42 protein-coding genes and 1 pseudogene are annotated in these 54,956 nt (G+C 64.7%); 28 read left to right on the top strand and 15 right to left on the bottom strand.

Annotated elements, in window-relative coordinates:
- Positions 1-145 precede the first annotated feature (145 nt).
- Complete coding sequence (locus CG51_RS14730) at positions 146-2,641, top strand: hypothetical protein (RefSeq protein WP_035746287.1); 2,496 nt, start codon at positions 146-148, stop codon at positions 2,639-2,641.
- 517 nt (positions 2,642-3,158) lie between these two features.
- Here CG51_RS14730 and CG51_RS14720 read toward each other — a convergent pair.
- On the bottom strand, positions 3,159-4,586 hold the full coding sequence (locus CG51_RS14720; protein ID WP_035746281.1) for a mannose-1-phosphate guanylyltransferase/mannose-6-phosphate isomerase: 1,428 nt from the start codon (positions 4,584-4,586) through the stop codon (positions 3,159-3,161).
- Between the two features lie 277 nt (positions 4,587-4,863).
- A complete protein-coding gene (locus CG51_RS14715) occupies positions 4,864-5,475 on the bottom strand; it encodes an acyltransferase (protein ID WP_035746308.1) in 612 nt (203 codons plus the stop codon).
- Positions 5,476-6,017: 542 nt separating this feature from the next.
- On the opposite strand from CG51_RS14715, the gene CG51_RS14710 reads away from it, so the two are divergent.
- Positions 6,018-6,245: a hypothetical protein gene (locus CG51_RS14710; protein ID WP_143412994.1), complete on the top strand. Its 228-nt coding sequence runs from the start codon at positions 6,018-6,020 to the stop codon at positions 6,243-6,245.
- 372 nt (positions 6,246-6,617) lie between these two features.
- Here CG51_RS14710 and CG51_RS14705 read toward each other — a convergent pair whose 3' ends face one another.
- Together CG51_RS14705 and CG51_RS14700 are read right to left on the bottom strand one after the other, a co-directional pair.
- A complete protein-coding gene (locus CG51_RS14705) occupies positions 6,618-8,831 on the bottom strand; it encodes a right-handed parallel beta-helix repeat-containing protein (RefSeq protein ID WP_035746277.1) in 2,214 nt (737 codons plus the stop codon).
- A gap of 603 nt (positions 8,832-9,434) precedes the next feature.
- Positions 9,435-11,927: a hypothetical protein gene (locus tag CG51_RS14700; RefSeq protein ID WP_035746275.1), complete on the bottom strand. Its 2,493-nt coding sequence runs from the start codon at positions 11,925-11,927 to the stop codon at positions 9,435-9,437.
- 588 nt (positions 11,928-12,515) lie between these two features.
- Between CG51_RS14700 and CG51_RS14695 the strand changes: the two genes are divergently transcribed.
- The 5 genes from CG51_RS14695 (at position 12,516) to CG51_RS14675 (ending at position 16,866) form a co-directional block, all read left to right on the top strand.
- On the top strand, positions 12,516-12,971 hold the full coding sequence (locus CG51_RS14695; RefSeq protein WP_051930678.1) for an acyltransferase: 456 nt from the start codon (positions 12,516-12,518) through the stop codon (positions 12,969-12,971).
- 41 nt (positions 12,972-13,012) lie between these two features.
- The gene (locus CG51_RS14690; protein ID WP_084695215.1) at positions 13,013-13,294 is read left to right on the top strand and encodes an acyl carrier protein; all 282 of its coding nucleotides are present in this window, start codon (positions 13,013-13,015) and stop codon (positions 13,292-13,294) included.
- Between the two features lie 32 nt (positions 13,295-13,326).
- Positions 13,327-15,198, top strand: coding sequence for an AMP-binding protein (locus CG51_RS19255; RefSeq protein ID WP_051930676.1), 1,872 nt, complete (start codon positions 13,327-13,329; stop codon positions 15,196-15,198).
- Positions 15,199-15,205: 7 nt separating this feature from the next.
- Entirely contained in the window at positions 15,206-15,943 is a 738-nt protein-coding gene (locus CG51_RS14680; RefSeq protein WP_035746272.1) for an SDR family NAD(P)-dependent oxidoreductase, read from the top strand.
- A 290-nt stretch (positions 15,944-16,233) separates the two neighbouring features.
- The gene (locus CG51_RS14675) at positions 16,234-16,866 is read left to right on the top strand and encodes a VanZ family protein (protein WP_035746261.1); all 633 of its coding nucleotides are present in this window, start codon (positions 16,234-16,236) and stop codon (positions 16,864-16,866) included.
- A 39-nt stretch (positions 16,867-16,905) separates the two neighbouring features.
- Here CG51_RS14675 and CG51_RS14670 read toward each other — a convergent pair whose 3' ends face one another.
- Complete coding sequence (locus tag CG51_RS14670; RefSeq protein WP_143412993.1) at positions 16,906-17,640, bottom strand: hypothetical protein; 735 nt, start codon at positions 17,638-17,640, stop codon at positions 16,906-16,908.
- Positions 17,641-17,715: 75 nt separating this feature from the next.
- Between CG51_RS14670 and CG51_RS14665 the strand changes: the two genes are divergently transcribed.
- Positions 17,716-18,462, top strand: a complete 747-nt coding sequence (locus CG51_RS14665) for a hypothetical protein (RefSeq protein WP_035746257.1) — start codon at positions 17,716-17,718, stop codon at positions 18,460-18,462.
- 59 nt (positions 18,463-18,521) lie between these two features.
- On the opposite strand, the gene CG51_RS14660 is transcribed toward CG51_RS14665, so the two are convergent.
- From CG51_RS14660 to CG51_RS14650, 3 genes are all read right to left on the bottom strand, one after another.
- Positions 18,522-20,399, bottom strand: a complete 1,878-nt coding sequence (locus CG51_RS14660) for a hypothetical protein (RefSeq protein ID WP_035746255.1) — start codon at positions 20,397-20,399, stop codon at positions 18,522-18,524.
- A 448-nt stretch (positions 20,400-20,847) separates the two neighbouring features.
- Positions 20,848-22,020 carry a ParB/RepB/Spo0J family partition protein gene (locus CG51_RS14655; protein ID WP_051930674.1) on the bottom strand — a complete coding sequence of 391 codons (1,173 nt, stop codon included), beginning with the start codon at positions 22,018-22,020 and terminating at the stop codon, positions 20,848-20,850.
- A 484-nt stretch (positions 22,021-22,504) separates the two neighbouring features.
- Positions 22,505-23,893, bottom strand: coding sequence for an AAA family ATPase (locus tag CG51_RS14650; RefSeq protein ID WP_035746251.1), 1,389 nt, complete (start codon positions 23,891-23,893; stop codon positions 22,505-22,507).
- Positions 23,894-24,451: 558 nt separating this feature from the next.
- Here CG51_RS14650 and CG51_RS14645 point away from each other — a divergent pair.
- Entirely contained in the window at positions 24,452-25,528 is a 1,077-nt protein-coding gene (locus CG51_RS14645) for a replication initiator protein A (protein WP_084695213.1), read from the top strand.
- Positions 25,529-25,605: 77 nt separating this feature from the next.
- On the opposite strand, the gene CG51_RS19250 is transcribed toward CG51_RS14645, so the two are convergent.
- A complete protein-coding gene (locus tag CG51_RS19250) occupies positions 25,606-26,121 on the bottom strand; it encodes a VPLPA-CTERM sorting domain-containing protein (protein WP_051930672.1) in 516 nt (171 codons plus the stop codon).
- Positions 26,122-27,027: 906 nt separating this feature from the next.
- Here CG51_RS19250 and CG51_RS14635 point away from each other — a divergent pair.
- The 6 genes from CG51_RS14635 (at position 27,028) to CG51_RS14610 (ending at position 33,102) form a co-directional block, all read left to right on the top strand.
- Positions 27,028-27,426, top strand: coding sequence for a glycosyltransferase family protein (locus CG51_RS14635; RefSeq protein WP_051930667.1), 399 nt, complete (start codon positions 27,028-27,030; stop codon positions 27,424-27,426).
- The gene (locus CG51_RS14630) at positions 27,423-27,893 is read left to right on the top strand and encodes a glycosyltransferase (protein WP_035746249.1); all 471 of its coding nucleotides are present in this window, start codon (positions 27,423-27,425) and stop codon (positions 27,891-27,893) included. The genes CG51_RS14635 and CG51_RS14630 overlap by 4 nt, the downstream gene beginning before the upstream one ends.
- 246 nt (positions 27,894-28,139) lie before the next feature.
- Positions 28,140-29,189, top strand: a complete 1,050-nt coding sequence (locus CG51_RS14625; protein WP_035746247.1) for a glycosyltransferase — start codon at positions 28,140-28,142, stop codon at positions 29,187-29,189.
- A 158-nt stretch (positions 29,190-29,347) separates the two neighbouring features.
- Positions 29,348-30,664 (top strand): lipopolysaccharide biosynthesis protein, encoded by a 1,317-nt coding sequence (locus CG51_RS14620; RefSeq protein WP_035746246.1) that lies wholly within the window; start codon positions 29,348-29,350, stop codon positions 30,662-30,664.
- A gap of 108 nt (positions 30,665-30,772) precedes the next feature.
- Entirely contained in the window at positions 30,773-32,077 is a 1,305-nt protein-coding gene (locus CG51_RS14615) for a UDP-glucose dehydrogenase family protein (protein ID WP_035746244.1), read from the top strand.
- Positions 32,074-33,102: an NAD-dependent epimerase/dehydratase family protein gene (locus tag CG51_RS14610; RefSeq protein WP_233141228.1), complete on the top strand. Its 1,029-nt coding sequence runs from the start codon at positions 32,074-32,076 to the stop codon at positions 33,100-33,102. The genes CG51_RS14615 and CG51_RS14610 overlap by 4 nt, the downstream gene beginning before the upstream one ends.
- 31 nt (positions 33,103-33,133) lie before the next feature.
- Here the strand turns inward: CG51_RS14610 and CG51_RS14605 are convergent, their stop codons facing one another.
- Positions 33,134-34,186, bottom strand: coding sequence for a glycosyltransferase family 2 protein (locus CG51_RS14605; RefSeq protein WP_035746243.1), 1,053 nt, complete (start codon positions 34,184-34,186; stop codon positions 33,134-33,136).
- A gap of 230 nt (positions 34,187-34,416) precedes the next feature.
- Between CG51_RS14605 and CG51_RS14600 the strand changes: the two genes are divergently transcribed.
- Genes CG51_RS14600 through CG51_RS14585 form a run of 4 tightly spaced genes read left to right on the top strand, consistent with a single transcriptional unit; the run spans position 34,417 to position 39,203 of the window.
- A complete protein-coding gene (locus CG51_RS14600) occupies positions 34,417-34,950 on the top strand; it encodes a serine O-acetyltransferase (protein ID WP_051930664.1) in 534 nt (177 codons plus the stop codon).
- A 1-nt stretch (position 34,951) separates the two neighbouring features.
- Complete coding sequence (locus CG51_RS14595) at positions 34,952-36,226, top strand: UDP-N-acetylglucosamine 1-carboxyvinyltransferase (protein ID WP_035746242.1); 1,275 nt, start codon at positions 34,952-34,954, stop codon at positions 36,224-36,226.
- A complete protein-coding gene (gene murB, locus CG51_RS14590; protein ID WP_198947662.1) occupies positions 36,210-37,283 on the top strand; it encodes a UDP-N-acetylmuramate dehydrogenase in 1,074 nt (357 codons plus the stop codon). Before CG51_RS14595 ends, murB begins: the two co-directional genes overlap by 17 nt.
- A gap of 36 nt (positions 37,284-37,319) precedes the next feature.
- Complete coding sequence (locus tag CG51_RS14585; protein WP_035746241.1) at positions 37,320-39,203, top strand: acyltransferase family protein; 1,884 nt, start codon at positions 37,320-37,322, stop codon at positions 39,201-39,203.
- A 15-nt stretch (positions 39,204-39,218) separates the two neighbouring features.
- Here the strand turns inward: CG51_RS14585 and CG51_RS14580 are convergent, their stop codons facing one another.
- The gene (locus CG51_RS14580) at positions 39,219-40,178 is read right to left on the bottom strand and encodes an alpha/beta hydrolase family protein (protein WP_051930662.1); all 960 of its coding nucleotides are present in this window, start codon (positions 40,176-40,178) and stop codon (positions 39,219-39,221) included.
- Positions 40,179-40,299: 121 nt separating this feature from the next.
- Positions 40,300-42,777 carry a hypothetical protein gene (locus CG51_RS14575; protein WP_035746240.1) on the bottom strand — a complete coding sequence of 826 codons (2,478 nt, stop codon included), beginning with the start codon at positions 42,775-42,777 and terminating at the stop codon, positions 40,300-40,302.
- A 1,074-nt stretch (positions 42,778-43,851) separates the two neighbouring features.
- On the opposite strand from CG51_RS14575, the gene pqqA reads away from it, so the two are divergent.
- From pqqA to CG51_RS21160, 7 genes and pseudogenes are all read left to right on the top strand, one after another.
- Positions 43,852-43,953, top strand: coding sequence for a pyrroloquinoline quinone precursor peptide PqqA (gene pqqA / locus CG51_RS14565; RefSeq protein WP_035746239.1), 102 nt, complete (start codon positions 43,852-43,854; stop codon positions 43,951-43,953).
- A gap of 11 nt (positions 43,954-43,964) precedes the next feature.
- Positions 43,965-44,849 (top strand): pyrroloquinoline quinone biosynthesis protein PqqB, encoded by an 885-nt coding sequence (pqqB, locus tag CG51_RS14560; RefSeq protein ID WP_035746238.1) that lies wholly within the window; start codon positions 43,965-43,967, stop codon positions 44,847-44,849.
- The gene (gene pqqC / locus CG51_RS14555; RefSeq protein WP_169742252.1) at positions 44,846-45,586 is read left to right on the top strand and encodes a pyrroloquinoline-quinone synthase PqqC; all 741 of its coding nucleotides are present in this window, start codon (positions 44,846-44,848) and stop codon (positions 45,584-45,586) included. The genes pqqB and pqqC overlap by 4 nt, the downstream gene beginning before the upstream one ends.
- On the top strand, positions 45,583-45,855 hold the full coding sequence (gene pqqD, locus CG51_RS14550; protein WP_035746237.1) for a pyrroloquinoline quinone biosynthesis peptide chaperone PqqD: 273 nt from the start codon (positions 45,583-45,585) through the stop codon (positions 45,853-45,855). Before pqqC ends, pqqD begins: the two co-directional genes overlap by 4 nt.
- Complete coding sequence (gene pqqE / locus CG51_RS14545; protein WP_035746236.1) at positions 45,852-46,937, top strand: pyrroloquinoline quinone biosynthesis protein PqqE; 1,086 nt, start codon at positions 45,852-45,854, stop codon at positions 46,935-46,937. Before pqqD ends, pqqE begins: the two co-directional genes overlap by 4 nt.
- Positions 46,938-47,646: 709 nt before the next feature.
- A complete protein-coding gene (locus tag CG51_RS21165) occupies positions 47,647-48,540 on the top strand; it encodes a CRISPR-associated endonuclease Cas3'' (RefSeq protein ID WP_088239014.1) in 894 nt (297 codons plus the stop codon).
- Positions 48,541-48,915: 375 nt separating this feature from the next.
- Positions 48,916-48,996, top strand: a pseudogene (locus tag CG51_RS21160) (hypothetical protein); the annotation flags it as partial.
- Positions 48,997-49,257: 261 nt separating this feature from the next.
- Here CG51_RS21160 and CG51_RS14530 read toward each other — a convergent pair.
- Positions 49,258-50,034: a DeoR/GlpR family DNA-binding transcription regulator gene (locus tag CG51_RS14530; RefSeq protein ID WP_035746231.1), complete on the bottom strand. Its 777-nt coding sequence runs from the start codon at positions 50,032-50,034 to the stop codon at positions 49,258-49,260.
- 449 nt (positions 50,035-50,483) lie between these two features.
- Here CG51_RS14530 and glpD point away from each other — a divergent pair, with 449 nt between their 5' ends.
- A complete protein-coding gene (glpD, locus tag CG51_RS14525) occupies positions 50,484-52,082 on the top strand; it encodes a glycerol-3-phosphate dehydrogenase (protein WP_035746229.1) in 1,599 nt (532 codons plus the stop codon).
- A 565-nt stretch (positions 52,083-52,647) separates the two neighbouring features.
- On the opposite strand, the gene CG51_RS14520 is transcribed toward glpD, so the two are convergent.
- Positions 52,648-53,532 carry a LysR family transcriptional regulator gene (locus tag CG51_RS14520; RefSeq protein WP_035746227.1) on the bottom strand — a complete coding sequence of 295 codons (885 nt, stop codon included), beginning with the start codon at positions 53,530-53,532 and terminating at the stop codon, positions 52,648-52,650.
- 91 nt (positions 53,533-53,623) lie between these two features.
- Between CG51_RS14520 and CG51_RS14515 the strand changes: the two genes are divergently transcribed.
- Positions 53,624-54,703 (top strand): MFS transporter, encoded by a 1,080-nt coding sequence (locus CG51_RS14515; RefSeq protein WP_051930656.1) that lies wholly within the window; start codon positions 53,624-53,626, stop codon positions 54,701-54,703.
- 20 nt (positions 54,704-54,723) lie between these two features.
- Here CG51_RS14515 and CG51_RS19635 read toward each other — a convergent pair.
- Positions 54,724-54,956: Tn3 family transposase (locus CG51_RS19635; protein ID WP_156961350.1), on the bottom strand; the 233-nt coding region annotated here is incomplete at its 5' end.

Below are 54,956 nucleotides of genomic sequence, written 5' to 3'. Positions count from 1 at the left end.
ACCGAACTCGCCGACATACTGGGCGCGGAGGCGCATCTGCTGCTCTGACATCGCACGTTTTCGCCATAGGCGAAACGCATGGCCTCATTCGCCTTGAAAGCGAGTGAGGCTACGTCATAAAGGCCGGGAAAGGAGCCTGTTTTCCATGACACCCTCCGCCTTCATGACACCTTCCGCCCTGCTGCACCGCTTCCGCCAGGGTCTTGCACCGCTCACGCTTCTCATGGGCCTTGCCGGAGCCTTGCCGGCTTCGATCTCTACCGCATCTCCCTATCCGCCGGTTCCTGCTGTCGATCCCGGTGCCGCCGGCGGATCGGTCCGCTTCCCGGAAGGAAACTGGACATCCGACCGTGCGGGGCGCGGCCTGCTGCTTCAGCCCGGTCAGGGCATTGCGCTTGCAGGATCGGGGCGTCCTCAGGCGATCTTCGCCCTTCTGCGCCTGCCGGTCGACAAGCGCGACGGGCGGTTGACGAAAGGGATCATGGGCCATGCCGGCAAGGGCGGGAACCGTTTCCGGCTGGGTCTGGGCAATCCCGGACATTTCGTCCCCGAACTCCGCGACCGTTTCACCGCCTATCAGATGGGTGGCCGGGGCAGCGCCGTGGAGGTGGCAAGCGCCCTCTGGGATGAGGATGCGGCCCTTGTCGTCTTCTGGCATGACGGGACAGGCACATGGCAGATCGACTGGTATTCCCCCCGGACCGGCGACCGGCATCCCGGGCCGCCCCTGACGGAAACCGGTGTCACGGACAGTGGGCAGATTGCCCCCTTCAACATCGGCGGCTGGGGCAGTCTCACCGCTTTCGGGGAGCCGGCCAACCCCGGGCGTGACCCTATGTGGGACGGGGAGATCGGCGCCGTCGGTATCGTCACGGGTCCGCTCCCTGCCCCGGAGGACTGGTCGCGGATCGCCCGCGGCGCGCCGTTCCGGGCAGTACTGCCCGCGGCAAACCTCACCTTCCTGCGGGAATTCGACGGGACACCCACCAGCCTATCCCCCGCTCCGGGAGAAGGCACGGCACCCACCACCAATGTGGAAACCGCCGCCGGCCCCGAAGGGCCAACTCCCGGCTCGACACTCCGCCGCCAGTCGGAGACGCAATACGTCACCCTTGAGCAGAAGTCGGCGGGCATGGTCTTTGGCCTGCACCGTGGAGAGCGCGCGCGAGAGGTGCCCTTCTCGGGCGAGGCGTCCGGCCCGGTGGAGCTTCGCGTCATCGAGGCCGCGACGGGAAAGGTGGTGCAGGACTGGACCCCGATGGAACCGCCGCAGGGCAACCTTTGGGCGGGCAGCCTGCCGCTTCCCGAAAGCGAAACCGGCTGGCTCTTTGCCGATGCGCGGCTGGTGGAAGCGCCCGATGTGATCGCCCATGCACGCAGCGAATTCGGCGTGGGCTACAAGTTCCTCGTCATGGGGCAGAGCCAGACTTCATATCCGCTCGACAATACGACCCGGCGGCTCAACCCCGATGCGCCCATGTCGGGCTCCGTGGCCCGGCTTCTTGCACTGGGATCGCGGGAGGAGCTGGGGGATGCGGCGCGCCGCCCTGTCATGGGCCGGATCGGGGCCGGGCCGCAGGCAGATGGCGACGGGGTCGTCGCCTTCCTGAACCAGTTCCGCCGCCTGAAGCCCGGTACCCCCTTCATGCTGATCGACGAGGCCGTGGGCGGCACCTCCATGGCGCGGCTGCTCGGGGGCGAAACCGCTCGGGCCGACCGGCAATGGGCCGACATCACCGACAAGCTGGACCTCTGGGGCCGGGATGTCACTGCGGTGCTGTGGAACTGGCTGATGAACGAGGGGGCGATGACCGGCAAGAATGTTGCCCCGCTCATGTCCGCCATGTTCCTGCCCGATCACGCCGGCGACATGGCGCATTCGCTGGCTCGGGAGCTGGAGCCGGGCTGGACGCTCGGCGTGTTGGCCAGCGACCGGGAAACCCGCGTCAACGGGCGGGAAGGGATGCGCGCGGCACGCGCGGCCTTTGCCCAGCAGCACGGCTTCACACTGGGGCCGGTTGTCTCCGACTACCGGATCGGCGACAGCGGCGGGGCGCATCCTCCGGCGCAGTTCGACAATCCCGAACAGGGCCGCTACGGCCCACCGGAGACATTCGACCACGGCAGTGCGCGCTTCATGCAGCGGCTGGCGGTGATGGCGCTCCAGACGATCGGCGAGATCCCGGATGCCGCCGTGCATCCCCATTACGCCAACGCCCGTCTCACTAAGGACCGCAGGCATATCCTCATCGACGTGGTGGCAGTGAACGGGGGCCGGATCTACAGCCCCGCGCCTACCGCACTCCGCTCGTGGTATGTGAAGGAGCCGGGGAAGGACGCGGCTTTCATTCCCACCGCCGCGCTGGGGGCGAGTGCGGAGCTGGACACCTCCGTCACCCCCCCGCAGGTCAGGATCACGCGCGCCACCGGGCTCTGGCCGGTCGGCACGCTCATCCGCCGCATGGACGACAGCGAGAAGCGGCCCGACAAGGACGGCGCGGCCGAAGATGCGATCCACGCGGGCGGCATCTATGAAAGCTGGTCACAGGACCCGTTCGGCTTCGGATTTCCCGTAGTCGGCATGAAGGACGGCAAGGGCCGCTGGCGCCCGCTGTTCGAGATGCGTCTCGCAGCCCCCTGACCGATCTGAGTCCCCGTAACCATCTAGGCTTCCGAACCATCTGGGCCCTGACAAAACCGGGCTCCTGACGAACCGAGCCGGATGTTCCGGCAGCGGGCAAAACACCTGGGGGCCGCCTGCTGGCCGCACGTCGAAGGAAAGACCATCGCGGCGCTGGACCACCTGTGTGACTCAGGCGGCCCGGATATTTGCCATTTCCTTGGCGCGCTGTAAGCGGGACAGATTTCCGGGCAAGGCATTTGCGCTGAAGATGATTGGCTGGTTCAAGGTTGTATGAGCCCACGGTCTGATGATGTCTCTGAGATGCCGAGAGCCGACGCCTTGCGCCGGCTCGTTTTGGATCTGTCGCAGCGGCTTGGCGTCCTCGAGGCGCAGGGGGCCGAATTGCGGAGCGAGCTCGATCCCCGCTTCTTCGCGCTGCGGGCGGAAATGGAGGCCGCCGCGTGCTCCGGCAGCCACCGGGCCCTTTGCCGATGCCCCACGACCTCAAGCCCTCCCCGGCCGCAGCTTGCCGGTTTCAGCCCTTGGCGCCCTGCCCGCGGGCATAGACATCGTCGTAGCGGATGATGTCGTCTTCGCCGAGATAGGAGCCGGTCTGCACCTCGATCAGCACCATCGGCACCTTGCCGGGGTTCTCCATCCGGTGCACGGCGCCGAGCGGAATGTAGACCGACTGGTTCTCCGTGATCAGCTTCACCTCGTTGTCCACCGTCACCCGCGCGGTGCCGGAGACGACGATCCAGTGTTCGGAGCGGTGGAAATGGCTCTGGAGCGAGAGCGCCGCGCCGGGATGGACCACGATGCGCTTCACCTGGAAGCGGTCGCCCAGCACCAGCGTCTCGAACCAGCCCCAGGGGCGGTGGTCGCGCGGGAAGCTCTCGGCCTGCTTGGCACCCTTCTTCTTCAGCGCGGCCACTGCCTGCTTGACCTCCTGCGCGCGGGAGCGGTCGGCGACCAGAACCGCATCCTGCATGGAGACGACGATCGTGTCCTTGAGCCCGATGCCCACCAGTTCTAGGCCCTGCGTCTCGGACCGCAGCAGCGTGTTCTCGCAGTCGATGGCAAGCGCGTCGCCCCCGAGAGCGACCCCCGCCGCGTCCGGCCCCATCTCGCGCCAGACCGCGTCCCAGCCACCCAGATCCGACCAGCCGGCCGCGAAGGGCACCACGGTCAGGTTCCGCGCCTTCTCCATCACCGCATAGTCGATGGAGATGTCGGGCGCATCGCCGAAATCCTCCGGCCCCAGCCGCAGGAAGGCGAGGTCGGTCTTCGCACCTTCAAGCGCCGCGCGCACCGGGCCGAGCACGGCGGGGGCATGGGCCTCGAAAGCCGCGATCAGCGTGGCGGGTGTGAACAGGAAGATGCCCGCGTTCCACAGGAAGTTGCCCGCGGCCAGCATCTCCTCCGCCCGCGTCCGGTCCGGCTTCTCGACAAAGCGGGAGAGTGCCACGGGCGCCTCGGCTGAACTTTCGGCCAGTTCGAGCCAGCCATAACCCGTCTCGGCATGGGTAGGCTGGATCCCGAAGGTGACGAGCTGCCCCGCCCGCGCCGGCTCCATCCCGCGGGCCACGGCGGCAGCAAAGGCCTTCGCATCCGGGATCACATGGTCCGAGGGCGCCACCAGCATCGGCTGATCCGGGTCGGTTCTGGCCAGCCAGAGCGCGGCGGCCAGAATGGCGGGGGCGGTGTTGCGCGCCGCCGGTTCGATCAGGATGGCGCGCGGCTTCACGCCGATCGCATCCATCTGCTCCGTGACGATGAAGCGGAAGTCGGATCCCGTGACCACCACGGGGGGCGTGAACGCCGTTCCCGAAAGACGCGCCACCGAAGCCTGAAAGAGCGATGTCTCCCCGATCAGGGGGGCGAACTGCTTGGGGAAGGATTTGCGCGACAAGGGCCACAGGCGCGTACCGGAACCACCACAGAGCAGGACGGGAGTGATCATGCAGAAAACCCTTGATCGGAATGAGGCCAGCCGGAAAGGCAAGAGGCAGGAGAACGGGCCAGGCCGGAATACAATTTGCAGGTCATTGCGTCTTTGCGGTCAGTATTGCGAAGGGCCGGTTTTGGGGTGAAGACCGCACAGTCATGCGGCAGCGCGACCGTAATGACAAGGCGGGGGAAATGCTCGCCGCGAACCCGTGATGCGGACCCCCGGAGTCATATTGACCTGAGCGCAGCACGCCCCGAGGCAGGCCGCGCCCGAGCGCGCCCCCTTTGGGTCACGCGGGGGGCCTGACGGCGGCAATCCGGCGCTGGCCCACCACCTTGGCCGGCGCGCCGACCGCAATGGCCCAGTCAGGAATTTCGCCGGTGACCACGGAACCTGCTCCCACCACCGCACCCTTGCCGATCCGGGCGCCCGGCAGGATGATCGCATAGGCACCGATCCAGGCATCGTCGCCTATGAAAATCTCCTTCTCGTCCATCGCGTTGGACCTTACGGGCTGGCCGTCGTTGAAACGGTAGTTCGCAGCCGTCAGCATCACCCGCGGGCCGAAAGTCACATCATCTCCGATAACCACGCGCCCCTTCTCCGACGGACCGGCCCAGAGAAAGGCGCCGGAGCCGAGATGCAGCACCCTACCGGCGGTGATGTTTTCGGGGTTCGCGATGGAGGCGTTCGGCGCGATCTCGGGACGCGGGCCGATCCGCCCGCGCAGGGTCCGCATGGGAGCGACATGGGTATAGTTGTAGTAATTGACTACCTTCAGCATATGTACCCAGGCGCGCGGATCGAAGGTGGTCAGGATGAGGCGCAGAAGGCGCTTCGGTTTCGAGGTGCGCTTCTTGTGAACACCCGGTGAAGAAGAGGAGCTGTTGTCTACAGGCACTGGGTCGGTTCCTTCATCCTGCCGGTCGGGATGTCCGGCCTTTTTCTGAATATCAGGCTGTCGCACAAGATCAATCACCACAACTACAGGTGGCGGCTGCAGGCTGTCCCGCCACCACCCGATGGGCAGATCACAGTCATGTCTGGCTGCGGCGTGGCTTCGGGCCGAACCTTTCCCGTCCTCTCGAATGGGTGCGCCATATCTGACCCGGATCACTCTCCGGCAGGCGAGATCAAGGTATTGCCCGCTGGCATGAAAGGCGCTCTCATGATAGACAGAAGGCGAACCTGCCACCGCCGCTCCAAAGCCGTACGCGATTTTTCAGGCCGGAATTGTAAGAACCGCAAGGATGACATGCAGGACGTGAAATTCAGCGGAAAGAGAGTGGTCCCCTCGCGGCGCGACAGAAGCGCCGGCTGGGGTCGGGTAAGCACGATGGAGTGTGCTGGGACGCATGCGGATATCGTCTCTCAACACTGCAGGGCACCGGTATTTCAGCAACCGGGGCACCGGGAAACTGCCTTTGCAAAGGTGATCGGAAAATGATGGCGGTCGTTTCACTGCTGGTTGCAGGCCTTGTAATTGCGTTCATCACCTTGCTCACCAAGTTTGAGCGGCAGGACAAGATTGCCACCATCTGCTTGCTCATCGCCTTCGTCATAGGGGGCATCATGATGGGCCCGGATGAGAGCGCTTATCGACCTGAGAATTCGGTCTGCGGACGGGGCTGTCCGCCTGAATTGCGGGGCAGGATACTGATCGATCTCTGAGACGTATCCGCTCCGATACCTGCAGCTCCGAGAACCGCCGGGATCTTTGAGACGGAAAACCCGCCCGGAAGACGGGAATATCTCACCGGCAATGTCTCACCGGCGAAAACGGCATTTCTTTCCGCGTATTCCCGTTGGAATACACATTAACAGGCTGCTGAAAAACGCTTTCTGGCATGTGTTGGAGTGGAAATCGTTCGCCATCTGACGAAATCCAGCCGGAAATCCATATATTTCCGGGCGTTTCCGGGCCGATCTTCCGATTTCCGGCGCATAGCGTGACACTTCAGGACTTTTTCAGCAGCCTGTTGAGTGACTTGCAGCTGGTTCCTGAATGAAGTCCCATGACACCAATGGTATCACGGGGCCGTTTCAGACGAGAAGCAGGGGATGGGCATCGATATAGGCAGCCAATTCCTGTGGCGTCATGCTTTCGTCCAGGATGAGAACCCCGTTGAGTGCACCGAAATATGCGCCGTGCATCGCAGATGTCGTCCCAGCCGCACTGTTGGAGTTGAGCGCTCCGAGAACGAGACTGTCGGAATTGTGGGTCCAGTCCATATTGGTCTCAACCTGGCCGAGATGAGTGTTGTTCACCCACACATCCGCTACACCATTTCCAAAGCTCGCCACGACGGAATAATCCTTGTAGCGCTCGACGCCTTCATAGCGGAGAGATTGCGTGCCGCTGTCATCCTCGAACTTGACGACGAGGCTGCCGTTGCTGATGGCGATGTGGAACCCGTCCCCCAGCCCCGCGGAATCCCGCGATAGGAGGCCCCTTCCACCATTCACCAGTTCGGGACGAAAGTTCAGCGCCACCGTTCCTTCCGTCGTGGCGAATTTGTCGTCGGCCTCGGTGACGATGGCGTTCTTCACCGTGTTTTTGAAATCGGTGATCCCGCCATGATAAAAGACCTTATGCGCCGTATCCTTGGAGGCCTCGACCGCCGCGAGATAGCTTTCCCGCGCATCGACATGTGCCGACAGCTGGCTGTAGGTCATTCCCTGATCGTAGATGCGCAGATCTCCGATGGTCCCCGAGAAGAACGATTTCAGCCCGTGCTTTGAAAGCCCCCCGTCAGCGCCTAGGATCAGATCGGAGCGGTTCTTGGCCCAGTCCATCCCAGTCTGCACCTGCCCGATGGCTTGCCCATCCAGCCAAGCCTCAGCCTTGCCGTCGTCGAAGGACGTGACGAGGTTATAGTTCGTTTTCGCGGCAATTCCGTCATGAACGATGGTCTTGACGCCACTGTCATCCTCAAAGCGGAGAGTGAGCGTCCCGTTGTCCACTGTGGCTGCGAAGCCATTGTCGAGACCGACGGAATCCTTGGACAGGATGGTGCGCGGGCCAGAGGCGGCGTTGGCCGAAAAGGTCAGCGAAACCGTCGCCTCATCGAGGTTGAGCGTGTCGCTCTCAGCGAAACGGAACCAGGATTTGCTGTGCCCCTTGAAGCTGAAGTCATCCGTTTCCTCCATCACCAGACGGGTCACGCCGAAGTCGTTGTGTTCGCCCGCCAGCAGCTCCTTCAGCCTTTCCTGAGCGCCGTAGCCGCTGCCGAAATCAATGGCCGATCCGGCGACAGGCAGGAAGCTCTTCCAGCCGATATACTGCGGGCTCTGGAAGATGTCGGTCTGATCGCCCGTGGCATTGGACCACTTGCCAGTGCCGAAATAGTAGTTGTTCCAGGCCGTTGTCCCATGTCCCTCATCCCCGATGGCGCGGGAGACGTTGCCGGTAACGCTGATACCTTCGTTGTTCCAACCGGCAAGACGGATATTGGCGCCGTTGCTCCACTGCGTGGCGATCAAGGAATTGTCGCGAATGACAAAGTTCCCGTCCGCCCCGTTGACGTAGATCGTGTTGATATGCTGCGTCCAGATCAGGTTCTGCTCGATCAGGATATCCTTGAACCCCGAAGCCCCCATCGGGCCGTTCATGAAGATGCCCTGAGGTGTCACCGATCCTGTGGAGAGATCGTCGTGCAGGATATTGCCGCGGATCGTGATGTCATGCGGCGTGGCCCCATTCAGGCCAAACATCTGGATGAGATCGGGATGGGTCGGTGCACGGGCGACAGTATCGGAGATAAGGTTGTTCTCGACCACAACGTCATGACTGTTTCCGACGATTCGAACCAGGTCCTCGGTCACGTCATGTATATAGTTGCCCCGGACAGACACGTCGGATGCAGCCTGCAGGATAAGGCCGAAGTTCCCTCCACCAAGCGTATTGCCGGAAATGTCGGCGCCCTGCGTATCGCGAACGGTCAGGGTGGTGATGTTGGAATTCTTTACCGCCACATTGCTGGAATTATACCAGATCTGGAGCGAGTTGGAGACATCGAGGCCATCGAAAGCCAGATTGCTGGCCCCGCGCACATCCATCTTGGAGAAGGTCGCTTTTCCCGGATTGAGCGCCGCGATCGTTACGGTGCTGTCATAATCCAGAAGCTGCCCTTTCAAACCTTTGGAAAGGTAGAGATATCCATAATCTCCATCCGCCAGAAGGATCGTATCCCCGCCCTTCACGACGCGGAGAGCCGAAAGCAAATCATCAACCGAATCTACAAGTTTGATCGCCATATCGTCTCCGCCTGCTCCCGAAGATCTACCTAGAGTTGAACATACTCATGGTGAACAACTTACGGTTTTATTTCCACAACAAAAATAATAGCCGAGACATATTCCGCAATGCAGAATGGCTCATCTGCAGAAGATCTGGCAATATTTCGCGAAACGGTCATCTCGTGAGCGTTTTCTCGCGCATTGCTTTCAGCATGGGGAACTGTTCCTTATCGGGTTGCACACTGCCCAAGCGTGGAGCTGCAATCTTTTTCCACCTCTGCCCAATACAGGCGAGGGGACCATTTGTGCGAGAGAAGACTATAATGGTTTTCCGTCTCATGAAGGCAGGCGGAAGAAAGATCACCACATTCGGCTACGCCCTCGGCCAAGGCGCCCGGCGAGCCAGTCCCCGGCTGTGACAGGGACGGGCGGGCGGAAGACCACCCGCCGCAAAGAGGCGCCATGACCGGAAGTGGCAGCAAAGCGCTGACTGAACGGTCAACCTCCCTCTCCACCGGTTCTCTCCGCGTCACGGGCGAAAAATCGCTCAGCCCCAGGAAACCGTTTCTTTCTGCATGCGCATCAGAATTGGGTCGGAAATGGTCCGGTTATTGTCTCACTTTAGGCAACAATAAGTTCAAACAGATTGCGCCAGAGACCGTTCTCATCCCGCATTCCCACCACGGGGAAGCCGAACCCCAGCGGGTCCTGTGCCCAGTCCTCATAGATGCCGCCCGAATGGATCGCATCTTCGGCCGTCCCGTCGTTGTCGGCCCGCTTCTCACCATCGTCCATGCGTTGAACGATAACGCCCGGCCCCCAGCTCCCGGAGGCGCGGGTGATCTCCACCTGCGGCGGGCTGACAGAGGTGTTGAGCACGGCCTGGGCGCCTTTCTCCACCGTACTGACAAAGGAAGGGTCGCTTTCCTCCTTCACATACCATGATCTGAGCGCAGCGGGCGCGGGGCTGTAGATCCGGCCTCCGTTCACTGCCATCACGTCGATGAGGATCTTCCGCCGATCGGCGCTGAACCGGGGATTGGCGTAGTAGGGATGCACGGTCACATCCGAAAGCGCGCCGACCGTCTGGAGCGCCATCACCCCCATGCGCTGCATGAAGCGGGGGATGCCGTGATCGAAGGTTTCCGGCGGCGTGTAACCCAGAATGCCAGGATTGGTGAACTGCTTGCCCGGATGGGGGCCACCCGCATTCTCGATCCGGTAATCGGAAACGACCGGCCCCAGGGTAAAACCGTTGCCATGGGCAAAGGCGGTTCGCGCGGCGCGCATGCCCTCGCGCCCGGTGATCCGGCTTTCCCGGTCGCCGCCCAGCACGCCGAGCGTCCAGCCCGGCTCCAGATCCCGCGCCAGCGAATGCGCCATGTCACCTGTGTGATCAGGCAGGAACATGGCCGACATGAGGGGCACGACATTGCTGCCGTTCATCGCGCCTTCGTTCATCAGCCAGTTCCACAGCACCGCCGTCACATCCGGGCCCCAGAGGTCCAGCTTGTCGGTGATGTCGGCCCATTGCCGATCGGTGGCCGTATCGACCTCTCCCGCCAGAAGCGCGCGCATGGAGGTGCCGGAGACCGCCTCGTTGAGGATCATGACAGGGGTCTTCGGCTTCATCCGGCGGAACTGGTTCAGGAAGGTCACGAAACCATCGCTCGGCGCGAATCCCACTCCCGTGCCGATCCGCCCCATCACCGGACGCCGCGCCTCCGCGCCAAGGATACGCCGCAGGCCGAGGTTGACCAGCGTCGCGACAGAGCCGCTCATCGCCGTGCCCGGTTCCAGCGCGAGCCGCGTCGTCATGTTCACCATGGGCATCGCCGTCTGGCTTTGTCCCATGATCATGAACTTGTAGCCCACGCCGAATTCGCTGCGCGCATGGGCGATCACATCGGGGGCCCCCACCAGCCGCGCATCGGCGAAAAGCCAGCCGTTCGCGCTTTCCGGCAGCGATACCCGTCCGCTCCAGACCCCGTTTTCCGGAGCGGGCATCTGGACCCAGTCGCGGACGATCCTGCCGGTCTCTGCCTCGAATACGCGGATTTCCACCGGCCCGGAGGCGCGCCCAGAAAAGGGCACGGATGCCTTGGTCTCTCCCGGTTTCAGTCCGAAGACCATACCCGCCGACCTCTGGTCTAAGGTCACGAAGCGCGTGGCCGACTGCGGGCGGAGCGTCGATCCGGGAAGGAGCATCGTTCCTCCGGCAGAGGGGGAGGCATCGGCGACGGGCACCGCTGGCCGCGTCCTGTCTGCCGTGGCCCAGGCAGGGGCGGCAAGGCTGGCCGCCGTGCCGTCAAGCTCCCGTATCCAGCGGACGGCCGGGACCGGCAGCACGTCCTGCGGGCGGGCGCCACGGGCCAGTTCGGCCCATTCCGCCGGGGCGACCGTGCCGTTCAGATAGCCGACGAGCGCAATCTCCCCGTCCCACAACTCCTCGACCAGCGGGTTCGTATCGGTGGCGAAGGCGGTCATGGTCTGCGCGCCCCCGATGGTAAAGCCCGACAGGGCTGCACCGGAGGGGTTCACCCCGGTGAGGCTGGAGACATCCCCCGCATGGCGCGTGCCATCGATGAGCGAATACCAGTCCACCCCCCACCGGTCCGTCCCGTCATGCCAGAAGACGACCAGTGCGGCATCCTCCGTCCAGGGGGCACTGCGCAGGTTCACGCTCGCCCCGCCCGCGCCGTACTGATAGCCCTGAAAGCGGTTACGGGAGGTGGAAGTGGAATTGTTCGGATTGCCGTAGGCAAGCCGAATGCGGTTTCCGCCGCTGCCCTCGCGCCCCAGGATCGCCTTTGTATAAGGCCCGTCCCGCTTGTCCCTCGGCAGGCGCACCATGGCGAAGAGCGCAGAGGGTGTGCCGGAGCCGGGAAAGACCTCGCTCCAGCCCTGATGGAGCAGGCCCTTCCATCCGGTCAGACCCGCCCGCCCGGTGTGCACGTTCCAGTTGCCTTCGGGGAATTTCAGCGAGCCCGCCCCCGCCGCCAGAGAAACAGGCGGCACGTCCGGATAGAATTCTGGCACTACGGGAGGGGTGATGCTTCTGCCGCCGCGCCCGGTGCTGATCAGACGGGTGAGAGAGGTTCCGATATGGATCATGCCGCTCCGAGCCTCCCCGCCCTGTGCCACGAGGTAGTTCCCGCCGGATATCCACCTGCCGGGGCGATCCCCAGCCGGGGGGCGATTCGCTTCCACTGCCGTCCCATTTCAATCTCCTGCCCAGATACGGACCCCGGAAACCCGGGATCCGGTGCAATGAACGGGCAAGCTACCTCTTCCGGATAAGCAGAACGTTGGCGGGGCGTACGCTCCCCCTCCCCGTTGCCGCAACGGCCACCGCCTCGCTCAAATCGGCTCCGCAGGTCAGGAGAGGCAACACGACAGACAGGGTGGCCCTCCCCTCACCCCGCCCCGGAAAGCCTGTTAATGCTGCATTGCAGCAACAGAATCGGCGACCGGAAGGCGGGGCGGGAAGTTGCCCTCGGAGGACTGCCCGAGGGGAACCGCGGCAGGCCGTTCAGCACGGAATGCAACCGGAAGGGTACCATGTGAGACCATTTCCCGGGCATCCGGCCTGCTGGAAACGGCTCGTTGCCGCCTATGCAACGCCCTCAGGCGGAGAGGTCCCTTGTATACTTTGATAAGTTTCGGCACACTCAAGTCATTGTTTTTTGAGAGTGCCGCCCAGTGTCAGGTTTCAGTCAAATCAGAACCCGCCTCTTTAAGATCCTCGTCAAGATCACCGAATTCAAATACCGTCACCTCTATGGCATGGATCTGGGAGAGCATGTCCGCATCTCGCGTGGCGCGCGGCTGGACCGGACCAACCCGAAGGGTGTGCATATCGGCGATTACACCGCGATTACCGGCGGTGCAGCAATTCTGACCCACGACTTCGTCACCCGAACGTGGAAGGACACTTATGTGGGCAGGAATTGCTTTCTGGGCTTCAATGCTATCATTCTTGCCGGAGTGAAGGTGGGGGATGGCTGCATCATCTCTCCCAACACAGTGGTTGTCCGCGACGTTCCGCCGAACAGCGTCGTAATGGGCAATCCGGGCAAGGTCGTGGAACAGAACATCGTCACTAGCAAATGGGGCATCCGTCTCGACAAGGGCAACGACAGCCCCGTCGCCCACTGATCAAACGGCCGGACCTCCCCCGGCCTTGCAAGGAGAACAACATGAACGCCATCGTGGACAAGGATGCCGACCTGAACGCCGCCATCCGTAAAGTCTTCAACGACGTCTGGGACGTGGAAGTGCCGGGCCAGCCCGCGCCGGAGCTGGCCGAGGACACCGTCCTGCTGGAAAGCGGCCTGGACAGCCTCGGCTTCGCCATCTTCGTCTCCACCCTGGAGGAGGAGCTGGGCTACGACCCGTTCACCATCGCGGAGGATGCCTATTACCCCCGCACCTTCGGGGAATTCGTGGCCTTCTACGACAAGTACCGCCCCGCCGTCTGAGCGGGAGGGCAGGCTGGAGAATTGCCGTCTGCATGATTTCTGAACGGTTTGCCGGTGCAATGATGGCCACACTCAGGGAAATGCTGGCGGCACGTCCGGGAACGGATGTGCTGATCCGGGAAGGCGCGCGCGATGTCACCGTCGCCGAAGCGCTGGCGGAGGGGCCGAAAGGGCTTCCGCCCTCAGCGCGCGTGCTGCTCTCCATTCACGACACCGGGGCGCTGGCGCGCACGCTCGTCGCGCTCGACGGGGGGGTGGAGGCGCTGCTGCTCACCTCCTACAGTTTCTCGCCCGAGGTGGTCGCGGCGCTGGCGGAGGTGGCGGGGATCACCCATATCGTCACCGACCGGGAGGAGCTTCTGGCAGTCAGCCCTGCTTCCGCCGCAGCGGATGACTCTGTAGCTGTATCGGACGCCCCCGCAGCGGATGCCACATCGGGCCTCGCAACGGGTGCCGCCGCCGGATCAAATACTGCATCAAATACCGGACCAAACATCGGGCCGATCCCCGGGGCGCCCACAGCGCAGGCCGCCGGACCGACCCCTGGGCAGGCGTCCGAGCCGGCGCAGGGCAGCGGGACGACCGCCGGAGCGGCGGCTCCAGTGTCTGGCCCGGCATCCGGCCCAGTGTCTGGACCAGCGTCCGGGGCTGAAGCAGCCGCCGCGCCCGCAGCAAATGCTGCGGTAAAGGGGACAAACACGGTGGCGACTGCGGCGGCTCTTCCCCCGCAATCAGCGCACCTACAGTCTGCCGCCCCGCAGTCTGGCCCTCAGCAGTCTGGCTCCCAACAGTCTGGGCACCCACAATCCGCACGACAGCCCGCACCGGGTTCCGGTCTGAGCAAAACTCCCCTCCCCATCCTCACGCCGGAGGCGGCGCGTGGTCCGGCGGGGGATGCCCCGCCCGTCGCCACCCTCTGGCTCATGACAACCTCGGGCACGACCGGCGTGCCGAAGATCGTCACCCACAGCGTGGCCTCGCTGACCCGTTCCGTTCGGGGAACGCGGCCGGAGGCGTTGCCGGTCTGGGGGCTGCTCTACGACATGACCCGCTTTGCCGGGATGCAGGTCGGCCTGCAGGCGATGACCGGCCATGGCACGCTGGCCGCGATCGACCGCGACGCCGCCCTTGGCGCGCAGGTGGCAGAGATGGCGGCGGCGGGTGTCACCCACCTTTCCGCGACGCCGACGCTCTGGCGGCGGCTCCTCATGGCGCCGGGGGCGGAGGAACTGCCCCTCCGCCAGATCACGTTGGGCGGCGAGATCGCCGAACAGACGGTGCTGGACGCGATCCGCGCACGTTTTCCCCGGGCCCGCGTCACGCATATCTATGCCTCGACCGAGATCGGCGTGGGCTTTGCCGTGAACGACGGGCGGGCGGGCTTCCCCGAAAGCTATCTCTCCGCCGAGGCTCCCGCCGGCCTTGCCATGCGGGTGGAGGAGGGGATGCTCTGGCTTCGCCCGCCGGAGGCGCACCGGACCCGCTATCTGGGGGACAACCAGCTCGACATCGATGCGGAGGGCTATGTCCGCTCCGGCGACCGGGTGGAGATCCGGCCCGATGCGGAGGGCGCGCGGGTGCATTTCCTCGGGCGTGACAGCGGCGTGGTGAATGTCGGCGGCGTGAAGGTCTATCCCGAACGGGTGGAGGCGGTGCTGACCGCCGATCCGCGGGTGAGCCTTGCCCAGGTCGCGGCGAAATCCAGCCCGATCACCGGCAACCTGCTCGTCGCCACCATCGTCCCCGCCGATCCCGCCGCCGACCGTGCGGCGCTGAAGCGGGAGCTGCTGGCCCATGCACAGGCCCATCTCGAACGTGAGGCCGTGCCCGCCATGTGGCGCTTCGTCGATCATCTGGAGACGAATGCCGCCGGCAAGATCGTCCGTTCCCAAGTAAAGGCCTGATCCACTCATGACGACCCCCCTGAAGACTGTCATCGTCACCGGCGTCTCGCAAGGTCTGGGCCTTGCCATCGCCCGCCGGGTGGCGGCGGATCCGTCCTACCGGCTCGTCGGCCTGTCGCGGAAACTGACCCCGGCCTATGAAGCGCTGATCACCGAATACGGCGGGGACAAGGTGGAATTCCATCCGTTCGACGTGAGCAAGCTGGACGCGATCCCCCCCTTCATCCGGGAGACGGTGGACCGGCACGGGCCGATCTGGGGCATGGTCAACAATGCCGGCATCGGCATGGACGGGGTGCTCGCCACCCAGCACCTGACCGACATCCAGTACATGATGGACGTGAACCTCACCTCCGCCATCGTCTTCGCGAAATACGCCTCCCGCTCCATGCTCTCGGCGCGGGCGGGGCGGATCGTGTCGATCTCCTCCATCATCGCCTCCACCGGGTTCAACGGGCTGGCCGCCTATGCGGCGACCAAGGCGGGGCTGGAAGGGTTCACGCGTTCGCTCTCGCGCGAACTCGGCAAGCGGGGGATCACGGTGAACTGCGTGGCGCCGGGATACATGGTGACGGAGATGAGCCTCGGCATTCCGTCCGACAAGATGGACTCGATCAAGCGCCGCGCGCCCCTCGGCCTGCCCGACCCGGACGATGCGGCGGGCGCGGTGATGTATCTGCTCGGCCCCGATGGCGGCAAGGTCTCCGGCAGCGTCGTCACGGTGGACGGCGGCTCCACGGCCTGAGGTTTCGCGCGCGAAACAGGGCGGGGTTCCTCAAGTCCGGGCACGGCGGCCAGTCGCGCCGGGACTATCCCGGCCAGCGAAACCATCCCTCGCCCCGCCATCGCAAGTCCCCCAAGCACCACCTTCGGGTAGCGCCCCGGATGAGCGCGGCAACGCAGCCGTGATCCGCCGTGACCGAACGCAGTGACCGTCCCCCCTGACGGCGGCTGCCTGTGGCGATATGCTGATCATCGCGCCTGCCTCCCCCGCGCAAAAGGGCCATGCGCCCCAGACAGACGGAAAGCCAAACCATGACCTCCCTCCAGATCGCGGCCTATCTGGCAATGGCCCTTGTCTATGCGACCCTGATCACCGGATGCGTGGCTCTGGTGCTGCGGCTTGCGGGGCGACGGATCGGCAGGGGTGGGCTGCTTTTGCTGCTGTCGACGCTGTTCATGGTCACCCTCGCCCTCTATCCCTTTCCCGATCGGGCGACATTCATTTGTGTGCCGGGCGCGGTGCATACCCAGCTTCAGCCGTTTCACTTCCTGCCCTCCTTCAACCGGCTGATCAGAACAGGCGCGCCGTTCTCTGCGTGGGTGACCAATCTCACCGTGGCCTCCACGATCATGAATTATCTGGTCTGCATGGTGATTGGCCTCGCCCTCGCGCAGGTGACGGGGCGGTGGCTGCTGGCGGCGATCTTTGCCGCCACGCTTACGTTGGGGATCGAACTCACCCAGATCACCGGCAACTGGGGCATCTACCCCTGCCCCTACCGGCTGTTCGACGTGGACGACCTGATCATGAACTTCGCGGGGGTGATGACGGGGTTCGCACTGTGGCGCGGATGGAGGGCCGTCAGGGAAACCCGCGGGCAACGGGCAGGCGGGCTGGGGCAGGCGCCACGTCGTAACCCTGATCCCCGAGATCGACCGTCCTGAGCACCGTGACCCTGTCCGGGTGACGCGCCTCAATCGCGGTCAGCGCCCGTACGGACAAGGTCGCCAGATCGAAATCGTCCCGATGCGTGCCGATGACCCGGCTTCCCCCAGAAGGCCGAGCCGTACGAGCCAGTTGCGCGCCTCTTCGCCCAGCAGGGCAGGATCGGCGATCCGGGGATCCTCGCGGAACTGGACCGTCACCAGCGACCGGCCCGCCATGACCCCGGGCACGGCAAAGCCCGTGACATTCCGGGCGCGCTTTACCACCCCATGGCCGATCACCTCCACATAGCCCGCGAAATCGGGCGGCGGCCCTTCCAGATGCAGGACGGCGCTGAAGGTGCGGACGCGCAGGCAATCCTGCCGGAGCGGATCCACCCCCGCGATCGGCGCATGGGCGCGCGCGAGGACATGAGGAGCCGCCGGGCCCGGACCGGGGCCCCGCGCAGTTTCGGCCAGCACGTCCTCCGGGCCGATCCGAAGCCGTTCGATCCGGCAGCCCTGCAGAACCCTTGCCCCCGCCGCGTCCAGCCGCCCCAGCGCCGCCGCCATGATCGCCCCGTATCCCGGGCGGGGATAGAGGATCGGCAGGCCGAGATGGCGTAGCGACAGCCCGACATTGGCAAGCGAATGGCGCGTCTTCTCCGGCTCTCCCCGGAGCGCGGATTGATGGCCTGCCGGCAGACCGGCGTGCCGGGGCTGGCTTTGGCGCGACAGTAGGGGCCGAGGCTTTCCTCTAGGCTCAGGAGCTATTGATTTCGGGGTGTTGCCCATTCCCTGTCGGGCACATGGGAAGACTTCTTCCGCCGGAAGATTCTGGACCTGCTGTGGATATGCGGACTGTGGACGGTGATCTACACCCTGGTTCAGGGCCGCCCGCCAAGTTATATCCTGACCTCCTGGTACAGGCCGGAGATCCACCTCTGGTTCATCTGGGGGCTGATCATCTACCGGCTGCTCTCCTATCTGTTGCGCAGGCATAAGACGCTGGCCCTTGCGCTGTCTCTGGCCCTTTCGCTGCTTGCGTACCACGATCTGCCGCAGGATTTCTGGGTCAGCCTTTCCACCCACCAGCGCAGCGTTGTCAAATACGGGACATTCTTCTTCTTCGCGGTCTGGTATGGTCGGCAGATGGTCTCCGCGCTGTACCGCTGGCCGTGGATCGCTCTGACCGCCGCGCTGATGGTCGCTTTGCTCGCCTCCCGGTTGGACCTCGTCTTCCTTCTATCCTTGTCGGGCGTGGCGCTGATCCTTTCGGCATCGATCCTGATTTCCAAACATCTTGCCGTCGTGCAGAACGCTTTCACTTTCGTCGGGAGCCGGTCGCTTGAGATCTTCGTGCTGCATTTCGCGATGGTGGGCCCGCTGCTGAAGATGGCGAAGGGCTATTCCTACAGTTCCATATGGGCGGTACCGGCGGTGACGCTCGCCTGTGTCGCTCTGGCCATCGCGCTGCGGCAGATCACGGATCGCTTTGCCCCCTGGCTGTTCCGCGCGCCAAAGGGCCTGATGGAGCACTTGGGAGCACGGATCGGGGCCTTGGGGAACCGAAGCCAACCCGATGTCACCCCGGATGGCGAGGGACGCTTGCGCTGACCGGCCTTGCCGGGCAATCGGCCCTCAGGCCATCACGACCCCGCCACGAAGATGGCCCCTCACTCTGCCGAAGCGGGGATCTGCGGAATTCGGGCCAGTTCCGCCCAATGCTTGCGCCACAGGCGCAGTCCCCATGTGTCGCGCGGGTTGTTGTGCCCTGTCACCTCATCCTCAGAGATATGCGGATAGGGCCATTGCGCAGAGGGGTAATTGCCGAACTCACGCCCCACGGGCGGAACGGTGCGGCGGGCATATTCCACAAGGCTCGCCTTCCAGGACGGCTGGACGATTCCCAGTGCCTGCGCCGCCATCACGAATTCCAGCCCTGTCGCGATCACCCGGTAATCCGCAAATGGCGAGGGATTGTCCGCCTGGCGCGCGCTGCGCGTATCTGTGCCCCAGCGGATCGCCCAGTTCGGATCACCGGGTTTCAGCGTCCCGTCCTCCGACATGAAGACCCGATCACCGGGACGGAAGGGGTTGCCTCCCATGAGGGTCAGGGTGATATCGCCCCTCACGTTGCCCCCGCGAGGCTGGGAGATCCGGGCGCTTTTCGCGCCGTCGACGGATTTCAGCAGCAGGCCTGCCAGCCCCCCCTTGCTCATGTTGCTGTTCGGCCGTTCCGTCTCGCTGTTGGAAATGGTGACTTTCGGCCCCGCCACGCTGACAACAGTGCGAATGTGAGTAATCAATGGCAGATCCAGGCTTTCATGCGGGGTGCGGTACCGTGCGAGGCTTTCCGCCGTCTCCACATAATACTGGCCGAGGATGTTGCCTCCTGCGGGAGAGCTTTCCCCCCGGTCCCCGATGATGAACCCCGAGAGATCCGCCCCTGCCCAATGCTGCTCGAGATAGACCATGGGGAACATGAAGGACCACAACCCGCCATTCGGGCCGAGATCGATGCCGCGGACCTGAATTCCCCATGAAATCACCGCGTGCACGGCACGCCGGACCTGCTCGGGAGAGCCGGCGTCGGTCCACAGGAGGGGCAGGATCCCTGCCTGCATCGCCGCCACCTCCCGCCCGTAATTGCTGTCCTCCACCCCCGTGCCATAGGGCATGTATTCCCGGAAACCGCCCTGCTCCGCCCCGTTTCCCGGAATGGTGTTCGTGCCGAGCGATGCCTGAAACTTCTCCGCCCGCGCTAGATAGGCATCGAGATCGCGTGGCGGCCGGGTGCCGGCTGCGGAATGGCGCGGAAGCGTGCGCAGGATGCGATCCACGTCCACCCGCTCCAGAACGATGGGCCCCACCTCCGCCCGGTTCACGGGGGGTGCGAAGTCGTTGGCGCCGGGCAGGGTATCGGCGATCATCAGGCTGAAGTATTCATCCACCAGCGACGTGCCGGACGCCCCGGCGCGCCGGATATGAGACCGGGCCGCAACCAGTATATCCCCCCGCCGCATCTCGAGCGGGAAATGCGCCACCGCATCGGGCTGATGCATGGCGTTGACACGGCTGTCCTGGGACTTGGCCCGCTGATCGTATCCGCGGCGGTCGGGTCCGGGATTGAGCGTGGCACCATGGATCGTCCGCCCGTAGGCATCGGTCGTCGTCGCAGGGGTGCGCGAGACAACACGCACGACCCCCCCCGCAGGCGGCACGATGACGGCCTGACGCTGCGGGTCGGAAGTATAGCCGATCCGCGATCCTTCTGGCATCAGGCCGGATATCTGCACCGTTCCGTCGGATGAGCTGACAGTAAAGGTTTCCATCGCCACCGGCGTCGCGACCTGCCCCGAAGGTGGGGAGGCTGCTGCGGGGCGCATCGCCACCGGCAGCGCGGCCAGAAAGGTGACGAGCAGCGCGACCAGCAAGGCTGCGGGAGGCAGGCGGACATGGCCCGCGCCCCCTCTTTCCGTCGGAAGGTGATGCCCCGCCCCGGTAAGGCCGTCGATTGCCCTCCGGCGACGGAGGAAGGGGGAAAGGATCATGGCGTCAGCGTCCGCATCTGGCGGCCCGGCAGGGAGCGGCAGGCCCGTCCGTCTCAGACTGACGCCTTGGAAAGGCAATGCAAATCACTTTCCCGTCCCGCGGTCACTCTAAAATTGGCAGGCAAAACCGCTCTCTTGCAGCACCATGTTGCCTTCGGACGACCCCAGGAGAGTGGCATAAGCAGGTGATCGCGAGACCATCCCCCTGAGAACCATCCTCCTGTGCTCTCCCGCGCCGCTGGATCCGGCTCCCATCGTGCAGGAGCCTCTCCTTAATCCGGAAATGTTTCGCGCGCGAAACATGAATCTTCTGAATTTCGTTTGTGAAACGATTAGCCTCAGCGTTTCGCGCGCGAAACGGCAACTGTATTTACCTGCCGCGCCGAGGCGGCTCTGCTCGTTTCGAGGTTTGTGATGGTGAGCAGCCTGCGGACGATAAGCACAGTTGCTAGCCCTCCGTGCGCAGCCATTCCACGAGCCGTGCTCGGAGCGCGGGAGTCACTGACGAGCCGGTGAGGACGATGCGCCCTGTGCTGCCCGTCATGGCAAGGCCGGGCAGGATCTCCTGTGCGGCGGCCTTCTGGCGGGGAGCGGGTTGCGATCCTTCTGCCCATCGGGCGAGAGTGTTCAGCTCCATGGCCGGATCTGCATTCTCCCCTCTGGCCAGAAGACGGGCCAGGGCGACCCCCGCCTCCTGGTCCTCCGCCAGCCGTTGCGCCAGTTGCAGCCCCAGCCGCTCGCCGATCGCGGCCGGGAAGCGGAGGCTACCGTCCAGCGCATCGTAGAGGCTGAGGAAGGAGCCGATCTTCGACCGCTTGGCCCGGCTCGCCGTGGCGTAAAGGGTGCGGAGCGCCTCTCCCCGGTCAGCGAAGGCGCCCGCCTCCACCGCCTTGGCGGCGATGCGGGCACGCTCATAATAGCTCAGGCCCGCGCGGATCTCGTTCTCCTCCACCATGGCGACATAGGCGGCGCCGGAGCTTTCGGGTGTCCGCAGCAGGGCCAGCACGGTCGCGAACCGCGCCTCCCCCGTCTCCGCATGGAGCCGCCGGAGCGCGGAGAGCCGTCGCCAGCCGGAGATCAGGCCGTAGCGGCGGGCGGTCTCGCCCTCTCCTGTCCCCCTGCCCCGGCCGGCGGTATCCGCCGCGCTCTGGCTGTGATCCTGGGCCCGATCTCGGCCCTGCTGACCTCGGCGCCCCTCCTGATCCGGGCCAAGGTCGATCACCTCCACCGGGGCGCGCTGACCATGGGCGCGCAAGCTTTCCACCAGCGCGTCGAATTCCTCGCCGTCGAAGCTCACCCGGTCGCGCACCAGATGGCCGGTGTCGATGGCGTCAAGCGGCAGCACCTCCACCATCCGACCCGCGGCGCGGGCCTCAGCCACTTCCCCTGCCAGCGCCTCCAGCGCCGCGGTGGCCGCCGTCTCCGCCGCGATGCGGGAGATCGGCGGCGGGCGCGGCGCGGGTGCGGCGGGGGAGGGAGGGGGTGTCACGGAGGAGACGGCGCGGGAAGCCGGACCGAAGGGCATGGCCTTCGTCTCCAGCGGGGCCTCTGGCAGGCCCTCTGGCAGATCGGCCGGATCAGGCTCGGCGGCGAAGGGCAGGGTGAGGCGCTTGCGGGCCATGAGAGTCCTCCGGGTCAGGAATGTTTCGCGCGCGAAACATCAGGAATTGGGTGGCCGTCAGGGCAGGCAGGCCAAGGGGAAAAATCAAACCGAGCAGGCCAACTGGCAGGGCGGTAAGAGCCATCCGCCGACGTCATGGGCCGGGCGCTGGAATGCGCACCATGGAGCGGCGAGAGGGCGTGAAGCCGCGCAAAGCGATACGAGCCACCTTGTCCCCCCATGCCCCTGCCGCGTGACGAGGATTCGCCCCCTGCACAGCCGACTGCACGTTCCAACCGCCCCCGGAGCGCCCGCAGATCATATCTTCCGGAGGCCTCTCTGGCCCCGGCGGATTCTGCCGGCAACGGGGTCTGCCCCAACCATTCGTCGCCACATCCGGCAGCAAGCGGTCTGTGGGCCGGATGTGAGTTGACCATGCGGATCGCGCCGCCTGCGCCGGCCCGCGAAAACTCCGAACGGCCAAAAATGTTTCGCGCGCGAAACATCACTCCGCCGCCTCCCGAGACGCCAGCTCATCCCGCCGCCAGCAACCCAGTAGCAGCTTCTTGAACACCGCATAGGTGGCGTCGAAGGTTTCCCGCCCGCGGATGTAGGTGTCGCGGTTGAAATCGCGGTAATCGGCCTCGTAGATGCCGGCGACCTGCTCCCCCGCCTGGCCGATCAGCGCGGTGAACCCCTGGCGCGAGGGGGAGAGCGTGCGGCCCAGATAGGCCTGCATCAGCCCCGCCAGTTCCGCTTGCTGCGCCCCATCGTAGCGGGTGACCAGCGCGCGCACCGCATCCCATTCGAAGCTGAGCTCCGGGCGGCCAAGCGCCCGGGCGGCCACGTTCTCCCCCTCCTCGATGGAGGCGAAGGTGGAATGCAGCATGTCGAAGAACCGCCCCGTAGAGTCGAATTCCAGGAACGACGCGCCCATCGGGACGAGCAGGATGTCCGCCGCCGACAGCCCGTTGATCGTCAGGTAGCCGAGCGCGGGGGGCGTATCGAGAAAGACGAGATCGTATTTCTCCAGCACCCCGTCTTCGGCGAGGCTCTCGGAGAGCGCGTCCCAGAGCTTCCAGCCGCGTGCGGCCATGCGCCAGACGGGGATCTGGAACTCCGCCCAGTAGAGGTTCAGCTGCGCACCGATCAGGTCGATGTTCGGCCAGTGGGTCGGGCGCACCAGATCGGCGGCGGTGATCTTCAGCGCCTCGTTCAGTGTGTCGTCGATCGGGATCGGCGCCTCCCCGCGGTCGATCCGTCCGGCGTTGGAGACGCGCAGGTGGCGGGCGTAATGGCGGGCGAGCAGCGGAAAGACCGTGCCCCATTCATCCGCTACCTGCCCGCCGAAGATCGAGGTCATGGAGCCCTGGCTGTCCAGATCCACCACCAGCACCCGGTAGCCGTCCAGCGCCGCGGACATGGCCAGATGCGCGGCGGTGGAGGTCTTGCCGACCCCGCCCTTGAAGTTGGCCACCGCGACGATCTTTGCAGGTTGCCCCTTGGGCCGGTAGGGCAGGTATTCCTTGGCGCGGGAGCCTTCGGCGGCGAAATGGGCGCGGAGCCTGAGCACCTCGTCCAGCGTGAACCACTTGGCCCCGCCCTCCGTCTCCGAGGCGCCCTGCGGCAGGTCGGGGTTCTGGCGCAGCACCCGGCGGAAATGCTGGGGCGCCACCGGGATCAGGTATCTCGTGATCTCCCAGGTGGAGAAGAGCCGGAGCCGTTTCTGCCCCTGCGCGTCGAGACCCCGGCCCACCAGATCCTCCCGCCCGCGGGCACAGGCGGAGGCGATCTCGGCAAAGCCGCGGCTGGTCACCGGCGCGCCCAGTTCCGCCAGCGCCGCATCGGGCGAGATGTTGAAATAGGGAGGATCGGCCTCCGGTCCTGTGCTCATCTGCGCCCCTCCGGGCGGGCCTGTCGGCTGCCCTTGTCGCGGTGATTATCCACCAATGTACCGCTTTTTTAAAGACATACCACAAAACGCGGCACATGAAACATAAAAGCGAACACCGCTGGATTTTTCTCAGTAAATAAAGGGATTTTTCAGCCTGTCCCCGCGTGATTTTCCGGGCATTTGTGGCGAGCTTGTCACGGCTGAAGCACGAGGCCGGGTTAAGTATGGAGTTATTTCATAGTTACGCGATCATGCGCCTTTCACAAAGCCCTGAATTCATGGGGTAAGCGGCGGGTTGCCGGAAGCGAAGTGAATCCGAAACCCCGTTTCTCCGACTCGGAAACCACGCTGATGCGATTCCGATCCCACGGTTGGCAGGGGGCATGATCTGCACCCGGTTCTCCCGGGGCGCTGGACGGAAGGAGGCGCGCTTTCTATGGTGTCATTGAAACCACGAAACGAGTCACCCCGTCAGAGGGGACCGGAGAGGGTCGGGCAGATGCGGAAGACAGGCGCGGCACAGGCCGCGGAGCCGGGCGGCAGCCGGGTTGGGAGAAGATGACGACCGCCGTTCCCCGCCGCCGCAGATCCCCCAAGGCGGATGCGCTGCCTGTGTCAGGCAATGCGGGTGCTGCTGGTCTTCCGGCCGAACTGCCGGGGGGCGGCTTCTTCGTGGCCGATATCTTCGACGCCCTGCCCAAGGACGATCTGGGGAGCATGGAGCATCCGATGTTCTCGCTCTCCACCCGGCCCGATCTGCGCATCCTCGCCTATGCCCATAACGGGGTGGAGATCACGGTGACCCCCTCGGTCCGCGGTCTCGCCACGATCCACGACAAGGACATCCTGATCTTCTGCGTGAGCCAGCTCATGGCGGCGATCAACGCGGGACGTCCGGTGTCGCGGAACCTCCGGCTCAAGGCGGCGGACCTGATGGCGGCCACGGGGCGGGAGGCGTCGGGCGACGGCTACCAGCGGCTCCGCGAGGCCTTCGAGCGGCTGGCGGGCACCCGTATCACCACCAACATCGTCACCGGCGACACGGAGACAACCACCGGCTTCGGCATGATCGAGGCCTGGCAGATCGTGCGGCATACCAGGGGCGGGCGGATGATCTCCGTCTCGGTCACGCTGTCGGACTGGCTCTACCGGGCGGTGCTGTCGAAATCCGTGTTGACGCTGTCGCGGGACTACTTCCGGCTCAGGAAGCCGCTGGAGCGGCGGGTCTATGAACTGGCGCGCAAGCATTGCGGACGCCAGCCGGAATGGCGGGTGTCGATAGAGGTGCTGCACAAGAAATCCGGCTCCGCCTCCCCCCGCCGGGTGTTTCGCAAGATGATCCGCGACATGATTGCCGCCGATACCCTGCCCGATTACACGCTGGCGGAGGAGACGGGCGACGTTCTCCGCGTCACGCCCCGCGAGGTGGTGGAGCGGGCCCGCACACCGCTCGGCGCACCGCAACTCACGCCTGAGACGATCGATGAGGCGCGGGCACTGGCTCCCGGCTGGGATATCTACGCGTTGGAGGCGGACTGGCGGCGCTACTGGGCGGCAACGGGGCGGCCGCGGCTGGCCTCAGCCCGGAAGGCGTTTCTGGGCTATGTCCGGGCACGGGCGACGGAGAAGGGCTGAGCCGGTGTTTCGCGCGCGAAACATCAAAAAGGAAAGACCGCCCGAAGGCGGCCTTTCCCGGCAAGGATCTTTCGGTATCAGACGGCTTTGGCGTCCGACCGGCGGGAGCGGGTGACAACCCCCGCTGCACCAAGGCCAGCCAGCAGCAGAAGACCGGCTGCCGGAAGCGGCACCGGGGCCGGGATGTCCGCCGCCGCGCTCATCACTGTGAGCGTCACGCCAACCGGATTCGTTACGCCATCGAAGAAGCTGATGTAGAAGTCTTCCGACGTGGTGAAGCTGGGCAATGTCCCGCCGGCGCTCGCAAGCTGCTTGCGCGAGAGGCTCGCGAAGGTGCCAAAGGTGCTCCAAGTATAGCGTTCGCCGCCGTTGATGGAGAAGGTCACGTCGAGCAGGTCGGTGAAATCGCCCGACCCGGCAACGCTGAAATCGAAGGTGAGCGGGCTGTCCACCACGACATTGAAGACCACCGTGCCGCCCGGATTGAGCACGTCGGTGGCCGAAACCAGCTGACCTGCAACCGGGGTTATGGTGACCGCCGGAGCCGCGACGGGGATTGCCGCAAGAAACGCAGACGCGAGAAGATGTTTCATGACGATCCTTATTGTTTGTGGATGCCAGGCCGCTTGGGGGAGCGGCAGAGCGTTAATTCAACTTTTAGTAGCAATGGGAGGTTACCAAATCGAAAGAATTACAACAATAGGGTTAATTAGACTCATAAAATACTATCATTACGTGTGTTTTGTCAACAAATCATCAACCATGAGATGATATAGTATAAGGAATACAACCTGTTAGTTTCTCACGATAGGTCGATCCCCTGGAGGGACCTCGGACTGTTTTCCAATCCACCAAAAACCTGCCCCAGAACTTCGCTGATTGTTTACGGCTGGCCGGCTCCTTCCCTCTCGTGGACTGCTCGTGGTGAACCTCTCCGATTCGTCTCAGGAGGATGTTTCGCGCGCGAAACATCGGGAGATCAGGTGTCGCGCACATGAAGCCCGGATTGAACGGGAGGGTCCGAAATTGTCGACAGCGCTGCCGTTAAAGGCGGCAGGCCCGTTGTCCGAACCGCCACAGCGGTATCAGGCAGGTAAGGGAGATCCTTATTTCCGTCTTTGACCCGACAAGAGGAGCGCAGCCGACAGGAACTCAATGGGCAGGCTTGCCGAAGAACACTCTGTCAACCGGCATCAGGTCACTCCTGAGGGATGGGTCCGGCAATCGCGCCCGCCGCTGGAACGCGATGACCGGCCTTTTGATCTTCTAGGACAATTTCAGCCTCACCATCCGGCTCGCAACAGGGTTAGGCCTTCTTCTGTCCTCCTCGAAGATCGCGCCGATGGAGGACCCGCAACCGCTTGCACGTGGAACGAACTTCCGGTTTCATGCGCGTGACCCTGTCAGCTGAGAACTCCCCCATGATGAAGAAGAGTGGCTCATCCCATAGCCCCAAAATTCTGGCCGTGGCGTCAACGGGAGGGCACTGGGAGCAGCTCATGCAGATCGCTCCCGCCTTTGAAGGTGGGAGCGTCACATTCGCCTGCACCGATGCCCGCCAGGCGGATCATTACGATTTGCCCGCCTTTCTATCGCTCCGAGATTACAACCAGAACGAGCCGTTGAAGATGCTGCGCGGGCTGGGAGAGACCTTTGTTCTGGTCAACCGCCTGAGACCGGATGTGATCCTGTCCACCGGTGCCGCTCCGGGGCTTCTGTGCTTGCTCTGGGGGCGGGTCTTCGGGGCAAAGACCATCTGGATCGACAGTATCGCCAATTCCGAGAAGCTGTCGTTGAGCGGCAAGCTGGCCCGGAAATTCTGTCACGTCACCCTGACACAGTGGGAGCATCTGGCGCAGAAGGAGAGCCGGCCAGCCTATTGGGGAAGCGTCATATGATCTTTCTGACCCTTGGCACCCAGTTGCCGTTCGATCGTCTGGTGAAGGCGATGGACGAGGTCGCGCCCGGTCTGCAGGAAGCCATCTTTGGACAGATCGGCAATGCACGGGTAAAGCCCGCCAACTTTGAAAGTGTCGATTTTCTGGCCCCGCGCGAGTTCAAGCAGCATTTCGACGCGGCGCGCGTCATCGTGGGCCATGCCGGGATCGGCACGATCCTGTCGGGGCTGAAGGCGGAAAAACCCCTGGTCCTGATGGCGCGGCGCGTGGCTTTCGGCGAGCATCGGAACGATCACCAGCTCGCGACGGTCTCCCAGATGAAGCGCATCCCCGGCATCCACATCGCCGAGACGCGCGATGATCTGCAAGCCCTGCTGTCGGAGCCGGACCTCCTGCCCATGAAGGCGGAGGATTCTCTGTCCCGTCAGAATCTGCTCACCCGTCTCCACGCGGAAATCTTTTCCTGATCGCTCCGCTTCGCCGTCTCATTGCCCCGCCGTCCCGCCCCCGTGCGGGGCAATGAGGGAAAAGCCACGCCAGGAGGGGGCCGGCAATATGGTGATCCCGGAGCGGAGTCCTGCCTCTGGGCGGGCCTGGCGATCCGATGCTGCAATGCAGAACCCACTTTGTGTTTTCCGAACTTCCGTTTATATTGAAGAATGTATCGGGGCCTTCCGACGCGGGGGCAAACTAACGTAAGGGCTGCCAGATTTATGGATTTCGACGTTGTCGTGGCCACCCGAAACCGCCCGGATGCGCTTGAACTCTGTCTTCCCCTGCTGATCGGACAGTCCCGCCAGCCCTCCCGGATCATCGTGGTGGACAGTTCGGACGATGCGGCCCCTGTTGCCGATCTGGTCGAACGGCTGCGCCCGCTGTCCGATGTGCCGCTGCGCCTCCTGCGGTCGGCCAAGGGGCTGACGCGGCAGCGCAATCTCGGCCTGACGGAAGTGACGGCTCCGGTCGTGTTCTTCCCCGACGACGATTCCCTCTGCCATCCGGGAACGACCGAAGCGCTCCTGCAGGTCTATGAGCGGGACGGGGAGGGGATGATTGCCGGGGTGCGCTGCGTGGATGCGCCCGAGCCGCCGCCGGGCACCGATCTGGGGGGCAGCTACCAGATCAGCGATGCCCATCGAAGCGAGGCGCGGATGAAGCGGCTCAGGCATCGGCTCGAACGGGGCATCGCCGACCGCAATCCCTTCCCGGCGATGGGCAATGCGCTTGCCGATCTCGTGCCCGCTCCCGACTGGCTGGAGGAGGAGGATGCGGTGAAGGTCGGGTGGATGACCGGCTATCTGATGTCCTTTCGCACCGCTGCGATCAGGCCCTCCGGGTTCGAGGAGGCTTTCGCGGGCTACGGGCTGTTCGAAGATATCGACGCGAGCTTTCAGGCCATGCGGTTCGGCGCGCTCGTGGCGGCAAGACGGGCGCGAGTTTACCACCATCGCGCGCCCGCCGGACGGCCGGACCCGTATCACCATGCCGCAATGAGCATCCTGAACCGTGGTCTGATCTTCGCCAAGCAGTTCGGCGCGGGCAGGCTGGCTCCGGCGCAGGTCGCGGATATCCGTGCGCGCACCTATTCCTATGCCCGCCTGCGGATGATGGGGCTTCTGCCGCGGATCCGTTCGGCAGAGGCGCGGGCGGAGATCAAGGGAACGCGCGACGCACTCCGCGCGCTCGACCAACTGTTGAAACTGCCCCCCGATCGACTGGGGGAGGGATACCTGCGTCTGGCGCGGGATCTCGGTATTGGATAACGGGGTTGACGGCGGAGGCGATGACGGCTGGCGGTGGGGGTGAGTGAAAGATGACAGATCTTCAATCCGACCTCTCCGATCCCGCCGCAGGGCGGCAGCCCGTCCAGAGTGGACCGCCCGTTGGCATGCAATCCCCCCTTCCTTCCCGCGGAGCACGTATGCGGCAGAAACTGAAATCGGCCCTGTTCGGCGGGCCCGCGGGCGCCGTGTTCCGGGGCATGAGCATTTTGGCGATTGGCGGGATGGTGGCCCGGGTCATCGGCTTTGCCAGCTATCCCATCGTGACCCGGCTCTACAGCTCCCATGATTTCGGCATTGCATCCCTTATGCTCGCCCTGACCGGGATGATCGCACCGCTGCTGACGCTGCGCTATGCCACGCCGATCGCCCAGCAGCGCAGCGACGGCGCGGCGCTGAACCTTTTCGCGCTTTCAGTGACCTGCGCACTGACGATAATCGCGGTCGTGACGCTTGCGCTGCTCTTTGGGGGGGAGCGCCTTTTCCTTCTTATGTCCATGGAAGATCTGGCGCCCTGGTGGTGGCTGGTGCCCGTGGGTCTGATCGCCTCGGTCACATATGAAATGCTGCTGTCATGGGGGGTCAGGCGGCGGAACTACCGTGTGATCTCGCAATCCCAGATCAGCCAATCCCTCACCAGCAGCCTCGCCAAGGTCGGGTTCGGCCTTGCCGCTGTCGGACCGATCGGTCTGCTGCTCGGTGGGGTTCTGGCGAGCGGGGGAGGATCGGGGCGGATGCTGCGCGCCTTCCTGCCGGACTTCCGCAAGGGCTTTCGCCTGGTTTCCTGGCGGCGCATGCGCTACTTCGCCTGGCGCTTCCGCAGCTTTCCGATCTACCGGCTGCCCTCGCATTTCCTTCTGGCCTTCGCCATGCAGGCGCCCCTCATATTCTCCGCCGCGCTCTATGACCCGGCGACGACCGGGCAGTTCGGCCTTGCCATGCAGGTGATGGCGCTACCCATCGTGATCATCTCCCAGACCCTCGGCAATGCCTATTACGGCGAGATCGCCAAACTCGGCCGACGGCAGGCGGGCCGCATCTTCGATCTGAGCAAGATCATCCAGAAGCGGCTGTTTCTGGTGGGTATCCTGCCCACGCTCGTCGTGATCTTCTGGGGGCCGTCGCTCTTCTCTCTGGTCTTCGGGGCGAACTGGGCGCAGGCGGGATATTTCGCCTCATGGCTCGCGCTTTATCTGCTGTTCCAGGTCACTTCGACGCCGCTCATGCAGGTGTTCAACATCATGGGCAATATGGCGGCCTATCTGATCATCAATGGATTGCGTGTGGCCCTGGTGCTGGGTCTCTACTGGGCCTGCCGTCACACGGGGGCCGGGGCAGAGGTCTATGTGGCCGCCTACAGCATGATCATGGTCTTTTTCTATCTGCTCTCAAGCGGATATATCTTTTTCGAGCTCGCTCGTGCTGCCCGTCGACAGCGTGAGGTGAATTCAAAATGAGGCAGGACGTTTCGCAGTTGTGCGGTCGGTCGATTGCCGCTTTAACCTTCCCGGACACCCCTCCTTCCCCGGACACCCCTTGAACAAGCATCAAAAGGCAACCTCCCCATGAAGATAGCGATGATTGGCACGGGCTATGTCGGCCTCGTTTCCGGCGTGTGTTTTTCCGACTTCGGCCATGACGTGGTCTGTGTGGACAAAGACCCCCGCAAGATCGAGATGCTGAAGCGCGGTGAGGTGCCGATCTACGAGCCGGGCCTCGATCAGCTCATGGCCAAGAACGTGCAGGCCGGGCGGCTTTCCTTCACCGGCGATCTGACCGAAGCGGTGGATGGCGCGGATGCCGTCTTCATCGCGGTCGGCACGCCGACGCGGCGGGGGGATGGGCATGCAGACCTCACCTACGTCTTTGCCGCCGCGCGGGAGGTGGCGCAGGCGCTGAAGGGCTATGCTGTGATCGTGACGAAATCCACCGTGCCCGTCGGCACCAATGCCAAGGTGGCGGCGGAGATCCGGGACGCCAATCCGGCCGCAGAATTCGACGTGGCCTCCAACCCCGAATTCCTGCGCGAAGGCGCGGCGATCGACGATTTCATGCGCCCCGACCGCGTGGTGGTGGGCGTCACGTCGGAGCGCGCGCGCGAGGTGATGGGCGCGATCTACCGGCCGCTGTTCCTGCGCGACTTCCCGATCCTCTACACGGATCTGGAGACGGCGGAGATGATCAAATACGCGGCCAACGCCTTTCTGGCGACCAAGATCACCTTCATCAACGAGATCGCCCGGCTCTGCGAAAAGGTCGGTGCCGACGTGAAGCAGGTTTCCAAGGGCATCGGGCTGGACGGCCGGATCGGCAACAAGTTCCTGCATGCCGGCCCCGGCTACGGCGGGTCGTGCTTCCCGAAGGACACCTCGGCGCTCGCCCGCATCGGGCAGGACCATGCCGTGCCCATGCAGATCGTGGAGACGGTCATCGCCGTGAACGACGCGATCAAGCGGCGCATGGTCGACAAGATCGTCGACCTCTGCGACGGATCGGTCAACGGCAAGAAGGTCGCCGTCCTCGGCGTGACCTTCAAGCCCAACACCGACGACATGCGCGACGCGCCCTCGCTCACCATCGTGCCAGCGCTGGTGGGGGCGGGGGCGCAGGTCGCCGTCGTCGATCCGCAGGGGAAACGGGAGGGGGAGAAGCTGCTGCCCGGCGTCACCTGGGAGGAAGACCCTTATGCGGCCGCGCAGGGTGCCGATTGCGTCGTCGTGCTGACCGAATGGAACGAGTTCCGCGCCCTCGACCTGCCCCGGCTGGCCGGGACCATGGCGGTGGCGCGCATGGCGGACCTGCGCAACGTCTATGACGATGCTGTCGTGCGCGAGGCCGGTTTCACCGCCTATGAAGGCGTGGGCCGGTGAATGAGGCGGTGAAGGGGAGGGCGCGCCGCGCCCTCGTCACCGGATCGGCGGGGTTCATCGGCTATCACCTGTCCGAACGGCTTCTTGCCGAGGGCTGGGAGGTGCTCGGCCTCGACGCGATGACCGATTACTACGATGTCTCGCTGAAGGAGAAGCGCCACGCCATGCTGGCCGCGCGCCCGGGGTTCCGGGCGGTGATCGGCCGGGTGGAGGAGCCGGGGCTGGTCCGCGGCCTGCTGGAGGAGTTCCGCCCCGATGCGGTGATCCACCTCGCGGCCCAGGCGGGCGTGCGCTACTCCATCGACGCGCCGCGTTCCTACGTGGAGGCGAACCTGGTGGGCACCTTCGAGGTGCTGGAGGCCGCGCGCGCCGTGCCACCCGCGCATCTGCTGCTCGCCTCCACCTCCTCGGCCTATGGCGCCAACACGAAGATGCCCTATGCGGAGACGGACAAGGCCGACCACCAGATGTCCTTCTACGCGGCGACGAAAAAGGCCACGGAATCGATGGCGCATTCCTATGCCCATCTCTATGGCCTGCCGACCACCATGTTCCGTTTCTTCACCGTCTATGGCCCCTGGGGGCGGCCGGACATGGCGCTGTTCAAGTTCACCAGGGCCGTGCTGGAAGGCAAACCGATCGACATCTACAACCACGGCGACATGAAGCGCGACTTCACCTATGTCACCGATCTGGTGGAGGGGATCGCCGGGTTGATCGGCGTGGTGCCGGGGCAGGAGCCGGTGGGGGCGTTCGACAGCCTCTCGCCCGTTGCGCCGTTCCGCGTGGTCAACATCGGCAACGGCTCCCCGGTGCCGCTGATGGATTTCGTCTCTGCCATCGAGGCCGCCACGGGGCGCGAGGCGGCGAAGAACTTCCTGCCCATGCAGCCCGGCGACGTGCCCGCCACCTGGGCGGATGCGACGCTTCTCACCCGGCTTCTGGGCCAGCCCCTGCCGAAAACCGACATCCGTGATGGCGTGGCCCGCTTCGTGGAGTGGTATCGGGATTACTACGGAGTGTAAGGCCCGCCGCCTCCCGGACCCCTTTCGTGGATCATGAGGACCGGCGAAGGGCCGGAATGGGACGGATCTCCCGCGGATCCCGGATCTTGCCTATCCTGAAGGCAGTCTTGACAAGGTGCCGGGAATAGCGCCCCTCCTGCATCCCGATCATGCTGCGGGCCAGAAGTCCCATGCGCGTACGCTGTTCCCGCAGCGAAACTTCAGCGAAGAGCCGCGCTTCCTCCACCAGCCCCGCCTTCAGATACTTGATGGCGATCTTTGCCAGATAAGTGGCCAGATGGGCACTGTGGTCACGGAACAACCCTGCCTGCATGCCAAAGATGTCGATGACATCGTATCCCTGCCGATCCCATTCGCGCGCGCATTGCAACGCCATGAAGGCCAGGGTGATCTGGGTGACATGTTTCTGCATGTCGGTGGCGATGCCGTCGGCGGCGAAAAGGCGGCGTTCGTAAAGCACATCCGGGATCACGGCATATTTGCCGCCATAGCGCGACATCCTGCACCACAGGTCCAGATCCTGGGTGAGGCGGAAGAACGGCCGGTATCCCCCCACCGCTTCATAGGCGGAGCGCCGGTACATCACTTCGCCATGGGTGAAGGGGGAATGGATGCGGCCCAGAACCTGCTCATGCGTGATTTCCGGGCGGGCCTTGAGCCTGAGATCGCGGACCCTGACGATCTTCCAGTCGCGATCAACCTCCGCTTCCCGCAACCCGCAGCCGAGACCGATGTGCTCCGGATGGGTGTCCAGGAATGCCGCCTGTACCCGCAGCCGCGAGGGCAGGGATGCATCCCCCGCACCCATCACGGCGATATATTCCCCGGTCGAATTTCCTATGGCCTTGCGGATCGCGCCGACGAAGCCGGTGTTCTCCTGATGGATGACCCGCAGGCGGGGGGTATCATAGCTGTCCAGAATCTCGCGCACGCGGGGATCGGGACTACCATCGTTGACAAGGACGATCTCGTAATCGTCGAAATCCTGATTCAGCAGGCTGTCCACGGTGTCGCGAATATAGTCAGGCCGATTGTACCAGGCGCAGACGACGGAGACCTTGGGGGTGGATGGGGGGAGGGGCATTTTCACTTCCGACAGGATGAGCTTTCAGCCCGACATCGGAGAAGGTATCAGTTCGCCCGTCAGGTTCCAAGCGTTCGGCACCCCGGATATCCTCCGGGAGGCAAGATTTTGCCGCAATGCAGAAAGTCGGTCTTTTCGCCCGACCCGCCTTGTGCCATCCTAGGAAAGGCCACAGAAGGCATCAGGATGCCGGACCATTAGCCGGCACATCACAAGGATAGCTTTGTTCCATGGCTAGGCTTGGCCAGCTGTTTTTTGCGGAAGCCAACCGCCGCATCGTGCGGGATATCGCTCGCATGCAATCCCTGCAGCAGCGAGGGCATGGACGGGTTGCACTTCTCTTCTCCCGCTTGATCCAGCGCCGCTATGGGGTCTTCACATCTCCGCTGGCCCGCTTTGGAAAGGGTGTGCACTTCCCCCATCCCACCGGGATCGTCATTGGCGAAGGTGTCGTCATAGGGGACAAGGTGACGATCTACCAGAACGTGACGCTGGGCGGTGCGCGGCTCGGCGACTGGCAAAAGAACAATTACCCGGAGATCGGCTCGAACACGGTGATCTTCGCAGGTGCGGTGATCGTCGGGCGGGTCAAGATCGGCGCGGGCTGCACAATCGGGGCAAATTCCGTCGTCCTCACGGATGTTCCCGACGGTGCCACGGCTGTCGGTGCCCCAGCGCGTATCCTGTATCCAAAGAACCCGGATCCCCTGACGGCGTCGGGCTCTCTCATGGCTGCGCCTGCGGCCCTCTCCACCGGAGATTGACATGAACCAGATGATAGCCCCCACGATTTCCCGTCTGAAAATTACCCCGGCCCGGCTGGAAGGCGAGGTATTTCTGAGTGGTGCCAAGAACTCCGCCCTGCGATTGCTGGCGGCAAGCCTGCTCACCTCCGAGGAAGTGGTCCTCACCAACTATCCCTCGCAGCTTCTGGATGCCCAGATCCATGTCGAGATGCTGGAGATGCTGGGCAAGAAGGCGGTGCTCGTCTCTCCCGATGAAATTCGCATCACCGAGGTGGCGCCCCCGGACAGCCGGCTGAACTGGGGAGGGCGGTCGATCCGCAACACCCTGCTCATCCTCGGCGCGTTGACGGCGCGGACGGGCGCGGGCGCGGTGCCGGTGCCGGGGGGATGCCAGCTTGGCGACCGCAAATACGACATCCACATCATGCTGCTGGAGCGGCTGGGCGCGAAGGTTTGGGGCGAGGGAGAATATCTTTGCGCCGAGGCGCCGAACGGCCTCGTTGGCACCGACATCCACCTGCCCTTGCGCTCCACCGGGGCCACGGAAAACGCGATCATCGCGGGCACGCTGGCCAAGGGTGTGACCCGCGTCTGGAACCCGCATATCCGGCCCGAGATCCTCGACCTCATCGCCATGCTGCGCAGCATGGGGGCGCAGATCCGCGTCTTCGGACAGGAGCATATCGAGATCACCGGATCCGAGGGGCTTTCGGGAACCCAGCACCGGGTCATCGCCGACAACATGGAGGCGATCACCTGGCTCGCCGGGGCGGTGATCACCGGTGGGGACGTGGAAATCCACGGCTTCCCCTATGAGGATCTGGAGGTGGTTCTGGCCCATCTGAAGGCGGCGGGCGCGCAACTCTACCGGGGGGACAGGTCGCTGATCGTGCGGGGCGGCGCCTGCTATCCGGTCGAGATTTCCACCGGCCCGCATCCGGGCATCAATTCCGACGTGCAGCCGATCCTTGCCGCCTGGGCGGTGAAGGCGCGGGGGGAATCCCGCATCGTCGATCTGCGCTTTCCCGGCCGCTACGGCTATGCGGAGGAAATGGCCCGGATGGGGGGTGAATTCTCCGTCGTAGGCGATGCGCTGCGGATCCATGGCAATGGCGGCAAGCTGCACGGGGCCGAGGTCCGGGCGCTCGATCTCAGGGCGGGAGCGGCGCTCACGCTCTGCGGCCTGATCGCGGAAGGAGAGACGGTGATCACCGATGCCTGGCAGATCTTCCGCGGCTATGTGAACTTTGCCGACAAGCTGAAAAGCCTTGGCGCCGATGCGCGGGTTTCCTGAGGGCCAAAACGGACGGCTGCCGCCTCCCGGCACGGCGGAGGCACTGAGCCGCCTGATGCCGGGTGCGGTGGAGGAGCGGGTGGACCTTGCACGCCATTCGCATTGGCGGATCGGCGGAACGGCCGATATCGTCGTGCGGCCGCGGTCGGTGGATGAACTCTCCCGGCTCTACGGCTGGCTGGCGGCGCAAGACCTTGCCCATGTCGTGATCGGGGGGAGCACGAACCTGCTTTTCTCCGACGAGGGGCTGCGGGCGATCTGCGTCGAAATCGGCTCCGGTCTTGCGGGTCTTCGGGTCGAGGGCAACCTGATCTTCTGCGAGCCGGGTGCCTGGGCGCCCCATATTGCCCGGGGGGCAATGCAGGCGGGGCTGACCGGGATCGAGCATATCTGCGGAATTCCAGGTACTATCGGCGGCCTTGTGTACATGAACGGCGGCAGCCAGCGACACGGCATAGGCGAGGCGGTCGTCCGTGTTGTCACGATCGATCCGCAGGGGCGGATTGGAAGCCGCACGGCAGAAGAATGCGGGTTCCGCTACCGTCACTCCATCTTTCAGGAGACGGGGGAGATCGTGGCCGGGGTGGAACTGAACCTGACACCGGGCAGTGATCCCGGCACAATCCGGCGCGAGATGTTGAAGATCATGGGTGACCGGCGACGGAAATTTCCCCATCGGCAACCAAGCTGCGGGTCCGTCTTCGTCTCCAACCCGGCTTTCTATGCCGAATACGGTCCGCCCGGCGCGGTGATCGAACGGATGGGGTTCAAGGGCCTGCGGGAGGGCGGCGCACAGGTTTCGCCCCGGCACGCAAACTTCATCGTCAATACCGGGGGTGCCACGGCGCGTGATGTGCTGGCACTGATCCAACGCATCCGGCAGCGCGTGGCGGAGGAGACGGGTTACGTGATGGAGGTGGAGGCCCGTTTCGTCTCCTCCAGCGGGCGCGTCATTTCGGCAGGGGAGGCGGGCGTTCCGGTCGCCAGCAATAACGCCGCAGGATACGACCATGGCGGCTCAGGACGGGTGATGCCGGGAGGTTTCAGGAAGGCATGAGGGCCTCCCCGGGCAGGGGGGTCAAGGAGGCAGCAGATGAAATATCGTGCCGATATCGCGGGTCTTCGGGCCGTTGCCGTCCTGCCGATCCTGCTCTTTCATGCGGGGGTGAATTCCTTGCCCGGCGGTTTCGTGGGCGTGGATATCTTCTTCGTCATTTCAGGATTCCTCATCACCGGCATCATCGTGCGGGAACTGGATCAGGGGCGGTTCACCATCACCGAATTCTACCGCCGGCGAGTGGCGCGCATCGTGCCCGCGCTGGTGGCCATGCTGCTCGTCACGCTGTTGGCCGGATATGTGGTGATGCTGCCCTCCGAACTCGCGGCCCTGGGGGGCAGCGCGGCCTGGGCCTCGCTCTTTTTGTCGAACGTCCATTTCTACATGACGGCCGATTATTTCGGCGCGGCGGCTGAGACGACGCCCCTGCTCCACACCTGGTCCCTGGCGGTGGAGGAGCAGTTCTACATCTTCTATCCCCCCCTGATGATGCTCCTGTGGCGATGGCGCCGGGTGGCGCCCCGGACGGCAGTCGCCGTCGTCTGTCTGCTGTCCTTTGCGGTGGCGCTCCTTCTGGGGCAGCGGGGCGGCAGCAGTCTCGCCGCCGCCTTCTACCTGATCCCGTCGCGGGCCTGGGAACTGGGTCTGGGAGCGCTGGTCGCGCTTGGCGCCTTTCCCGTCATCGCCTCACCGCGTCTGCGGCAAGGGTTGGCGGTGCTGGGGCTTCTGGCGATCCTCGTCGCGATCCGGGTCATCCATCCGGGGGCGCTCTTTCCCGCGCCGCTGGCCCTGCTGCCGTGCCTGGGGGCGGCATTGCTCATCGCCTATGGGCAGTCGGGTGTGACGGCGGGCCTGCTTTCCTCCTGGCCCATGCGGCGGATCGGCGACATCTCCTATTCGCTTTACCTGTGGCACTGGCCGGTGATCACTTTCTACCGGATCGAGACGGGTATCCACCTGTCCCGAATGGAAACGGTCGGGCTGGTTCTGGCCTCATTCGCGGTGGCCATCGCCTCCTACGTCCTGATCGAGAAACCGGCTCTTGCCCGTTTGCGTCACGGCTCCCGCCTTCCGGCGCTGCGGATCAGCGGCTTCGGGCTGGCGGTTCTTGTCGGAACGGCAGCCCTGTCGCTGGTGGTGGCACCGCTGGGCCAGCGGTTCCGGGACTATCCGCCGGACACGCAATACATCGCCTCCTTCATCGATTACCGCGAGACAAAGGATTACGCGCAGCAATTCCGCAAGGGCATCTGCTTCATGGGAGAGACGGACGTCCAGACCTTCAATGCGGATTGCCTGAGGCTCAGCACGGACAAGCCCAACGTGATCGTTCTGGGCGACAGTCATGCCGCGCAATACTGGCGCGCCTTTGCCGACCGTTACCCGGCCTGGAACGTCATCCAGGCCACCGCCTCCGGCTGCCGGCCCCTGCTGGACGCGAGGGGGGAGAAACGCTGCACCGACCTGATGGCCCATGTCTTCGCCATGCTTGAGGCGGAGCCGCGCCCGCCTGTCGAGGCGGTCGTCCTTGCCGGGCGATGGCTGGACAGTGAAGCCCCGGCTCTCGTGCGGACGGTTGCCTGGTTGAAGGAGCGGGGGCCGCGGGTTCTGGTGATCGGACCGACCGTCGAGTACGACGGGGACTTCCCCGTGCTCATGGCGCGGGCCGGTCTGGGGGCGACACCTGCGGAGATGCTGGCTGATGTCGAGGGGAAACGCCTGAAAGAGCGGGAGGCGCTGGATGCCCGGCTCGCCCCGCTCTTTTCCGGGACGGGAGCAACCTATGTCTCCGTCTATCGCATGGAATGTCCGGCGGAATGCCTGTTGCGCGATCAGACAGGAGAGCCCTTTCATTTCGATTACGGACACCTGACGCTCGGCGCGGCGCGCCAGCTTGTGGGTATGATGCCCGCGCCCTGAAACCGGGAGCCGCGTCTATTTCGACATTATCGCCTCGATCTCGGAAACCTGCGCGTTCACGAGCATTTCATGCGTTCCGCCAAAGATCGTCAGCGCGACATTCGGCGCCTTTGCGTGAAAGAGTACCTCACGGTCATCGAGTTTCGCATCAAGCGGCTGGTGGGCAAGGCTCAGAAGGCTCCCCGTCACTCGGGGCGAGATCGGCTCCCCGCCCTGCTCCTCCGCGATCATGTTGAAGAAATCGAGGCTGTGGGAGATCGGTACCGCCCCGTCATACCCGTCGCGGACCCCGGCATAGAGCGCGAGAGCACGCCCCTCCGGCGGGCGGGCTGTCATGTAAAGCGGTGAGCGGGCGCGGGCGGCTTCCGCGTCGAGTGTCTGATCCGACCCGGTACAGGCCAGAATATTGGCGGCATACTGAGTGTTGCGGGCGCGGGATTGATAATACCATGCCTCCAGATCGGTGATCGGCACCCAGGCAAAAACCTTGTCGATCGGTTGGGTCGAGTGGAGCCACGCGCCGAGCGCCGCATACCCGCCCCCCGAGGCGCCGACCACGTAAATATGGGTGACCTCTGCCGCCTCCCGGCCATACGCAATCGCCCGGTCGATATCATCGAGGACCAGATCGGACAGGCAGGCCTCCGGCCGGGTGTTCGGCCCGCGGATATCGGGGTGCAGGTAATTCCAGCCCCGGTCGAGCGCCTTTTGGGCCAGAGCATCCCGCTGGGTCCAGTCGCCGGACCAGGTATGGAGGCTGACGATCAGGGGGGCCGGACCTTCCGCTCTGCGGAAGTAGCCTTTCTGGATACCGCCATCCCGCGCGGGGATTTCCACGGCCCGAAACGCCTCCGGCCACCGTGCTTTCGACACGTCATCCCAAGGGAGCCGCGCGGCGGGAGAAGCCTCGATTATGAGGTAGGCCCCGGCCAGTAGGGCGACAAATACGGAGGCCGCTGCTGCAATCTTGCGCATGATGAAAAACCGGAATTAATTCGCCTATTTGGATTTACGGTATCACATTGTGCAACTAAAAATTGCAGGCTCTTTGCCGCGGCGTAACAGGCGATTTCCGCATGGGTTTTCCCAAGCGGCATCACCACCGCACCGTCGCGTTGAAGGACAGCCGCCAGCGGCCCTGCGCCATTTCCCCCAGCACCGGCAGGCCGGTGCCGCCTGCATGCCCGTCGACCAGGCCGTTCATGGCGTCGAGATCGTAGGTCTCGTAGATTGCCCCCGCATGGACGGCGTCCTCCATGGCGGTGTCGGTCTTGGCGCGGTTCTCGCCGGGGGGGCGGCGGTAGATTTGGGTGTTGTTCGGCCAGACGCCTTCGGCGCGGGTCAGTTCCACCACATTGCCCCGGAGCCGGGCCGTGAAGCGGCCGCTGCTGGTGGCGATCCAGTTGTCGTCTCGCGGCTCCTTCACGAACCAGCCACGCAGCGCATCGGGGGCGGGGGAGTAGATCCTTCCGCCGTTCACCGCCACCGCATCGACAAGGATGGTCCGGCGGTCGGCGCTCAGGCGGGCATGGGCGAAATAGGGGTTTTTCGAATGGTCCCAGCCAAGCGCCCGCGCCGCACCGATCGCCGCACGCCCCGCCCACCGCGCGCCGCCCTCCAGATGATCGGGGGAGGCATGTCCGGCGAGCTGATCGTTCTCCACCCGGTAATCCGACACGGGCGGTGATATCGTCAGTCGCGGATCGGTGGCCATCTGGCGTTCCACGTAGTCGAGCCGGCTTTCGGTCTGGGCAAGGTGAGCGGCGGAGGCCACGCCGCCCCGATCCATCGGGACGAGGGTGAACTGTGTCTGCGGCAGGGCGCGCAGCGGCGAGTAAAGGCCCCGGACCGCCTCCGGCCCCGTGCCGTATATCCAGGCCTGCATCAGATCCCGGATCGATTGCTCCGTGATGCTGTCCGACAGGCCCCATTGCAGGATCTGCACGGAGACGTCATCCCCATAGGCCGCGTATTTATCTGTCGTGTCGGTGTAGTGCCGGTCACCACCATAGGCCTTCTTGTAGTCCCGCCGCATGAAGCCGCGCATTGGCGTGCCGGGGACAGCGTCCTGATAGATCATGATGGGCGTCTTCGGCCGGTACTTGCGGATCTGGTTGACGAACATGATCTGTCCGTCGCTATTTTCCGCCATGCCGATGCGCGCCATGGTCATGTAGCGGGCGGCGGCGCCTTCCGTCTCTCGCCTGCCCCGGATCACGTTGTCCACGTAGCTTGCGCTCATCGGGTCGGTCATGGCGACGCCGACCCGCCCAACCCGCATCGCGGTGGAGACATTGCTCTGCCCCACGAGCTGGAATTTCCAGCCGACGCCGAATTCGTTCCGCCAGTGGCCCACCACGGCAGGGTCGGAGGCGAGGCGCACATCGGCGAAGAGCCAGCCGTCCGTGCTTTCCGGCAGGGTGAGCGCGCCGGACCAGGCGCCCTCTGCGTAATGGCTCATGCGCGTCCAGTCCTGCACGATGCGCCCCGTTTCCGCTTCGAAGACCCTGAGTTCCACCGGGCCGGAGGAGAGGCCGTGGAAGGGCACGGACCGGCCCGTCTCTCCCTTCATCAGGCCGAAGACCATACCGGACGAGGGCATCCGCAGGAGCGCATAGGCCATGGCCGACTGGCGGCGGAAGGTGGTGCCGGGCAGCAGCGTGGCGGGCGGTACGCCTTTGGTGCGGCTTCCTACCGGGCGGGCAGGGGCGGTCCTGTCGGCGGTGGCCCAGGCGGGGGGGGCGAAGCTCGCCTCTGTCCCGTCGAAAGCGCGCAGGAACCGCAGGTCGGCCACCGGGATCACGTCGCGGACGGCAGCCCCCTTCGCGATGGCGGCCCAGTCGGCGGGGGAAGGGGCGGTGCCTGCCACGTAACCGATGGTCTCGATCTCTCCTGGCCAGGGAAGGCGCAGGTTGTGGCCCGATCCGTTGTCGCCGTTCGCGGTGTAATCGGCGAAGGAGCCGGTGCTGCCGATGTTGAACAGGCCGCCAGCGCCGCTTTCCCCGACATCCGCGGCCACGGGCTGTCCGGCATGGCGGCTGCCGTCGGCAAGCGAATACCAGTCGATCTGCCATTGCCCGTTGCCGGATGTCCAGGCCACGACCAGCGCCTCATCTTCCGTCCAGGGGGCGGAAAGCGGCTCGGCGATGTCGCCCGCATCTCCCCGCTGCGCAAAGCTGAAGCGGCCGGGGTTGAAGATCGCCGATGTTCCCGGATAGCCGTAGCTCATCCGCCAGGTGCCTGCTCCCTTGCCGGAGGTGCCGAATACTCCGGCTCCGTAGCGCCCCCCCTGAAAGCGCTTCTCGACGGGCAGCCGGACGATTGCGAAGCTCGCCTGCGGCACGCTTCCCGCCGCAAGGGTCAGCCCTGCCCTCGGCTGCGCCAGCGCCCCCTTCCAAGTGGCAAGGCCGGGGCGGGTGACGGCGGGACCGTTGTTGCCCTCCGGCAAACGGAGTGAGCCGCCCGGTGAGGCCGGGTCCACCGTTCCGGCCGTCAGCGGAGAGAGGCCGGCGGCAAGAGCGAAAACCGCAGCGGCAAGAAACCGGACCAGCCGGGAAAGGGAGGGAAAAGTCATGACGCTCCGTCCGGGCGAATGGGGTCTCCCGGCGGGCCTTTTTGGAGAGACCGACCGAGGTATTGCAGGGGGCCTTGCAGGGAATCCTAAGCCGGGAGCCCCGGCTCCCGCAACGCCTCCCGGCGCTCGAAGGTTCAACTGCACGGGAGTGTTACGGCTTTCTGCCAGAAGGTTGGCCTGTCCGCCTCGCCGATGATGAACCGCTCGTCGATCCGCGCGGCGGGAGGTCGATGCCAGTGCGGGAATGGCTGATCTCCGTCACCAGCCGCGCGATGAGCGGCAGATGTCGCTTTCCTTACCAGAGCACAGGCATCCTGCGGGGTATCATTGTCCGCTAACCGGCATTATCGGGGGCAAAGCGGCCAGCCCTTCGGGTCAGCTCGCCAGCCCCTCCCAGCCCCTCGGTCAGGTCGTGCGGCCCTGCGGCAGGCCTGGCACTGTGAGAGCCGCTCAGGCGAGATATCCCATGCCGTGGAAGACGGCGATGCAAGACCGGACGTGTCAATGCGGAACCCTGCCTCCGGAGGGCGGTCATCGGCACTGATCGGGAGGATGAGCCATCCGGGGAGCATCACCCGGCCGACCGATACGCCGCATCAAAGAAATTGAGCTCGAGCGCTACGGCGCGCCAAAAGAAATCGTGGCAGATGTCAGGGTCTTCCGGTCCGACCCGGTCCAGTTCGGAACGTAGAAAGGCCACGAAACCCTGGAAGTCGGGATTGTCGTGTAATGTGATCCATTCCGCATGCATGAAACTGGCCGGTAAAGGTCGGGGGGGATGCCCATTCGAGATAGAGCCACTCGGCGACGTTCAGCATGGAGGCGCCGCCGCGTAGGACCGTGTTTTCGCGGCCTCGCGCATGATCGACTTGACCCCTTTGTCGCTTCGGAACGGAGGCGCGGGTTTCCGCAGTTTCTAGAGAGCAGCCTCTTGAGGCAGCCTCCGGGCAACGGAATATCTGCCACTTTATGCGACACGCATATCCGCGTCTGCCTGTCAATTGCCCATAAGTTGTATTGCCTGCCCCGCAGGGGCCTCTACCCTCCTCCTTCCATAGTCAGGGAGGAAGACTGATGGCGTGGAAGAAACCTGTGCTCCGTGAGATCAAATGCGGCATGGAAATCAACATGTACGGTCCCGCAGAGGATGATCGCAACGACCGCGAACTGGTCTGACGCTTCATACCATGCGGTTGAGAATACTCGGGGCAGCCGCCGGTGGGGGGCTGCCCCAGTGGAATTGCGGATGCCGGAACTGCGCGGATGCGCGGGACGGGCGCATCCCCTCCATGACACAATCCTCGGTCGCCGTTTCGGCAGACGGCCTGACATGGGTGGTGCTGAACGCTTCCCCTGACATCCGGGCGCAGATGCAGGCGGAGCCTGCCTTGCACCCGCAGTCGCTTCGGGGCACGCCGATGGGTGCGGTCATCCTCACCAACGGTGATATCGACCACATCGCCGGATTGCTCACGCTGCGCGAAGGAACGCCCTTCGCGCTCCACGGCACGAAGGCCACGCTGGCGATCCTGGATGAGCCGGTGTTCCGGGTGCTTGATCGCAGCGTGGTCCGCTTTCTGCCGATCCGGCTGGATGAGCCGTTTTCACCCGTTGAGGGCCTGACCGTCACGGCCTTCGCGGTTCCGGGCAAGGTGGCGCTCTTTCTTGAGGAGGAGGAGCCCGACACCGCCGCCATGGGCGAGCAGACCGTGGGGCTGCGCCTTGAGGATGATGACAGCGTCGTCTTCTACATTCCCGGCTGCGCCCGGGTGACGGACGATCTGCGCCGGCAGTTGGATGGCGCCGACCTGCTCCTGTTCGATGGCACCGTCTGGCAGGATGAGGAGATGCGCCGGACCGGAACCGGCACGAAAACCGGCGCCCGCATGGGCCATGTGCCGATGTCCGGCCCTGACGGCAGCCTTGCCCGGCTTGCGGATTTTGCCGGCCGCCGTGTCTATATCCACATCAACAACACGAACCCCGTCCTGCAGCCCGCCTCGGCCGAGCGTGCGGAGGTGGCGGCCGCAGGCTGGTCCCTCGCCTTTGACGGCATGGAGATCACGACATGATGGATATTCCAGCCCCCTCGGATTTCGAGGCGCGCCTCCGCCGGATCGGTGTGGAGCGTTACCATGACAAGCACCCCTTCCATGCGTTGCTGCATTCCGGCGGCTGCACGCTGGATCAGGTCCGGGCCTGGGTGATCAACCGATATTACTACCAGTCGCGCATCCCTATGAAGGATGCGGCCTTCATGAGCCGTGTGGAGGATCCCGCTCTCCGCCGTGCCTGGCGGTCGCGGATAGAGGATCATGACGGCACCGCGGAGCGGGAGGGCGGCATCTCGCGCTGGCTCCGGCTGGCGAGGGGGATCGGGCTCGATCCCGACTACGTGGCCTCCACCCGCGGCGTGCTGCCCGCCACCCGCTTTGCCGTCGATGCCTATGTCCGCTATGTGCGGGATCAGCCGCTGCTTGCCGCCGTGGCCTCCTCGCTGACCGAACTGTTCGCGCCCGCCATTCATGAGCAGCGGATCGCGGGGCTGCTGAAACACTACGATTTCGCCACGCCGGAGACGATCGCCTATTTCAGCCACCGGCTGCAGGAAGCGCCGAAGGACGTGGCTTTTGGTCTCGGCTGGGTGCTCGACCATGCGGTGACCCGGGAGCAGCAGGACATGGCCGCCGCCGCGCTGACCTTCAAGACGGAAGTGCTCTGGGCGCAGCTGGATGCGCTGCACGCGGCCTATGTGACGCCGGGCCTGATCCCGCCGGGCGGCTGGCGACCCGGGGAGGGTCTCGCATGAGCCCGGGGGATCGCCCGCGTCTGCCACGCGGTGTCCGCCTGCATGAGGATCGGGTGCGCGGCGCCACCGTTCTGCTTGGGCCGGAGATCGCGCTGATCCTCGATGGCCCGGGCGAGGCGATCCTGACGGAAGTGGATGGCGCGCGTGACGTGACGGCGATCTCGGCAGAGCTTGCCCGGCGGTTCGAGGCGCCGGAGGCGGAGATCGTCGAGGATGTGCTGGCGTTCCTGAACGATCTGGTACTGCGCCGGCTGGTGGAAGCGGCATGACGCCCGCGGCTCCCATCGCGATGCTCGCGGAGCTGACGCATCGCTGTCCGCTCTCCTGCCCCTATTGCTCCAACCCGCTGGAACTGACCTCCCGCCATGCGGAGCTGACGGCGGCAGAATGGGCGGAGGCGTTCCGTCAGGCGGCCGCGCTTGGTGTGTTGCAACTTCATCTCTCGGGCGGGGAGCCCGCCTCGCGCCCCGATCTGGTGGAGATCGTGGCGGCAGCCCGTGCGGCAGGGCTTTACACCAATCTCATCACCTCCGGCATCGGACTTTCTCCGCGCCGCCTGGCCGATCTGGATGCGGCGGGTCTGGATCACGTCCAGCTCTCGCTGCAGGGTGTGCGGGCCGATATCGCCGATCGGATAGGCGGCTATCGGGGCGGCTTTGCCCGCAAGCTGCAGATCGCGGCGGAGATCGCGCGCATCGGATTTCCCCTCACGATCAACGCGGTGATGCACCGGCACAATCTCCCGGATCTGCCGGAGGCCATAAGCTTCGCCGCTGATCTCGGCGCCCGGCGGATCGAGGTGGCCTGCGTGCAGTTCCAGGGCTGGGCGCTCAGGAACCGTGCCAGCCTGCAACCCACCCGGGCGCAGGTGGAGGAGGCAAAGCGCACGGTGGCCCAGGCGCGCAGGGAATATGCCGGCCGGCTGGCCATCGACTTCGTGCCGCCCGACTATTTCTCCGACTTTCCCAAGGCCTGCATGAGCGGCTGGGGCTCCACGGGTCTCAACATCGCCCCTGACGGCAAGGTGCTTCCCTGCCATGCGGCGGAAACCATACCCGGGCTGGTTTTTCAGAACCTGCGGGAAACGGCGCTTGCGGACATCTGGACGCACGGCCCTGCCTTCAGCGCCTTTCGCGGCACCGGTTGGTTGCCGGAACCCTGCCAGAGTTGCGAGCGCCGCGACATCGACTTCGGGGGATGCCGGTGTCAGGCCATGGCCCTGCTGGGAGATCCCGCCGCGACGGACCCGGTCTGCCGCAGATCGCCGCACCGTGGGATGCTGGATGCCCTGATCGCTGAAGAGACCGCAGCCCCACCCCCCGAATTCCACTACCGGACGCCGCCTGCCTGACAGGCCAAAGGGCGGTTCACGGGGAACTGCTATATTATATCGATAAGTGTGCCTTATCGGAAATGATTTGTACGGAGAGGGAAGCGGCGAGTGGTGCTCGCGAAGCGCTGATACTGCGCCTTGCAGTGGCCATACCGCACCGTACAAGGCACCGTGCCAAAGCCTAGACAGGCCGGAAGCTCGGTCATTTCCGGGCGAAAAGGTTGCGCTTCCGATCATGGCTGATCCAGAATCGCAGTTGATCGTCCAATGCAAGCGCTGCTGTCGTGCTGCCCTCCCGCCTCGCGCAGGTCGAAGGGATTGGTGCAGGGGCTGGGCCTTGCGGTGGCGGAAGCGGCCCTGCTCCAACCTTGCCAAGTGTCCGCCAGAAGACCGCCAGCAGGCCCGGGCCATGATCGCACTCGAGCTTCCTCTCTCTGCGGGACAAATTGCACCCCGGGGTGGCGGACCCCCCAGTCGGGCCAGTGGAGCGGACCAACCGGTGGTGTATGATGCACGACATAGCACGAGGTTCATAACGGCTAAAATCATAGACGTCTTTGGATTTACCGTAACATGATGCATCACATCGGCGACGCGACTTGTTCGGCGTGGAGCGGGCACGGGGCCTCGATGGAACAGCCTCGATTTGCTGCCGGTACGGCATCCGCCTTTGAGCGGTTACGGGGCATTGAACGTGAATTCCACAATATTAACAAAGTATTAACACATGCCGCCCCCTGAACCCTACGCCCATTCAGGGCGAAATGATGACCGAAGCGACTGGCAGACCTTGGCCGTGCATGCGCAAGGTGCTGCCGATCTGGCCGGGATGCGCGGCGCGGCCCTCGGCCTGGGGGCGAGCGCGCGGCTGGTGACAGAGTTTCACGACTTCGGGAAGAACGATCCGGACTTCGACCGGGTGTTGCGGGGGGAGGGGGTCCGTGTGGATCATTCCACAGCCGGAGGCAGCCTCCTCATCGACCGCGCGCCGGTCCGTGTCGTCGGAGAGGTGTTGGCGCAGGCCATCCTTGGCCATCACGCCGGCCTACCGGATACCCGGGGTTCGGAAGCCGGCCTGGAACGGCGGCTTGAACTCTTCCGCGCGCGCGATCCGGTGCCTCGGGAAGTGACTGCGGCCGCTCGGGTCGACTTCACTCCGGTTCTGTCTGAACTGAAGGCGAAGATGCGCAATGATCCGGTTCTGGCAGGTTTCGACCTCTCGGTTGCCGGGCGGATGGTGTTCTCGTGTCTGGTCGACGCCGATTATCGCGATACCGAGGCATTCTACGACCAGCTCGACCTGCGGGGCCGGGACCGGGACTGGCCTTCCCTGATCGAGGTGCTCCCGGAACTCCGCCGCAAGTATGACGCGCATATGGCTGACTTGCCGACGACGGGTGAGCTGAACGCGCTTCGAAAGCGGGTGCTTTGTCACATCCGGAGTCAAGCGGACGCGCAGCCGGGCCTGTTCACGCTCACCGTGCCGACCGGAGGCGGCAAGACGCTGGCCTCGCTGGGTTTTGCGCTTGACCATGCGGCGCGACACGGGCACCGGCGGATCATCTACGCAATCCCCTATACGGGAGCGTGGATCGAAACGTCACATATATGGGTGGCATGAAGGACCACGACAAGGTCGCTCCTCCTGCGGGAGCGTGGATCGAAACACGTAACGCTCTGGAAAGCTACGAATACCACCAAAGTCGCTTCCCCTGCGGGAGCGTGGATCGAAACATGCCGCCCTCACGCGCCGCAGCCCGGCGCTGGCAGTCGCTCCCCCTGCGGGAGCGTGGATCGAAACGTCATCGTCGTAGACCACATCGGCGTGCAGGGACGTGTCGCTCCCCCTGCGGGAGCGTGGATTGAAACCGGGCGATGGCCTGGGCGGAAGAAAATGAGGGACGAGACTGATCCTGCGCCGGACCCTGAAGAGACAGAAACAGGCGAACCGGCCGGGGAGACCTCGGTATCTGCGCTCTGAGACCGCAGCCTCTCGGTCCTCGGGATCCTGCACTACTTCTGGAACGAGGCACGGGTGACGTTCTGGCATCCGGGCCTTGCCGCCCCGCGCTCCTGATTCTCGGTCCGCGCGGCGCTGCAGACGGTCGCGGAGACGTCCCATGCCAGGGGTGAGGAGGCAAGTCTCTGCCTGCGTTAAGTGTATTACATGATACAATACGAGTCATGCCCCGGTCAGTTCTGGGCGTTGCCGTAAGGATCATAGGGACGATCACGGCGCCTTCGATGTTCGATGGCCCTGACGTCCGCAGGGGCGCTTTCGCCCGTGTCATGCGGCTCATGTTTCTGGGGCACAGGAATTCCGCTGCGGATATGAGGATCAGGGCACGGGGCTCTGGTCGCATATCTGCACTTCGGTGCCCCATTCCTCGCAGCGCCGTGCGAGGGGTTCGGGGAGGGGCCGGTCGGTGAACATGCCGTCGATTTCCGAAAGGCTCGCGATGCGCGCGGGGGCGGAGCGGTCGAGCTTTGAGTGGTCGGCGACCAGATAGGCCTGCCGCGCCTGCCGCAGGATCGCGCGGCTGACGCGGACCTCCGCCAGATCGTAGTCCAGCAGATCGCCGTCGCCATCCAGCGCAGAGGTGCCGATGACCGCGTAATCCACCTTGAACTGCTCGAAGAACTGGGTCGTCACCTCGCCGATCAAGCCGCCGTCGGACCGGCGGAGCGTTCCCCCCGCGACGATGATCTCGCAGCTCGAATTCGACAGCAGGGTATTCGCGACGTTCATATTGTTGGTCACGACGGTGATGTTGGAGTGGTGCAGGAGCGCGGCCGCCACCGCTTCAGTCGTGGTGCCGAGGTTGAGGATCAGGCTGGAATTATCGGGGATGGCCGCCGCGCAGGCGCGCCCGATCGCGGCTTTCGCTTCGGCGTTCATGCGGCGCCGGGCCTCGTAGCCAAGGTTGACCATGCCGCTTCGCGGGACCGCGCCGCCATGCACCCTGTCCAGCAGGCCCGCCTCCGCCAGGTCCGAAAGATCGCGGCGGATCGTCTGCAGCGTCACCTCGAAGCGCCTGGCCAGGTCATCGACCAGGACGCGCCCCTCGCTGCGGGCAAGATCGAGTATTTCGTTCTGGCGGATGCTGATGGGCATCTTTCCCCCGGTTTTCGTGGATGTTCGTTTTTGCGCGCCTCCTGCGTCTATCACCTAGCGGGCTACTGAAAAAGTTCCGACGTGGCCTACCTATGCTCGGGAAATCGGGAAATCGGCCCGGGGATGAGCTGAAATGCGGGGTTTTCGGTTGGATTTCCGTCAGATTGCGGCCGATTTGAGCCCCCATGCAGACCCAAAAGGTCTTTTCAGCAGCCTGCCGGGGCCGGTTCAATCAAGGCCATGTCGAGCACGAGGCAGTGTGCTAACACGCCAGCGCGGCTACACACCTGACCGCATACATGCGCGGAAGATCGAAGTGTAACCCGTATGAATGTTCGATTATACGAAAATGATGAATAAACGAAAATAAATCTTGACCGATATCACGGCGTTGATACCACTCTTCCCATGCGATGGGGGGATATCCGTTTCGCTCTGGGGGAAAACGCTTGGCGGATTGTGCTTCGGCGAACATTTCCGACCTTTTCATCGTCGGTGGCGGCGTCAACGGGTGCGGGATCGCGCGCGATGCGGCGGGGCGTGGCCTTTCCGTGACGCTGGCGGAGAAGGGCGATCTGGCGCAGGCGACCTCCTCGGCTTCGACCAAGCTGTTCCACGGCGGGCTGCGGTACCTCGAATATTTCGAGTTCCATCTGGTGCGGGAATCCCTGCAGGAGCGGGAGACGCTGCTCGTCGCCATGCCGCATATCAGCTGGCCGATGCGCTTCGTGCTGCCCTATTCGCCCGACATGCGATTTGAGAACGATACTCCCACGTCGCGGCTCCTGGGGATCGTGATGCCGTGGATGAAGGGGCGGCGCCCGGCCTGGCTGATCCGGCTCGGCCTTTTCATGTACGATACGCTGGGCGGGCGCAGGATACTGCCGGGCACCTCCCGGCTGGACCTGACGCGTGATCCGGCCGGCAAGCCGCTGAAGCCCGGTTTCAGGCTGGCCTATGAATATTCCGACTGCTGGGTGCAGGATGCGCGGCTCGTCGTGCTGAACGCGCGCGATGCGGCGGCGCGCGGCGCGCGGATCCTGACGCGGACGCGGGTCGTCTCGGCCGAGCGGAAGGGCGATCTGTGGGAGGTCGTCACCGAAGGGCGGGCGGGCCGGCAGACCCACCGGGCGCGCATTCTCGTCAATGCCGGCGGCCCCTGGGTGGAGGATATCATCCGCAACGTGGCCCGCATCCCTTCGACGGAGGGTGTGCGGCTGGTGCGGGGCAGCCATATCGTCGTGCCGAAGCTCTACGATCACGACCGGTGCTACTTCTTTCAGGGGCCGGACGGGCGGATCATCTTCGCCATCCCCTTCGAGCAGGACTTCACCCTGATCGGGACCACGGATCAGGATCACAAGGGCCCGCCGGAGGAGGCGCGATGCACGGACGAGGAGCGGGATTATCTCTGCGCCTTCGCGAGCCGCTATTTCGCGCGCCCCGTTGCCGCCCGCGATGTGATCTGGAGCTATTCCGGGGTGCGGCCGCTCTACAATGACGGGGCGAAGTCGGCCACGGCGGCGACACGGGATTTCGTGCTGAGCCTGGACGGGAACGGCGCGCCGCTGCTCAACGTCTTCGGCGGCAAGATCACCACCTACCGGCGTCTGGCGCAGGATGCGATGCACAGGCTGGCGCCGCATCTTCCCGGCCTGAAACCCGACTGGACGGCGCGGGTGCCGTTGCCGGGGGGCGATTTCCCGGTCGATGGCGTGGAGGCGCTGATCGACAGGCTCGGCGCGGCCTATCCGTTCCTGAGCCGGTCCCATGCGGCGCGGCTGGTGCGGACCTATGGCACGGAAGCCTTCGCCCTGTTGGGAGAGGCTCGTTCCATGGCCGATCTGGGCCGCGATTTCGGCGGCACGCTCACGGAGGCGGAGGTCGGCTGGCTGACGGAGCAGGAGTACGCCTGTACCGCCGAGGATATCCTGTGGCGGCGCACGAAGCTCGGACTGCACATGAGCGGCGCCGAACGGGAGGCGCTCGGCCTCTATCTGGGCGATGTCGGGGGTGGCGCGGCCATGAAGGAGCTGTCCCGGGGCTGAGGAGGCCGCGTCAGACGATCATGCCCAAATGCTTGCTGGCCAAATGGTTGCTGGGGGAGGCGGATGACGCTCGAATTGCCGGGCGTGTGTCGCGGACGGTGGGCAAGGGGCCTCTCGCACCCCTCAGTCCGACATTGCGCAATGGCACGGATGCACATGCTTGCTCCGGCAGACGCTGTCCGGCAAGGCCAAAGCCGCATGAGGGCGGGCTATGGATGACCTTTGGTTGTCCTGATCCTTCGCTGCCGGTTTCCTGCCGAAAGCCTGCGCGCTTATCCCTCCGGCAGATCCCGGCAGGGAAACATCCTCAGACCGAACCGGCCGCGGGGCTGCCCGCTCGGGGAGGGCACCTGTCTAGCAGGCTGCTGAAAAAGTCCTGAAGTGTCATGCTATGTGCCGGAAATCGGAAAATCGGCCCGGAAACGCCCGGAAGTTATATAGATTTCCGGTTGGATTTTGTCAGATTGCGAACGATTTCCGTTCCAACGCAGGCCAAAAAGTCTTTTTCAACAGCTTGCCAGGCCCCGTCTAGGCTCCCGTCCGAGACCTCCCCGGCGCTGCATGCTCAACGCACGAGCTGTCTTGCCTTGTCCACAAAGGCGGTGACGGTGGCGGTCATGCCGCTCCGCCGCGCCGCGACGGAGATCGCCACACGGGTTTCGGGGTCGCTCAACGGGCGGAAGACCACGCCTTCGACCGAGAATTGCCGCATCGATTCCGGCAGCAGCGAAAAGCCCAGCCCGGCGGAAACCATCGACAGGATGGAGGCGACCTGCGGAGCCGTCTGGCCGGGGCGCGGCTCGAAACCGGCGGCCCGGCAGGCGGCGACGGCGGCATCATGCAGGCTGGTGCCGAAATCGCGCGGGGTAAGGATCAGTGGCAGTTCCGCCAGATCCCCCAGCGCGACCCGGGGCGTTCCGGGATCGGTGGCGACGGGCAGGGCTGCGAGCAAGGCTTCATCCGCAAGGGGCCAGAAGCGGAGTTCGGGGGGATCGCCGATGCTGGAGCGCAGGATCGCCACGTCGAGCCGCCCCTCCAGCAAGTCGTCCCGCAGGCGAAGGGAGTTCGCCTCCGTCAGATGAAGGGCGAGGCCCGGCCGCTCGGCCCGGAAATCGCGGATCAGCCGTGGCACGACCGGGTTCAGCGCGGCAGTGCCGGTAATGCCGAGACGCAGCTCGCCGATCTCGCCCCGCGCTGCGCGGCGTGCCGCCTCTGCCGCCGCGCTCGCCGCGCCCGGCAGTTCCGCGACCCGATCCCGGAAGACGGCCCCGGCGGGCGTGAGTTCCGCACCATGGGGGACGCGATGGAACAGCTGCACCCCCACCTCCCGCTCCAGATCGCGGATCTGCTGGCTGAGCGGCGGCTGCCCGATGCCAAGGCGCCGTGCAGCGCGGGTGAAGTTCCCCTCCTCTGCCACGGCGAGGAAATAGCGGATGTGACGCAGTTCCATGGTATCTGTTTTACATATGGAAATCGACTTTACCATATATTGGAAGATTGGCTCTGGAGTGTCTATCCCTTCAGGGGAAAGGACCCTCCCCATGGCTACCGCTCTCACTCCCCGCTTCTCCACCGCCTCCTCCCCTGCTGTCACGGCGTCTCCTGCCGCGGCCCCTGCTGCTCCACCCGCCCGCGCGGGGACGCCCGCCTTTGCCCGTATCCGGCTGGCCATGTTTCTGGCCGGTTTCTCGACATTTGCGCTGATCTATTGCGTGCAGCCGCTGCTTCCCGCCTTTGCGCAGGAGTTCGGGCTGTCGCCTGCCAGCAGTTCGCTGGCGCTGTCGCTGACGACCGGGTTCCTTGCGTTCGCGATCATGGTGATGGCCATGCTCGCGCGCCGGTTCAGCCCGAAGAAGGTAATGGTGGCGGGGATGTTCGGCGCTGCGGCGCTGAACCTTGCCGTGGCGCTGCTGCCGGAATGGTATGGCATCCTTGCCGCACGCGCGCTGGAAGGGCTGGTTCTGGGCGGGGTTCCGGCGGTCGCGATGGCCTATCTGGCCGAGGAAATCGCGCCCGGGGATCTGGGCCGGGCCATGGGCCTTTATATCGGGGGCACGGCCTTCGGTGCGATGGTGGGCCGGATCGGCATGGGCGTTCTGACCGAGTTCTGGTCCTGGCGCGTGGCGATGGAGGTGCTCGGCGCCTTTTGCCTTGCCGCGGCCATCGGCTTTGCCCTGCTGCTGCCGCCCGCGCGCCAGCCCGCCGGAAGCGGTCGGGGCGGGAGTGTGGGGCTTGGCTTTCACCTGAAGGCCTGGCGTGCCCATCTGGGCAATCCGGCGCTGCAACGGCTCTATCTGCTGGGTTTCTGTCTCACGAGCGTGTTCAGCACGGTGTTCAACTATGCCACGTTCCGGCTGGTGGGCGACCCCTATGGTCTCAGCCCCAGCATGGTGAGCCTGATCTTTCTCACCTTCGGCTTTGGCATCGTCTCCTCCTCCCTCGCAGGTTCCCTGTCGGACCGGCTGGGGCGGCGCCCGATGCTGGTGACCGCCTTCGGCGTGATCCTGACGGGGGTGCTGGTCACGCTGGCCCAGCCGATAGCGCTGATCTGCCTGGGCATCGCGCTGATCGCCACCGGCTTCTTGGGGTCAGAACAAGAGCTGCTCGAAATCGTACGCTAAGACCGAACGGAGCGGGAACGTCATGCAGCGCGGAGGATTCTTCCAGGAAGTCGCAATGGCCTGAAGCCTTCGGGCATCTGCTGCTCGGTGTCCCAGGAATAGATGCCGGTGAGATTTATGTGCTCCCAGCTGAGTGGCGAGACATGCTTGAGCAATATGTCGGGGATAGTTCGACCACTTTGACGCAGATGGGCTACGGCACGGCTGAGATAAACGGTATTCCACGGAGAAACGCCAGGCGCTGGCCGTGGTG

The organism is Haematobacter missouriensis (genome assembly GCF_000740775.1).
In the GTDB taxonomy this organism is placed as follows: domain Bacteria; phylum Pseudomonadota; class Alphaproteobacteria; order Rhodobacterales; family Rhodobacteraceae; genus Haematobacter; species Haematobacter missouriensis.
The sequence above is the reverse complement of the archived record's forward strand: the minus strand, read 5'-3'. Positions and strand labels throughout refer to the sequence as shown.

Excerpts from the sequence above, each read along its gene's own strand:
- CG51_RS14730 (WP_035746287.1), top strand. The coding sequence starts at position 146 with ATGACACCCTCCGCCTTCATGACACCTTCCGCCCTGCTGCACCGCTTC.
- CG51_RS14720 (WP_035746281.1), bottom strand. The coding sequence starts at position 4,586 with ATGATCACTCCCGTCCTGCTCTGTGGTGGTTCCGGTACGCGCCTGTGG.
- CG51_RS14710 (WP_143412994.1), top strand. The coding sequence starts at position 6,018 with ATGATGGCGGTCGTTTCACTGCTGGTTGCAGGCCTTGTAATTGCGTTC.
- CG51_RS14705 (WP_035746277.1), bottom strand. The coding sequence starts at position 8,831 with ATGGCGATCAAACTTGTAGATTCGGTTGATGATTTGCTTTCGGCTCTC.
- CG51_RS14700 (WP_035746275.1), bottom strand. The coding sequence starts at position 11,927 with ATGATCCATATCGGAACCTCTCTCACCCGTCTGATCAGCACCGGGCGC.
- CG51_RS14690 (WP_084695215.1), top strand. The coding sequence starts at position 13,013 with ATGAACGCCATCGTGGACAAGGATGCCGACCTGAACGCCGCCATCCGT.
- CG51_RS19255 (WP_051930676.1), top strand. The coding sequence starts at position 13,327 with ATGATTTCTGAACGGTTTGCCGGTGCAATGATGGCCACACTCAGGGAA.
- CG51_RS14680 (WP_035746272.1), top strand. The coding sequence starts at position 15,206 with ATGACGACCCCCCTGAAGACTGTCATCGTCACCGGCGTCTCGCAAGGT.
- CG51_RS14675 (WP_035746261.1), top strand. The coding sequence starts at position 16,234 with ATGACCTCCCTCCAGATCGCGGCCTATCTGGCAATGGCCCTTGTCTAT.
- CG51_RS14670 (WP_143412993.1), bottom strand. The coding sequence starts at position 17,640 with ATGGGCAACACCCCGAAATCAATAGCTCCTGAGCCTAGAGGAAAGCCT.
- CG51_RS14660 (WP_035746255.1), bottom strand. The coding sequence starts at position 20,399 with ATGATCCTTTCCCCCTTCCTCCGTCGCCGGAGGGCAATCGACGGCCTT.
- CG51_RS14655 (WP_051930674.1), bottom strand. The coding sequence starts at position 22,020 with ATGGCCCGCAAGCGCCTCACCCTGCCCTTCGCCGCCGAGCCTGATCCG.
- CG51_RS14650 (WP_035746251.1), bottom strand. The coding sequence starts at position 23,893 with ATGAGCACAGGACCGGAGGCCGATCCTCCCTATTTCAACATCTCGCCC.
- CG51_RS14645 (WP_084695213.1), top strand. The coding sequence starts at position 24,452 with ATGACGACCGCCGTTCCCCGCCGCCGCAGATCCCCCAAGGCGGATGCG.
- CG51_RS19250 (WP_051930672.1), bottom strand. The coding sequence starts at position 26,121 with ATGAAACATCTTCTCGCGTCTGCGTTTCTTGCGGCAATCCCCGTCGCG.
- CG51_RS14635 (WP_051930667.1), top strand. The coding sequence starts at position 27,028 with ATGCAGATCGCTCCCGCCTTTGAAGGTGGGAGCGTCACATTCGCCTGC.
- CG51_RS14630 (WP_035746249.1), top strand. The coding sequence starts at position 27,423 with ATGATCTTTCTGACCCTTGGCACCCAGTTGCCGTTCGATCGTCTGGTG.
- CG51_RS14625 (WP_035746247.1), top strand. The coding sequence starts at position 28,140 with ATGGATTTCGACGTTGTCGTGGCCACCCGAAACCGCCCGGATGCGCTT.
- CG51_RS14620 (WP_035746246.1), top strand. The coding sequence starts at position 29,348 with ATGCGGCAGAAACTGAAATCGGCCCTGTTCGGCGGGCCCGCGGGCGCC.
- CG51_RS14615 (WP_035746244.1), top strand. The coding sequence starts at position 30,773 with ATGAAGATAGCGATGATTGGCACGGGCTATGTCGGCCTCGTTTCCGGC.
- CG51_RS14605 (WP_035746243.1), bottom strand. The coding sequence starts at position 34,186 with ATGCCCCTCCCCCCATCCACCCCCAAGGTCTCCGTCGTCTGCGCCTGG.
- CG51_RS14600 (WP_051930664.1), top strand. The coding sequence starts at position 34,417 with ATGGCTAGGCTTGGCCAGCTGTTTTTTGCGGAAGCCAACCGCCGCATC.
- CG51_RS14595 (WP_035746242.1), top strand. The coding sequence starts at position 34,952 with ATGAACCAGATGATAGCCCCCACGATTTCCCGTCTGAAAATTACCCCG.
- murB (WP_198947662.1), top strand. The coding sequence starts at position 36,210 with ATGCGCGGGTTTCCTGAGGGCCAAAACGGACGGCTGCCGCCTCCCGGC.
- CG51_RS14585 (WP_035746241.1), top strand. The coding sequence starts at position 37,320 with ATGAAATATCGTGCCGATATCGCGGGTCTTCGGGCCGTTGCCGTCCTG.
- CG51_RS14580 (WP_051930662.1), bottom strand. The coding sequence starts at position 40,178 with ATGCGCAAGATTGCAGCAGCGGCCTCCGTATTTGTCGCCCTACTGGCC.
- CG51_RS14575 (WP_035746240.1), bottom strand. The coding sequence starts at position 42,777 with ATGACTTTTCCCTCCCTTTCCCGGCTGGTCCGGTTTCTTGCCGCTGCG.
- pqqA (WP_035746239.1), top strand. The coding sequence starts at position 43,852 with ATGGCGTGGAAGAAACCTGTGCTCCGTGAGATCAAATGCGGCATGGAA.
- pqqB (WP_035746238.1), top strand. The coding sequence starts at position 43,965 with ATGCGGTTGAGAATACTCGGGGCAGCCGCCGGTGGGGGGCTGCCCCAG.
- pqqC (WP_169742252.1), top strand. The coding sequence starts at position 44,846 with ATGATGGATATTCCAGCCCCCTCGGATTTCGAGGCGCGCCTCCGCCGG.
- pqqD (WP_035746237.1), top strand. The coding sequence starts at position 45,583 with ATGAGCCCGGGGGATCGCCCGCGTCTGCCACGCGGTGTCCGCCTGCAT.
- pqqE (WP_035746236.1), top strand. The coding sequence starts at position 45,852 with ATGACGCCCGCGGCTCCCATCGCGATGCTCGCGGAGCTGACGCATCGC.
- CG51_RS21165 (WP_088239014.1), top strand. The coding sequence starts at position 47,647 with ATGCCGCCCCCTGAACCCTACGCCCATTCAGGGCGAAATGATGACCGA.
- CG51_RS14530 (WP_035746231.1), bottom strand. The coding sequence starts at position 50,034 with ATGCCCATCAGCATCCGCCAGAACGAAATACTCGATCTTGCCCGCAGC.
- CG51_RS14520 (WP_035746227.1), bottom strand. The coding sequence starts at position 53,532 with ATGGAACTGCGTCACATCCGCTATTTCCTCGCCGTGGCAGAGGAGGGG.
- CG51_RS14515 (WP_051930656.1), top strand. The coding sequence starts at position 53,624 with ATGGCTACCGCTCTCACTCCCCGCTTCTCCACCGCCTCCTCCCCTGCT.